This window comes from Streptococcus xiaochunlingii (assembly GCF_006385805.1).
Taxonomy (GTDB): Bacteria; Bacillota; Bacilli; order Lactobacillales; family Streptococcaceae; genus Streptococcus; species Streptococcus xiaochunlingii.
In genome coordinates, this window is the sequence record NZ_VFSG01000001.1 from 458,803 (window position 1) to 516,473 (window position 57,671).

Here is a 57,671-nt window from a genome sequence, read left to right on the forward strand (position 1 = left end):
TGGTACCTGGGATTGGAACTATGGAAAGTCTCCTGAATACAATGTCCGTCGTGGCACTAAATTCCCTAGCGGTAAGGTTGAAATCTTCGCAAACGTCATTGAATCCAAAATTCAAGATATCAAGATTTACGGTGACTTCTTTGGTATCGAAGACGTAGCAGCAGTAGAAGATATCCTTCGTGGTGTCAAATACGAACGCGAAGACGTCCTCAAAGCCCTTCAAACCATTAACCTAGGTCGTTACTTCGCAGGTATCACTGCAGAGGAAATTGCTGAAGCAGTGGTTGAATAAAGTCGTAAGAGATTCGCAGAAGCGGGTCTCTTTTTTGAAACTAGTTTCACATAGAAATTATTGTTTTACTAAGGATTTTGTAGTATAGTAAAGGTGGAAAAATGTATTCGATTACAAAAATATAAATATGATTTTTTAATACTCAGTAACCACTAAACAACGAAATTAATTGACTAGCTAGGTATTACTTTCCTTTTCTGCTTTAGAAAGTGTGATGATATGAAACGTGTCTTTATTATTTTATCAAACCTTTTCATCTCTAGCTTTTTGATTTGGATTGCCTTTATTTCTCCAAATACGGTTATCCACCGCAGTCTTCCGGTAGTAGGTGTGGTAAGACAAGAAAAGAGCATCAAATATGAAGACTTATCTACCTCTTTAGATCTCTTGGCAAGGGAAAATCATAGTATAATTGCTCGTCAGATACAAAGAACAGATTCTAAAGGGCAGGTTGTTTTCACCTATGATATCTACGGAGAGGGAAAACTTCCTTCTGGAATTAAAAGAGAGAAGAAAAAACTGGCTGCCAATGAAAGCCTGGTAGTGAATTATTATGTATTAACAGGTGATTTAGAAACTGAAAAGCTGGATCAAACGCTTCATACTCTTGGTTTCTCACAAACTTTTATAGAGAAACCAAATCCTCTGCAGACCTTTATTGCCTTTTTTGGCTCAGGTTCACAATCACTTGCCTTGGTTATTTTTATCATTAGTTTTAGCGCTTTGACGATTATCCAGAAAACACTTGAAATGAGAAGCGCTGGGATTCGATATATCTCAGGAATGAGACGCTTGCAGCTTTTCGGACATTCTTTAAAAGATGATAGTATAGAGTTGCTTTTGGGATGTATTGGCGCAAGTATAATGGGTGCGGTTCTGATTTATTCCTTTCAATTAACACCTTTTACCTATTCCGTCATCATTTCGAGTAGTATTATTTACAATGGGATGTTACTTATTTTATCTGCTATCTTATCCTTCCTCTTTGCATATAGTATTCAAACAATGCATTTAGTCACCCTTCTAAAAGGGAAAGTTCCATTAAAGCGCATTTTGCTCTTCCTCTTTATTTGTCAATTTCTTGCTGTCACACTAATTGGTCTTGCAGTTCATCGAATCAGTATTTATGGATCCGTCTGGCAAACTTACCAAGAGGGAAGTGAGGCTTGGTCTAAACAATCAAATTGGGTTCAAATTAGTACAAATCGAGAATATTTCTATCAGATTACCAGCAAAGAGACTATGAAGGAAAATGGTAAGAAATGGTCTAAGCTCATCGAGTCTGGTATTGAAAATGGTGGTCTTTTAGCTTATCATAATCTCGTATCTTTTAGCTCAAAAGGAGTTATGACGGATCCTAGTACAGGTAAAGAGTTTTCAATTACAGATTATGATCCTCTTGCACGAACTCTCTATGTAACTCCAAATTATCTTGATATTCAGAATGTTCCAGTTTCTCCTGAAGGAAAAGATCACTTAAATCATTTACAAGCAGGAAAATTTGGTCTCTTACTTCCGGAAAAACTAAAAAGTCGTGAAGAGGAGATGATCAAACGATATGAAGATTATCTATCTCCTCGAGATGATCAAGGGAACATCGCTTTATCGATGAAAGCACGGGTAACCTATCTTCCTAACAACCAAAAACGATTTATCTACAACAATACACCAATCAGCTATAAGCAATTCTTTACCGATCCGGTTTTAGTGATTGTTCAACCTGAAAGTTTTGGAGGCTACGAGAATCCTTATTTCACCCAACTAAATTCCTACCTTTATTTTAATGGACTTGAGAATAGTAAGAAGCTCGTTGCTGAGTATGATCTTGAAAAAAATGTTAGTCAATATGACTATGCGGCGTCTGTATACCAGCAGATGATCCAATCCATTCAATTAGAGAATCTCATTATCATTGCAGGAGGAATCTTTGCAATAGCTACTTCCATACTACTCTTTAACACCATGAATTTCCTCTATTTTGAAGAGTTTAGAAGACCAATCTTCTTGAAGAAGATTGCAGGTCTAGGATTTGTAAACATTCACCAAATGATTTTGCTTTCAGAAAGTATCCTCTTACTATTAGGAAGCCTCCTGACATTCCTTCTCACTCAAGAATGGTGGATTGCTCTTGCCACTCTCTTGCTATTTATTACTAATGCTTGGTTCATTCTCCTATACCGGTCTCATAAAGAAGACCACTTGCTAGCCACTGTATTGAAAGGAGCCTAATATGATTAGCATAGAACATTTAACCAAATCATTTGGCCAACGAACAGTCTTTCAAGATTTGAGTTTGCAGTTTACAGCTGGAAAAGTTTATGCTCTGATCGGAAATAGTGGGTGTGGTAAAACAACCTTGCTTAATATCTTGGCGAAGTTAGAGCCTTATGAAGAAGGGAGTATAAGCTATCAAGGGCAAGAACTGAAACAAATCAAACAGCATCACTTTTTTAAGCATGAATTAGGCTATCTCTTTCAAAACTTTGGCCTACTTGAAAACGAGACTATCGCTAAAAATTTAGACTTGGGATTGATTGGGCAAAAATTAACGAAAAAAGAGAAGAAGCAGCAAGAAGAAGAAGTGCTCAAAAAAGTAGGATTGGCTTACCTAGCTCTGGATCAAAAGATTTATGAATTATCGGGGGGAGAGGCGCAACGTGTCGCATTAGCTAAAGTTATTTTAAAAGATCCACCTTTGATTTTAGCGGATGAACTAACTGCAGCACTGGATCCAGAAACCTCACAAGAGGTGATGGACTTGCTCTTAATGTTAAAGAATCAAGAGCGTATAATCATTATTGCAACCCATAATCCAGTGATTTGGGAACAAGCTGACGAAGTGATAAGGCTTAACTAGTTCATGGTTGAAAAATGGTAGGATCTTCTAGTTTATCTTTTATAGCTATTCAGAGGAAAAGCTGATGAAAAAAGATTATGTCAAACAAAAATTTTTAAGTTTTATCATCAAAAGTTAGTTCATGACACGGCCTCTTTTCTTGATATTCAAAAATAATGAGAGTAGAATATAGAAGAAATCTGAACACAAAAGGGGATCATATTCAATGATGAAAATTCCAGTTGAAAATCTTGGTCTATTTGAACAGTTAGATCGTATAGTAGTGGCTTTTTTTAGAAAGAAACAATCTTCAAGTCCTTATGATTTGAATGTCAGTATTACACAAGAACACCTTGACCAGAAAAAGCAAGAGCTCGAACCATTAGGCTATCAAGCTGTCCAACTACCATTAGGAATGGCTTTAGATAATATCATTCAGCAACCTCATTATAAAAATTTAATCCTTGGCGGACTTGCTCCCGACGAAATTATAGTCAGCAAAGAAGAATTATTGCCTTTGAAAGATATTGTGGATAGTTTTTGTATTATGTACGCTGCAGCGAATAACAGACTGGAAAATAGTAAGGCTTATGAATTAATGAAAGATAAGACGGTTTATTTTATTGGTAAACTATTTACAGATTTTCCAAAAGCCGGTGATGAAATTGCTTATTTAGGAATTGATCGAATAGCGACTGATGGTACACCATATGAAGCAGTTAAATGCTTTCTAACGGAAGAGAGTGCAGAGAAGTTCAATGGTGAAAAAAGACCTGTCACCCCTGCAAACTTGGCCTATCTAAAATCATTCTGGGGAAAACCAGTCATTATTGAGCCACACCGTAATTATTGGATTGAATTTTTATAGAAAGTATAAAAGAGCGGTAGACATTCAAAAAATCTATCGCTCTTTTTAAAACTAATATATTACATAATTTACGTTATGTAATTTTATAAACTATCCAAGGCATTTTTCTGTTCATCATTAACGATATGCGTATACAAGTCGGTAACTTGGGTGCTAGCATGTCCCAGCTGGTGGCTGACCAAAACCTGTGATTTGGTTGCATCATAGAGACGCGTTGCTAATGTATGGCGAAGCTTGTGGGGTGTCACGCGGACTTTGAAGTCTTCTGAATACTTGGCGACCATCTTTTCCACGCTAGAAGCATCGATCCGGTTTGGAACACCTCGATACAAGGTCAGAAAGAGGGCTGTATCAGTCTTTTCTGTCTTGTAACGTTTGTCTCGAATAGCGAGATATTGTTCTAGATAAGGCTTCGCAAAGGCAGCAACATTAACAGAGTCTCGTTTTCCACCTTTTCGAGTGACGTCAATGACCATCATCTTAAGATTGAGGTCACGAAGGTCTAGGTTAACGGCTTCAGAGAGACGGACACCAGAGGCAAGAAGGAGTGCGATAATGGCTAAATCTCGCTCTTTATTCTTATTAAAAGAGGATAAGGCGCGATTTGAGAGTGTTTGAGGGTATTCCTGGTCGATATAGTTAAGAAAACCCTCTGTTTCATCGCCTAAAAAGAGCTTTTGCTTGATATTTTCAGCTCGGGCCGCCAAGGTTTCTTTCTTTTTCTTGGTAGCAACCTTCTTCATGACGTTGCGGTAGAAATATGGTTCCCCTTGCTCGTTTTCAACTTCCTCAGTCAAATACTTATACAGACTAGATAATGCAGAAAGGGTACGGTTAATGGTCGTTTGGGAAACCCCGTTTTTCGTTGTATTGGCATTGAGCAGAGGGCGTTCACGTAAGTAAAGAATAAAGGATTCCATGTCTTTCTTGGTCATGTGCTCCAGAACGTCTAAAGGGATCTCGGCCATGGTATCAGCATCCGATATACCAGATTCCAAAACCCAGGTGAAAAATCGATCGTATTCCTTTAAGTATTCGTACAAGGTCGTAAAACTGTATGGAACGGCCAGTTTTGATTGGTAATATTCCAATACGTACCAAGGCATGACTTGTTTGAGTTTATCAATCCGTTCTAATAAGATCTCGCGTTTCATGTTTTTCTCCAAATCTTTCTATACTAGTAGTATAGCATAGCCAGATATATTTTTCAAGAAAATTATAGTTTTTCGGAAAGATGTTATAGGGGATCTATAGGACTGTTTTAGTTTTCTGTATACCTTTTTAAACAAAACAATCAGCAAATCTCACGGATCTACTGATTATTTTTCTTCTGTATCTTATTTTTCTATATAGCGAAAAGAAATCTTGCTACCACAGAGCCAATTGTAGACTCGATCATTGACTTGAACATTCATAGCTTCATGGGCATATTCTGGCATGATTAAATGCTCTTTTGGACATTCTAATCGATTATAAATGGCAAACTGTGTCTCAGGATAACAAACATTATCATCTAGCCCAGTAATCATGTGAACCTGTCCATTAATGCGGTGGGCAAAATTTTTCACATCAATATAGGCTAAGGTCTCCATGATTTGGTCTTCCGTTTCATGGAATGGATCATGGAACTTGAAATAACGGAAAAGCTCATCATAGGCCTCACTGGTGTTTCCCATCTCTAATACACGTCTGAAATCCGATAAGAATGGATAAATGGCTACTGTTCGTTGGATTCGGGGATTCAATCCGGCAGCAACCAGGGCCAGGGCACCACCTTGAGAGGCTCCATAGCTGGCTAGTTTGCTGTCATCTACTTGAGGAAGGCTAGCTACAATTTCAATTAACTGGTAAAGATCTAAGTAGACATCCTTATAAAAGAGCTCATCTGGACCTTCCACAGCTCCGCGGATAATCTGGCCTTTTACCGTGTTTCCAAGTGGTGATCGATCTCCATCTGTTGAATAGCCTGATTGACCTCTTACATCCATAGATACAACGCCATAACCGGCTACTGTATAAGCCAGCATGTCTGTCCAATCCCAACAACGGCCCATATAGCCATGAAAATGGAAAATAACTGGAACCTTCCGATCTGTTTTTGGGAAAACAACCCGCGCGTAAACAAGCCCATTTCGTGTACCTTTAAAGGTTAATTCATAACAAACAACATTTGGAATGCTGAAATTTTGTTCTTCAAGCTTGTATTCAGGAAGTTCAGCAATGTTTGCTAATGCCTTGTCCCAGAAATCATCAAAGTCTGCAGGAACTTCATCACGCCCTTTATAGGTCTTCATTTCCTCAAGTAAGGCTGGATTCTTCATCAGTTTCTCCTTTTATTTGTAACCGGTACCAAAAATGTACCACATTTACTTAAGGATTGCAAGAGACAAATAAAAATTACATAACCGAAATTATGTAATTTACTATAGATTCAAAAATAGACTTAATTGTTTTACTAGATCTGGATTAGTGGGTAGAGCTGAATGATGAGCCTTGCGTCCTTTTAAATTTACTTCTGTATAGGCTTGTTTCTCAAAAATAGATTTTGCTGCTTGTGCGCTAGAGAGAGAGACGATGCCGTCTGATTTTCCAGTAAAGCTACCGACAAAGTTAAGGACCTCTACTTCTTTTTCTAAGCGATGTTTCCACCTTTGAAAATCGTCATACATCTCTTGATTGAATCGGTAAGGACTACCAATAATAGCGAGCTTGCTTACGGTCAGCTTTTTCTTCTCTAAAAAGCCACTCTCCAATAAACCAGTCAAAACTAGTCCACCATTGGAGTGTCCGACTGCCTTAAACTCTGTAAAATAATAGTGGTCAAGAAGATAGGTAAGAGCGAGCTTAAGAGATTCGATTTGCTGCTTGATATTGCTGTAACCATCTCGATTGTTCTCGAAGCCAATCACAATCATCGGATTCGGCTCTTTTGTATTCAGTCTTCCCTCCATCTCTATAGACTCATCTTTATTGACTTTTATTTTTAAGAGACTCTGCTTTTTTCTAGAATAGCGATGGAGCATGCGGATGGTTCCATTGAAACGCTGGATACTGGCTGAACTCCCAGGTACAAAGATGATTGGTCTGATGGGAGGTTTCTTCGACCCTTTAGGAAATTCAAAGGGCTTTCTGTGCGAAGAAAACAGTCTTATAAAGAAACGAATGACTTGTTGAAATAGTTTTTTTAACATCTTTCCTCTAGTAGTAGTTTCTAAAAGAACCCAGAACAGTGTGTTCCAGGCCCTTATTAGAAAGAATTATTTTCGTTTTTTCTTATTTTTGCGCATTTGTTTGGCCATTTTGTTCATAGCCCGTTTCATCATGAATTCGCCGGCTTTTCCTTTGAGACCACCACCGAACATTTGGCTCATGTCAGGCATTCCAGCGCCTCCGCCAAGAGCTGATAAGTCAGGCATTCCACCTTGTCCCATCATCCCTTCAATGGCAGACATATCAGGCATTCCACCAGGCATGTTCTTCGGCAGATTATTTGGATTCAGCCCCATTTGTTTCATCATCTTGTTCATATCGCCAGAGAGGACGCCTTGCATCATCTGTTTGGCTTGGTTAAAGTCCTTAATGAATTTGTTGACTTCGACAAAGCTATTTCCTGAACCGGCAGCGATCCGACGACGACGACTAGGGTTCAACAAATCTGGATTTTCGCGTTCAGCTGGGGTCATAGAAGATACAATCGCGCGTTTCCGAGCAATTTCTCCTTCGTCGACCTTGAGGTTCTTCATTGCTGGATTGTTAGCCATACCTGGAAGCATTTTGAGCAGATCTTCCATCGGTCCCATGTTTTGAACTTGGTCTAACTGATCGATAAAGTCGTTGAAGTCAAAGGTATTTTCCCGCATCTTTTCAGCGAGTTCAAGCGAGCGTTTCTCATCGTATTCTTGAGAAGCCTTCTCGATCAGCGTGAGCATATCCCCCATACCGAGGATCCGACCAGACATGCGGTCTGGGTGGAAGGTTTCGATATCAGTGATTTTTTCACCAGTACCAGTGAACTTGATTGGCTTCCCAGTAATCTGACGGACAGAAAGGGCTGCACCACCACGGGTATCCCCATCGATCTTAGTCAAAATCACCCCGGTCACTTCGAGTTGTTCGTTAAACTCACGCGCCACATTGGCTGCTTCTTGACCGATCATGGCATCGACAACCAGGAGGATTTCATTTGGCTCAGCAAGAGCTTTGACATCGCGCAACTCACCCATGAGTTTCTCATCGATTTGCAGACGACCAGCCGTATCGATCAAGACATAGTCATTGTGGTTGGCTCTTGCTTGCTCCAAACCTTGACGTACGATCTCCACTGCAGGGACTTCTGTACCTAGTGAGAAGACAGGGACATTGATCTGTTGCCCCAGAGTCTTCAACTGGTCAATGGCAGCTGGACGATAGATATCGGCCGCAATCATCAAAGGACGTGCATTTTCTTCCTTGACCAATTTATTAGCCAATTTCCCAGCAAAGGTTGTTTTACCAGCCCCTTGAAGACCGACCATCATGATAATGGTTGGAATTTTTGGAGATTTGATAATGTCTGCTGTCTCAGAACCCAAAATGGCTGTCAATTCTTCATCGACAATCTTAACGATTTGTTGGGCAGGGTTCAGGGTTTCAATAACCTCATGCCCTACGGCCCGCTCGCGGACGCGTTTGATAAAGTCTTTTACAACAGGAAGGGCAACGTCGGCCTCTAGGAGGGCTAGACGAATCTCTTTGGTTGCCTCTTGGACATCCGCTTCAGAGATTTTCCCTTTCTTACGAAGATTTTTAAAGACGTTCTGTAAACGTTCGGTTAAACTTTCAAATGCCATTATTTTCTCCTATTTTTTCAATTCAGTGGAAATCGTCCGAAATTTTGCAAACACTCTAGTTCTTCGGGTGTGACTTCTTTCATGATTTCATTTGGATATCCCCAACAGCTAAAACCTACTTGCATAGCTTTGGAGATATCATTGGGCGAAATAATCTGTAGTCGAGTTTGAAATGGTTCCTCTGCGGCTAATAGTTTGCAAGTTATTCCTTGGTAAATGACGAGACTGCCCATGGTTACTCCCGATTATCAATACTTGTTAAAATCTCAACTTGCTCTTGTAGAAAAGCATCCTCTGGATAACGCTCCAAAATCTGATCAAAAATCTGACTGCGAACAATGTAGTCAGAATACATATGAAGCTTCATTTCATAATCTTCCAGTATCTTTTCTGTACGTTTGATATTATCATAAACAGCTTGACGACTGACACCGAACTCTTCCGCAATCTCAGCCAAGCTGTAGTCATCTGCATAATAGAGCTCGATATAATTCATTTGCTTGTCTGTCAAGAGCGCTGCGTAAAACTCAAAGAGCGCATTCATTCGGTTGGTTTTCTCAATTTCCATACCTTTCATTATATCAAAAAAGCCCGCTAAAGACTAGCGGGACTTACCTATTTTGCCTCACAAGAAACAAGGAAAATGGTTTAAAACAAAATCGCTGTTTTCTAGCGAAAGACTCTTTTTTATCTTACGTAATATAAATTATGTAAATCTAATTATTTTCTAGATAAAATTCAAAGCGCTCACCGACATATTGACTTTTTACATACTCAAAAGCGACACCATTATCAAAATAAGAAATCTGAGTCAAACCAAGTATAGCCTGTCCTTTGGGAATCTCTAAGTAATGGGCAATCTTTTCTTTGGCCAAGCGAGCGTAAATAGTTTGTTGAGATTTGCCAATGCGATAGCCATGCTTTTCTAAGGTTTGGAAGAAGTGGCTGGTTACTTCTTCTTTTTTGAAGTTTTTGATAAATTTTTCTGGAATCGAGGTGACTTCATAAACGACTGGTACACCATCCGCATAACGAACCCGTTCCATACGTACGATGGTTTCAGTCTTGTCGATACCAAGCTTATCTACTTCTTGAAGGCTTGGAATGGTGCGTTTGTATGATATAACCTGTGTCGAAGGGATCTTTCCTTGGGCCTTCATGATTTCAGTAAAACTGGTTGTCCCCCGCATCTTTTCCTGGACGCGCGTGCTAGCGACAAAGGTCCCACTGCCTACACGGCGTTCCAGTACTCCTTCTTCTACCAAAAGTGTAATGGCTTGACGGAGGGTCATGCGACTCACTTGAAACTTTTCTGCCAAGTCTCGTTCACTTGGGAGGCGCTGTCCAATTTTCCAGATTTTCTGGTCAATTTCGGCTTTAATTTGATCGTGGATTTGTATGTAAGCTGGAATCATATTGCTACTCTTTCTGTGTGTTATAACCTATTGTAGCGCAAATTTATCAAATCTTCAATCCTAGTCAGTCTTGATTGGTAATGAAGGGCCATTTGTGTTAGAATAGAGGAAAAGAATTTTCTAGAAGAAGGGGAAAAGATGACAAACCTATCAACTGATTTGCATGATGTTGAAAAAATTATCGTGCTTGACTACGGTAGCCAGTACAATCAGCTTATTTCACGTCGTATTCGTGAGATTGGTGTCTTTTCAGAATTGAAGAGCCACAAAATTACGGCAGCTGAAGTGCGTGAAATCAATCCAGTTGGGATCGTTCTTTCAGGCGGACCAAACTCAGTGTATGAAGAAGGGTCTTTCGATATTGATCCTGAAATTTTTGAACTTGGAATTCCAATTCTTGGGATCTGTTATGGAATGCAGCTATTGACTCACAAGCTTGGAGGAAAGGTTGTACCTGCAGGAGATGCTGGTAACCGTGAGTATGGTCAATCTGAGCTAAACTTAGCTGAATCTTCTGCCCTTTTTGATGGAACACCGGATAAACAGTTGGTTTTGATGAGCCACGGAGATGCTGTAACAGAAATTCCTGCCGACTTTGTCCGTACAGGTACTTCTGCTGACTGTCCGTATGCTTCGATTGAGAATCCTGACAAGAAAATCTATGGTATCCAATTCCACCCTGAAGTTCGTCACTCAGTTCACGGTTATGATATCCTTCGCAACTTTGCCTTGAATATCTGTGGTGCCAAAGGTGACTGGACAATGGATAACTTCATCGAGATGCAAATCAAACAAATCCGTGAGAAAGTTGGAGACAAACGTGTTCTCCTCGGACTTTCTGGTGGTGTTGACTCTTCTGTTGTTGGGGTTCTTCTCCAAAAAGCCATCGGGGATCAATTGATCTGTATCTTTGTAGACCACGGTCTTCTCCGTAAAGGGGAGGCTGACCAAGTTATGGATATGCTTGGTGGTAAGTTTGGGTTGAACATCGTTAAGGCAGATGCTGCCAAACGTTTCCTTGATAAATTGGCCGGTGTTTCTGATCCCGAACAAAAACGGAAGATTATCGGTAACGAATTTGTCTATGTCTTTGACGATGAGGCAAGCAAACTAAAAGATGTGAAATTCCTTGCTCAAGGGACACTCTATACAGATGTGATTGAGTCTGGTACGGATACTGCTCAAACTATCAAGTCTCACCACAATGTTGGTGGACTCCCAGAAGACATGCAGTTTGAACTCATCGAGCCTTTAAACACTCTTTACAAGGATGAAGTTCGTGCCCTTGGTACTGAACTTGGTATGCCAGACCACATCGTATGGCGCCAACCATTCCCAGGTCCAGGGCTTGCCATCCGTGTTATGGGTGAAATCACTGAAGAAAAATTGGAAACAGTCCGTGAATCAGATGCTATCCTTCGTGAAGAAATCGCTAAAGCTGGTCTTGACCGCGACATCTGGCAATACTTCACTGTTAACACTGGCGTTCGTTCCGTAGGTGTTATGGGTGACGGCCGTACATACGACTATACCATCGCTATCCGTGCTATCACTTCCATCGATGGAATGACAGCTGATTTTGCCAAGATCCCTTGGGAAGTCCTCCAAAAAATCTCAGTACGTATCGTAAACGAAGTTGACCACGTTAACCGTATTGTCTACGATATCACAAGTAAACCACCTGCAACCGTTGAGTGGGAATAAAATATAGAACAAATTTAGGTAATTTAATTAATGTAACAGCATTATGATTACTTATAAAGATTGAAAACCATCAAAATAGCTTTTGATGGTTTTCTTAATTTTATATATTTACTGTTTGTAAATCCAAACAGAACCCTTATATTCTTGAGATATAAACAAATAATATTTTGTTGTGTTGTTTTTAATGATATTGACAAAGAATGTGATTTTTATTATAGTTATTATGTTATAAATATTTAACATTCATTAAGAAATTTGTGTTAAGTATAATAATTAATCTACTAATTTTACGAGGAAATTATGGAAGAAAACAATCAGTTAATCCTAAAAGGTCACCAATTAAATAATTTGTCTAATCATCATTTACAAGATGTTATTTCTATGGCTGTATCTGAGAAAAGACCTGTAGAATTAGCTTGGAGCAACTATTATTCTGCATCAGAAAGAGAACAGTATAATGACTATCTGTTTGATCTCGGGCTAACTCAATATCAAATAACAAACTCAATGATCGGACAAAAATTACCTTTTTCTCAAAAAGATGTTGAGGAGGCTATACATAATAAAATTAACGAAAATATTAGTATGGCAGAAACTAACTTAGCCAAACTTGATAAATCTTGGAAGAATGATAGTAAAATATTCTTAGAAAATCTACAAGCTGAGAATCCCGAATACTTTTTAGACTGGTCAAAAGAACAGATTAGTAAAACAAAATCTCCAGGCTTCTTTACATTAAGTCTATCGGCAATGCTATCTGGTTTAGTTTTGTTGTATATTTTTTATATGAATGTATACAGTATGGGTAGTGAGCATTTTTTTCAATGGGTATCAGAACCTTTTATTAGTCTAGTCACGTTGGAATTTTTGGAATATCCATTTTTATCCTTCTCATTCTTTATAGGATTTGTAATTGCATTTGCAGTTTTATTGACTATCACAAGTCCACTAACTATTTCTCTTTGGGAAAAATTTGTTAGAGATCCTTCAGCAGAATCAAAATCTAAAAAGATTGCTAACGATCGTTATATTCACTCACAAACAGTCTTAAAAGAGTATACAAATAAGCCTCTATCAGAATTTATTGAAAAGAATGTTTATAACCAATTAATTACTGATGCAATCCCTACTGATTATTTAAATAAATTAATTAATGACTATAATAAGAATATAGAATTGCTAAAAACAACTGATGCTTGGAAAAATAGATACCCTAAAGCAGCAATTAAAAAGGTTTTCAAGTTAAATGAAAAATTGTCTACGGCTTTGCAAGACTATAATAATAGAATTGAAAATGGTACTAGTATGATTGCATTACTACCAAAATCGTATCATGATTCTAAAAGTTTATCAGTTATTTGGCAGTTATTAAACGAGGGACGGGCAGATACATGGAAAGAAAGTGTCAATCTTATGAAAACAGATCAATTCCAAGATCAGATGCTCTACACCATTAATAATCTTTATCAATCTGTTGATAATCTTTCATCTCAACTGGCTGATGATGGTAAGAAATTGCGTGATAGTCTAGAATTCTCCATTCAGCAACAACACTCTCATTACTCTGAACTGAAACAATCAAATTCTAAACAAAATACTCTATTAGAGCAAAATAATAAATTACTAGAAACGCAAAATAATATGACAAGTGCCCTTTTGATGTCAGAGTTAATCTCTAGATAGATACATAAAAATTTATTTAAATACAAAAAATCACTTGATTTTTCAAGTGATTTTTTGATTTACTACTATAGTCAAAAATGATGAAAATACATATAGAGATTTTTATTTGAATAGTATTTATAAAACATGTATCTTATAGGAAATAATTGATCTATTCATTTCAAAAGTTTGCTATAAATCCGTGCAAATGTTAATATGCTTCCCCATAGTAAACTTAAGATGATTATAATCATTTTTCCAGAACTTACTTCTGCTCCGATAATAAATATATGAAAGAGAGGAGCGAGGCTCATGCACATGTAAATTAGATAAGTAAGGAAATTAACTTCACCAATTCCAATAATAAAATATTTCATGAAGTCTTTCATAGTTTTTTTATCTTTAAGCTTCTTAAAAATGGTATATAAGATGTTTGCTCCAGTAAGTCCGATTAATAATTCTATTGGTAAGAAGTAATAAGAAAAAATCAAATGAGAAGTTATTACAAATGAAAATATTAGAATATCTAAAAAAATACTCTTAAATTGAGCTTTAATCAGATGATATAAAAACGCAACCAATATAGAAAGTATAAACATCTTCATAATACATTTCCTGACTTATTTTTTACTTTAAAATATAATTATTTGTGTATATACAACTGTTTCTTTCATAATTTATAACAGAATGAGATAATTATTTTCAACATGATAATAGCATAAATTTATAAGTTCTTCAAGCGTAATTATTTATGATTTAAACTTACTTTGAAGAATCTATTCTAATAGATACATACACTATCTTTCGTATAAGATTTAACTTGATTCTTAAAGAAAACAATGCTATGATAAAGTTATCGTTATTTTTATGAATTATTAAGTAAAATACTTTTAAAGTTTAGGAGAAACAAAATGTCAGAAATTACAGTATCGCGTCAAACTGGCCTTGTAGGTGTATTAATGAAGGTAAACGTTTATATCAATGGAGAATGTGTTGCCAACTTAAGCAAAGACGAAACCGTTATACTTCCGCTTCCTGAAGGGCTTGATATGGTTAAGGTCTACGTAGATCAAAGAGGAGCCTTCACTCGTTCTAAGGAAGTGATCGTAAAAGCTGGTCAAACAGCTATTATTAAAGCTTCAGCTATGAAAACACTTCTAGGTATTTTCGGAAAAATCTTAGGTCTTCCTTATCTCTCAATCGAAGTAACAGATTAAAAAGCCAATGAAAATTGGTTTTTTTTTAGGACTTAAATTTTTAATATAAGCCTACAGAAAAAGGAAGCAGGTTTTATCCCTTTGCCTCCCAACTAGTCTATCCTTTTTATCTTATGACGGGCTTACAGCTTCTTTATAAACAGATGACAGTTTGCTCCATAAAAAAACAAGGGATTCTTCCCTTGTTTAGAGTGACTGCTTGTATTAGAACCAGGAAAATAGTTTCATGATGAACTGATTCATTTCAACGAGACGTGAATAATAATAATTTCCCCCATTAACGTAGAGCTCTGAGCCATGTAAAAATGAAATAGGATGGAGATAAAGATAGGTCTTCCTTGTGACATTACCAAGACTCGGTGCAACCACTTCTTTTGAGTATTTACGAGCTAATTCAAGACTGTTTTTCCCGCCATTTTTTTCTACATATTCAATGTAATCCTGTCCGAAATTATAAGCCTGAACAGCTGTCCAGGGATCGACTCCCTTCTCCTTTGCTTTTCGTAGATTCTCAGAGAGGGTTTGAATTCCTTGGCGGATACTTTCTTTATTATTGGTGATAGAATTTGTCTGGCCTGTTGCACTTTCACTGGCCTGCATGACATCATCTTCCTTGCCCTTGGTCTCTGTATAAATCATAGCAAGGATCAGATCTTCATTGGTACCAGTATCTTCCTCAGCCAGTACTTCACGCACTAGGGTACGATAAGTCATGACCTGTTTTACATCCCGGTGTATCTGATAGCCCTTGTATATGAAAAAGACGAGCAAGAGGCAAAAGAAAATTTTTATTATTCGTTTCATCATTATTTATTCTGAATGTCCTCTATATTCTTGATGAGGATCGAGTAGGTCCCATTCTCATTCTGGATGAACTCTACCGATTCAGCATCTTCGTAAACATGGTTAGGGACCAAAAGCTCAATTCCGTTTGAAAGGGAGAGTTTTTGGTTTTCAAATTTCTTCAATTGGCGGCTGGCATCAATCTCATCGAAGCGAACAGGATCTGGAATAGTCTCTTTCACCTGATCGACAAAACTGAGTCGAGCTGTTAAGTTGTTATCGAACAAATCATTGGCTAACTTTTCAGGTGACAATTCATTCTCTTCTTCCAGTTGGTTGAAAATTGCTGATTTGACCTTGGATTGGAACTGAAAATCATCTTGTTGGAAGTTCTCAGCAATCCGTTGGGCCGTTTTTTCGATTTCTTTGATCGATTTTTTAGGTGAAATCTTGGGTTGCTCCTGGAGGAGATTCTCAGAGAAATAGTTCAAGAAAGCGCCATTGTACTTGATTCGTTTTTCAATCAAATAGTACTTGCGACTTTGAAGATTGATGACCAAGGCTTCATCGGCCCCCGTTCCAAAGCCAGGCAGATTGTTTTGTGTCAGTTTGATTGGATTGTCCACTTCGCCACCTAAGTGTGTCAAGGTTTCACGCAATGCAATTCGGAGGAAGGCAAAGTGGTCCACCCCTTCTTTTGAGAATTGAATAAACACCAAATCATTGGTCTTTTGATTCTCAGAGATGACAAATTCTTCCTTCCAGCGATTCGCAACTGCTACTGAAGTTTCTAGTAAATCATCCGAAATCATCTCAAGAAAAGGGTTATCCTCTTCAAAAATACCGGTCTTGGCCTCATCGGAGTAGACCCGTTCTATCTTTTTGCGCAAGTATTCCTCAATTTTTGGTGTGATATTGAGGAATTTGTCCGCTAGATAAAGATCAGTATCGTCTGGACTAAATTGATGAATGATGGCTTTCTTTACGTAAATATCCATAAGATGGTTTAGTCCTCATACAGTGGGAAGGCATCTGTCAAGGATTTGACTTGGTTCCGCACTTCTTCTAATACAGTTGGGTTATCTGCATTTTTCATGGTTTTGATCATCAGTTCAGCCACAGTACGGCTTTCCTCTAAACCAAAACCACGAGCGGTGATGGCTGCTGCCCCAATTCGAATCCCACTAGTCTTAAATGGAGACAAGGTTTCGTAAGGGATGGAGTTCTTATTAAGGGTGATGTTGACTTCATCCAACAAGTTTTGTGCCACTTTCCCATTTTCAACGACTTTCGTCACATCGACAAGGAAAAGGTGGTTCTCAGTTCCGCCTGAAATGACACGGAAATCAGGATCTTGTAAAAAGACAGCCGCCATGGCCTGACTGTTTTTAATGACGTTCGCTGCATACTCTTTAAAGGCAGGGTCCAAAGCTTCCTTGAAGGCTACAGCTTTAGCTGCGATGACATGCTCCAGTGGTCCCCCTTGGATACCAGGGAAAATGGCAGAATTGATCTTCTTAGCCAAGTCCTCATCATTGGTCAAAATTAAGCCACCACGAGGTCCGCGAAGGGTTTTGTGAGTGGTCGTAGTTGTGATGTGAGCATAAGGAACTGGGCTTGGATGAAGCCCAGCTGCTACCAAACCAGCAATATGGGCCATATCGACCAGAAGCTTAGCTCCTACTGCATCAGCAATCTCACGGAATTTTGAAAAATCAATGAGGTGAGAGTAGGCTGAAGCACCAGCAACGATGAGTTTTGGCTTAACTTCTTGTGCTTGTTTTAAAATAGCATCAAAATCTAAGAGCTCTGTTTCTGGATTTACGCTATAAGATACAAAGTTGTAGGTTTGACCTGAAAAGCTCACAGAGGCACCGTGAGTCAAATGGCCACCGGCCGCCAGATCCATTCCCATAACCGTATCTCCTGGCTCAATCAAGGCCATGTAAGCTGCACAGTTGGCTTGGCTTCCTGAATGGGGTTGTACATTGGCAAACTTAGCCCCAAAGATTTCTTTAGCACGTTCAATGGCAAGGCTTTCGACGACGTCTACGACATCAGTCCCACCGTAGTAACGACGACCTGGGTAGCCTTCTGCGTATTTATTGGTCAGGATAGACCCTTGTGCAGCCATAACTGCCTTTGAAACGACGTTCTCAGAAGCAATCAACTCGATATTGTTTTGTTGTCGTTCCTCTTCTTTGGCAATGGCATTCCAAAGATCTGCATCATAGGCTTTGTAATCTTCTTTGTCATAAATCATAGGTCTTCTCCTTAAATAAATTTTATAAAACGTTTTTGTAGCTTGTCGCAAGTATAACCGACATGTTGGTAGAAAGCATGAGCCTCAGTGAGGTAGGCAACAGAGTTTAAGCGAATAAAAGTGTATCCTCTTCGAGTGTGAATCTTAGGTTAATTTAGCTAGTTGCTAGGCTGTTTTCTCAGTATAAAAAGAGTACCCTAATGCTTGCTCGTTAATCTGACTTAAAGCCTCCACATCTGTTAATAAAAGGTTATGTAACATCTTCTTCCTCCCAGAAAGGAATCTCTGGTACACGCTCAAGGATTTCCGAACGTGTAATGGCACCCTGACGCAAGATTCGGGCTTTAGGACCCGAAAGATCTAAAATAGTCGAATCTTGCCCAGTTAGAAAGCTATCGTCTTCAAATCCTATAACTCCATGACCAAGTTCCTTAAGAATTTGCTTGCACTGGGTTCCACTGGCATTCCCAGAGAGATTGGCAGAAGGTCCGATCAAGGGACCGGTTTTACGAATTAATTCCAATATTTTTGGATGAGCTGGCATCCGAAAGCCAACCGTAGTCATCCCGGAATTTATCCAAGCTGGGACCTCTTCATTGGCTTCAAGAATAATGGTTAAGGGGCCAGGTAAAAAGGTTGCAACTAGTTTTGATAGATAAGATGGTTGGTTTTTCGAATAAAATCGAATTTCTTCTTCACTAGAAATATTGAGGTTCATAGCCTTCTCACGAGGGCGCTGCTTTAGAGTGTATACTCGATCAACCGCTGCTTCATCCAGTGCCTTAGCAAAGAGTCCATAGACAGTTTCTGTCGGTAGGACAACTGCATGACCAGCTTCTAATTCTTTCTTAAATAGATCCATTGTCCACCACCACCATTCTATCCTGTCCAAATTGGTCTTTCAGAACGCGAACTCGTTTGTTGGGAAAAGCCTCTTGAAAGAGTTCTTTTACTTTCTTACCTTGCTTATAGCTGATTTCTAGATAGATCTTTCCATCTGGTGTTAAAACACTTGGTGCCTGTTGGGCAATCTTTTCGTAGATGGCATATCCATCACGATCCGCAAAGAGTGCCAAATGCGGTTCAGAAGCTAAAACATTAGCTCCAACTTCTTCTATATCGTCACGCGAGATATAGGGTGGGTTGGAAACAATCAGATCGTAAAGACCTTCTAGTTCATCCAGTACATCTGAGGTTTTAAAGGAAACGACTGCTTCTAACTCTTGGGCATTTGCTTGAGCAAGCTCCAAAGCTTCTTCTGAAACATCACTAGCTTGAACCTGCCAATTAGGTCTAGCCAGGGCTAAGCTAATGGCAATTGCACCACTTCCTGTTCCGATATCAAGTACTCGTAAGGATTCCCTACTGTTTTCTTCAAGAATGAGGGTGACGAGTTCTTCTGTTTCAGGTCGAGGAATCAGCACGCGCTCATCAACTGTGAAAACATGGCCACAGAATTCTGCGCTCCCAATAATATATTGGGCAGGGACGTGGTATTTCAATTGTTCAAAGATGGATTGAAGCAAAGCTTGGTCCTCTGCTTCCACTTCTTTTTGCAAGGCTAGGACAAAGTCCGTAAAGGTCCAGTTTTTTAAAGCACGATATGCGAAGGAGAGGCTTTCTGCTTCCTCTCCGACGGCTATTAATTCTTCTTCATACTGGGCTAATAATTGTCCCAACAACATTATTTGTTCAACTCTTCTAGTTTTTGAGTTTGATCATACAAGATTAAAGCATCGACCACTTCGTCCAATTTACCAGATAAGATGGTATCCAATTTTTGAAGGGTCAAGCCAATCCGGTGATCGGTCACACGGTTTTGAGGGAAGTTATAAGTCCGGATCCGCTCTGAACGATCCCCAGTACCAATAGTAGACTTCCGCTCAGCATCCTGCTCGTCTTGAGCAATCTGAGCAAAGTGGTCAGCCACACGCGCACGGATGATCTTCATGGCTTTTTCACGGTTCTTCTGTTGCGTCCGTTCTTCCTGCATCTCTACCTTGATGTTGGTCGGCAAGTGAACGATACGAACAGCTGTTGCGACCTTGTTGACGTTCTGCCCACCCGCACCAGATGCGTGGTAGATGTCAATCCGAAGGTCTTTTGGATCAATGTCGTACTCAACTTCTTCAATTTCTGGCATGACCAGAACGGTTGCTGTAGAGGTATGGACACGACCTTGGCTTTCTGTCACAGGAACGCGTTGAACCCGGTGGGCACCTGATTCATACTTGAGTTTTGAGTAGACAGATTGCCCAGAGACCATGGCTACTACTTCTTTGATCCCACCAACGCCATTGTAGGAGGCTTCCATGACCTCAAAGCGCCAACCTTGGCTTTCCGCATATTTTTGATACATCTGCAAGAGGTCGCCAGCAAATAACTGAGCTTCGTCTCCTCCTGCTGCTCCACGGATTTCCAAGATAATGTTCTTGTCATCGTTTGGATCTTTTGGAAGGAGTAAGATTTTCAGTTTTTCTTCGTACTCTTCCTTTTCAGCCTTGGCATCTTTCAGCTCTTGTTTGGCCATTTCTTCCAAATCTGCATCGCCGCCTGCTTCCTTGATCATTTCTTCAGCATCGACGATATTTTGAAGTACTTGTTTGTACTCTCGGTACGCTGTCACCGTGTCGCGAGTGGAAGCCTCTTCTTTTGAAAGCTCCATAAAGCGTTTGGTATCAGAGACTACATCAGGGTCACTCAGTAATTCTCCTAACTCTTCGTATCGGTCTTCTACAGCTTGTAGTTGATCATAGATATTCATGTTTGCTCCTTAATTCTTGGTTGTTAGATCATAGATTGCTACAATTTCGTCTTCTATGACTTCGCCAGTTTCTTTAAATCCATAATGGAGATAGCAAGATCTCGCTTGATTATTTTCCGGTTCATAAGATAACCAAAGACTTGTTGCTTTTCCAGCTGGCTCTGTTCGAACAAAGTCAATGACTGCATCCATAGTCGGTTTAAAATAGCCTAAACCTTGAAATCGTTTATCTATCATAAAACGAAATAACAAGTAGTTCCCCTTACTGATCCCAATTTTCCGGTCATAGGCAATCATAACAAAACCAACTAATACTTCCTTATCATAAACTGCTAAGGGAGCTATAAAATCACCATTATTATCATATACATAGGCTTCAGCTAAACTAATGGAATTGGATGCAATAAAATTCCTTTGGTTTGGATGAACTTCTAGATTTAAAACGTCAAAATAATTCTCTATTGTAATATATTTTAAACAAATAGACATTTTTATCCTCTCTAAAACGTTCTAGACGCTTTCAGTTGGTATGTCTGGATTAAAATAATGCTTGCGACAAACTGAGATATAGGTCTCATGCCCACCGATTTGGATCTGCTCTCCATCGTAGACGGGTTTGCCCGCTTGGGTGCGCAAGACCATGGTCGCCTTGCGAGAACAGTATTGGCAGATGGTTTTGATCTCCTCGATCTTGTCTGCTAACAAGAGGAGGTGTTTGGAACCTTCAAAGAGTTCGTTTCGGAAATCATTTTTGAGGCCGAAAGCCATCACCGGCACATCCAGTTCATCTACAACCCTAGCCAAGTCATAGACATGGTGGCGTTTCAAAAACTGAGCTTCATCGATCAAGACACAATAAGGTTTCTTTTCTAGCCTTTGGATATAACCGAAGATATCTGTCTCGTCTTCGATGGCCATGGCTTCTCGTTTCATACCGATCCGGCTAGAAACTACTCCCACTCCATCACGCGTATCGATTGCGGAAGTCATGATGACCACGCTTTTACCTTGTTCTTCATAATTATGGGCTACCTTCAAAATTTCGATGGTTTTACCTGAGTTCATCGTCCCATATTTATAATATAATTGTGCCATTTTCCTTCTGTTCTCTCTAAAAGTGTTTCATTATATTTTACCATATTTTTGCCCAGCTTTGTATCCCAAAATGTGATAAAATAGACTTAAGATTTATAGAGGAGGTGGCGCAATGCCATTTGTACGTATTGATTTATTCGAAGGACGCACCTTGGAACAAAAGAAAGCTTTGGCAAAGGAAGTAACCGAGGCTGTCGTTCGGAATACAGGTGCACCCCAATCTGCTGTCCATGTCATTATCAATGATATGCCTGAAGGAACCTACTTCCCTCAAGGTGAAATGCGCACTAAATAAGAGAGTGGGGCAGAAATCGGTAATTCGTTAGAATTCGATTTCGTCGTCCCACCTCCGCAAAGTTGAGTAGGGCTGTAAAAGCTGATGAAATCAGCGTAGTAGATCCCACTCAACCACTGCGTTTTGCTCGATAATCCAAAGACAATTGAGAGGCTAGGACTTTTGTCCCAGCCTCTTTTAAGAATTTTGGTATTTCTTTTGTATCTGCCATAGTCGCATTTGGTAACAAATACCACTCACGACAAGGCTAGAAATGAGGCCAATCCAATAAGAATAGGGACCGAGGTCAGTCACATGATCGAGGAAAATCCCTAGAGGGATAGAGATACACCAATAACTAAAAACTCCTAATAAGAATGGAACCGTTGTATCCTTATAACCCCGCAAAATCCCTTGAAGGGGTGCTGCAAAAGTATCAGCTACTTGGAAAAAGAGACTAAAGGTCATGAATATAGTCGTTTGCTGAACGAAGATTGGATCCTTGCCATACAATCCAGCCAGTTGGTAGCGGAATGTATATAGAAAGGCGAGGGTGATAATCGCAAAGCCAAAGGCTGTCAATCGTCCTAAACGGCAATATTGTTTCACTACCTCCGGTCTTCCAGCTCCTAGTTCGTAAGACACAATAATTGCCATGGTACTTGAGATACTAACTGGGAAAGCATACATCATGTTTGAAAAGTTCATGGCAGATTGGTGACTAGCAATGGTGAGTGATGGGAATTTTGCCATGAGCAGTCCAACAAGCGAGAAGATGATGACTTCAGCAAAAACAATTCCCCCGATTGGAAGGCCAAGGTGCAATACTTCTTTGATCCCTTTAAGATCATAAGGTTGTGGCTTCCACAATTGATAAGGAGCTACCTTGGGATGCTTGCATAAGATAAAAATTGCAATAATTAGTAGAACCCAGTAAGCCAGAGAGGTCCCAAGGCCTGCTCCTGCTCCTCCCATCTCAGGAACACCAAAGGCTCCATAGATAAGGACATAGTTAAAACAGGCATTCAAAGGCAAGAGCAAGAGCATCAGGTACATCGATAGACGTGTCATTCCTAACGTATCAAGGAAGGTTCGCACGATACTAAAGAGCAACAAGGGTAGGATTCCTAGCGAAAGGAAATATAAGTAACGAATGGCTATCTGAGCAACAACATTTTCTAAGCCGATCTGCTTGAGTATGATTGGCGCAATCCCCCAGACAAAGCCTATTAAGAGAACAGCCATACCAAATGACATATAAAGAAATTGGTAAAAATCACTAGCAATCCGTTCTTTGTTTCCTTTGCCTAGGTGATGCCCGACTATCGGCGTTAGGGCAGAAACAATTCCTGTCAGAAAAGTAAAAAAGGGATTCCATAGACTCGTAGCCGTAGAAACACCAGCCAAATCAAGGGTCCGATACTGACCAGTCATGGCTGTATCAACAAAACTAGCAGAGTAGTTAGCAAGTTGATAGACCAGGAGAGGGATAAATAGACTGATAAACAAACGCAAGCGCTCTTTAAAATGATGGGTTAAATACATGGTAGGACTCTCTTCTTATCAAGTTGAAATTTTCTCTTACCACTCTACTATATGTCACCTTAAATGTCAAAAAAATCAAAAACTGAAGATCTAACGGATCCTCAGTTTTTTTAGATTATTTTTTATTACGGTTCAAGATGGCGTTCAGAATGATTGCCAAGACGCTGGCAACGACAATTCCGTTTGCAAAGAACATTTTAAAGGCGCTTGGTAGGCCATTAAAGAGGGTGCTGTTGTTCAATCCTACCCCTGCTGCGATTGATACAGCCGCGATGAGGAAATTGTGCTCATTGTGTTCGAAATCAACACGCGCAAGGATTTGCATCCCTTGAATAGACACAAAACCAAACATGACCAACATAGCTCCACCAAGTACTGGACTTGGGATGATTTGCGCCAATGCTCCGAACTTAGGCAGGAGACCGAGAAGAACGAGGAAACCAGCCGCGTAGTAGATTGGAAGACGGGTCTTGATACCAGATAATTTCACCAAGCCGACGTTTTGTGAGAACCCTGTGTATGGGAAGGTATTGAAGATACCGCCGAGAAGGACGGCCAACCCTTCAGCACGGTAGCCATTGCGGAGGCGCGTGCTATCAATTGAATCTTTTGTAATATCTGAAAGAGCAAGATAAACACCAGTTGATTCTACCATTGATACAGTTGCGATGATACACATCATGACGATTGAAGTGATTTCAAACTTAGGAGCTCCAAAGAAGAAGGGTGTTGGAACGTGAAGGACTGGAGCTTGTTCTACAGGAGTGAAGTCTACCAAGCCCATAGAAGCTGCGATAGCTGTTCCTACAATCAACCCAATCAAAATAGAAATAGATTTGATAAAGCCTGTCGTATAGATGTTGACCACCAGAATGATGAGAATGGTTATCACGGCCAAGAGCAAACTTTGAACCGTAGGTTCTGCTGCATTGTTTCCCATATTCCCAATCGCAACTGGAATCAAGGTCAAACCAATGGTCGTAATGACAGATCCTGTCACAATGGATGGGAAGAGGTTGGCGATTTTCGAGAAGAATCCTGAGACAAGAACCACGTAAATCCCTGAAACAATCAAGGCACCAAACATGGCTCCACTACCATGGCTAGCCCCAATCATGCTAAGAGGTGCTACAGACTGGAAGGCCACCCCAAGGACGACTGGAAGACCAATCCCGAAATGTTTGTTCAACTGCAATTGCAGGAAGGTGGCTACCCCACACATAAAGATATCTGTAGAGATGAGATAGGTTAGTTGCTGGGCATTATATCCCAAAGCGCCCGCAATCATAATCGGTACTAGAATAGAACCCGAATACATGGCTAATAGGTGTTGCAAGCCTAGAATGGCTGCCTGTGAATGGTTTTCTTGTTTTTGCATTAGATGTCTGCCTCCTTAAATACAACCTGACCATTTTCAAAACGGTCCAAACGAGCAAGTGAAACAACTGGGTAGCCGAGTTCTTCTAGTAGTCCACGGCCATCCTGGAAAGATTTCTCGATGACAATACCGACTGCTTCTACACTCGCACCAGCTTGTTCGATGATCTGGATCAAGCCCTTAGCAGCTTGACCATTTGCCAGAAAGTCATCAACGATCAAGACGCGATCATCTGGTGTTAAAAACTTGCTAGCAATGGAAACCGTACTGGTCACTTGCTTGGTAAAGGAATAAACTTCAGCTGTCAAAATCCCTTCATTCATGGTAATATTCTTGGCTTTTTTGGCAAAGATCATGGGAAGTTCCAAAGATTCTGCAACATAGAGGGCAGGAGCAATTCCGGAAGCTTCAATGGTCACAATCTTGGTCAGGCCAGCATCTTTAAAACGTTCCGCAAAAGCCTTCCCAATTTCTTTCATCAACTGGTAATCCACTTGGTGGGTCAAGAAGGAATCGACCTTGAGGATATTCTCTCCCAGGACATTTCCGTCTTTCAATATGCGTTCTTCTAATAATTTCATGTTTTCTCCTAAACAGTTTGGAACAAAAAATAGAGACTTACCAAGTAAGCCTCTACAGAATCCAAGTATCACTGGATCAATCTAAGACTTACTTATTGTTAGGTGTTCCGGCACCTTGTAGAGACCTTGCGCCAATCCGCAAGATAAATAAGTAATTGTAGTTTTAATGAGAGTCACCATTCCAGATAGAATTCTTTACGATGACATAATCGACATGCTTGAGATCAGCAACCTTGCGACCTCCAGCATAGGAAATAGAACTTTGCAAGTCTTGCTCCATCTCTGTCAAGGTATCTTGCAGATGACCTTTGGCTGGTAGAAGGATTTTCTTACCTTCAACATTTTTATAGGCCCCTTTTTGGTACTCTGAAGCAGATCCATAGTACTCTTTAAAGAATTCCCCATCGACTTCAACGGTTTTCCCTGGGCTTTCAATGTGACCTGCAAAGAGAGAACCAATCATGACCATGCTGGCACCAAAACGAATGGATTTCGCAATATCTCCATGGGTCCGAATTCCGCCATCTGCAATAATCGGCTTGCGAGCTGCTTTTGAACACCAACGAAGGGCGGCTAACTGCCAACCGCCAGTACCAAATCCAGTCTTCACTTTGGTAATGCAGACCTTACCAGGTCCGATACCGACCTTGGTAGCATCTGCTCCAGCGTTTTCCAACTCCCGAACAGCCTCTGGTGTGCCAACATTTCCTGCGATCACAAAGGTATCTGGCAACTCCTTCTTGATATGCTGAATCATTTGGATGACACTATCTGAGTGTCCGTGAGCGATATCGATGGTGATATATTCTGGTGCGTCGTCCTTGAGTTGAGTCACGAAGTCGTACTCATAGTCTTTTACTCCAACTGAGATGGAAGCAATTAAGCCCTGATCGTGCATACGTTTGATAAAGGGAATGCGACCAGCTTCGTCAAAGCGGTGCATAATGTAAAAATATCCCCCTTTAGCCAGTTGCTCGGCTACATTCTCATCCAGGATAGTCTGCATGTTGGCAGGTACCACTGGTAGCTTGAAGGTATGTTTACCAAACTGAACGGTCGTGTCAGCTTCTGCACGACTTTTGATAATACACTTGTTAGGGATTAATTGAATATCTTCATAATCAAAGATTGGAAATTCGTTTAACATACGGATTGAAATCTCGTTTCTAAATTTTAAATCGTGATGCGTCATCACTACGCCTTCCGACGTTTCCATTCAAGATTATAGCAAAGATACGGAGTCGATTCAATTAGAATGCTGATTATTGAATTAATGTTCGGAAATTATTATACGATTAGTTAGAATATCTTCTATATACGAGTTATTTATGAACAAATACCAATCCAATTGCTGATTTCTTTGCTGACAAGCTTAGGGACTGCTGTATAAAAATCGTGACCGAGATCCTTTAAGAGTAGTTTTTTGATAGATGGATCTAATGTCTCAAGTGCTTGAGCTCTCCAATCGGGCTCATCTTCGTATTTAGGTCCGATGAATAAGGCCTTGATATCTATGAGTGGAACTTGAAAAGACCGGAGCTCCCGCCTAAGTCTCAGTAAAGAAAGAACTGCTTCTGGATCTAAATCCAGTTCATAATGATGAAGGTCAGAATTCCAACGATAACTAGATTGGATCGCTTTTATAGTGGTTGGCGAAGGATTTTCAGCATCTCCAAGTTCACTTGCAACAGCTTCTTCTAGAGATGGAAATACCTGTTGCTTCAGATAGGCGAGTGTCTCTTCAATTTCCTGTTCTAGTGGTAAGATCTGGTTCATATTAAGATAGCCACCATCTAGCAGAACCAGGTGAGTCATTTGTGGTATCCTGGAGGCTAGGTAGCGAGCCAAATCTCCACCTAGTGAGTGGGCAATGATACAAGTATTTTCATTAGAATCCGCATGGGCTTCAAACCAATCTACTAAATCTTTTGCAGATTCCAGTTTTACCTTATAGGGATCTAGATAGGTGATGGGGTATGGAAAGCAGTGAGCAAATTCGCTCATATGATTTTCGTTACTTCCGAGTCCTCCGATAAAGTAAAATCTCATTCTTTCACCTCGATTTCCTTAATGATTCTGGCTGGATTACCTGCTAGGACCACATTATCCCCGAAGGATTTGGTCACTACTGCCCCTGCTCCAACGACGACATTATCGCCTAGGGTAACGCCTGGAAGAATGATAGCTCCTCCACCAGCCCAGAAGTTATCTCCAATCGTTATCGGAGCTCCATATTCTTTTCCAGCATTACGTTCATGCGGATCTAGGGGATGGAGAGGCGTGAGAAATTGGCAGTTGGGACCGATCATGGCGTTCTTTCCAATCCTGATTGGACAGACATCCAACATGGTTAGGTTCCAGTTGGCATAGAAGTTCTCTCCCAAGTGGATATTCACCCCATAATCACAAGCTAAAAAAGGATGAAGGGAAAGATTTTCCCCAGTGGATCCGAACCAACTTTTTATGATTTGGCTCCGCTTCTTTCCATCTGCTTCTTGGTTAAAGGCATATTGCTTGACCCGAGCTTCTTGGGCTAACTTCCTCAATTCTGGATCCATGGGACTGTAAAAGTCACCAGCAATCATTTTTTCATATTCATTTTTCATAATCTTCTCCCGTCTAATAGTAAAAAACCACTCATAATGAGTGGACTTGTTTATCTCTTAATGGTACATCAGGAAACCATCGAAGAGCTCAAATATTTTTCCTATCGCTCGGAAAACAAGAGCCGCAACAAGGGCAACCAGCAAGAAGTAAGCTACAGCAAAAATCACACTAATGATCATCATGAAACACTCCTTTTTAATGTACTTTTTCCACCCTCTATTATACTCCTGGCCTATTTTAGATTCAAGGAAAACGCTATCAAATTTTGATTTGTTTTCAATTTGTAATTTACAAAAATTTTCAGACAGCAGAAACAAGTGGGCTTTGCTATAGAGTGTTTTAAATAGTGATCAGTGTTATCGCTTCTTTTTCATATTTCAAGAGATTCCATACTTTTATTGTAAAGTTTTTTCCTTATACGGTGGCTTAATCTAGTTTCAAAACTAGAAATTGTATATTCAAACTTATCTCTATTTTCTTCTAATTGCCTCCCAAGTTTTACCCCTCTGGCTAGAATTCTATTTTAGAAATTCCTGAGTAGTTTTCTTTGATATGGAGCCCAAGCTGTTCTTCTAACAAACGGAAACTGTGTTTGATAATTTTTTCTTCTTTCCGCTCTAAACCTGTGAGCTGTAAAATTGAGTCATACAAAAAATCATGTTTTCGAACCTTATATATTTGAAAATCAGTACATATTTCTGCAATATTTATTAGTGGTTTATTAAGCAAAATCTTACATAAAATTACAAATAAAAAATAATCAGAATACATAATTAAAAATTTATTACAGCCAAAAAATTAGCCAGCATGTGAATTAGTACAGAGTATTCTATCCTTTTAGTTCTATAATAAATGTAAGATACTATACCGCCTAACAAACTATACAGTAAAATCGATCTAATAAAAATTCCAATACTAGGTTCGTTCATGCAATGCACAAATCCAAACAATATATTTGATATGATGAAACCTTTCCTGCTCATATTATAGCAATAATTCATTATTGCACCATGAAAAGTTAATTCCTCTAAAACTGGTCCTACGAAAATTCCATAAAAATTGAATAACTCTACGCCCATAATATCTTTTAAAATTTGTAATAACGCATCATTTTGGGTATCTCCAAAAATGCTTATATACAAATGAACTATGAGTCTTAACAAAGCAGCGAATGCTAAGCAATAAAGTACTTTGTTCCACTCTAGTTTCTGAATACGATTAATGACATTATGTTTTATGGCTATTTTATAAGAGTAATATAATGTAAAAAACAAGAAAAGTACAAATAGCAACCTAGCATAGACTAATGAAATATCTTTCAAAATAAAACAACAAAACGGTAAATTTGAGAGTAAAAATAACTGCCCAGTCACTTTATATTTTTCTTTCATTTTTAACTACCTCCAATAAACCATTATTAATATTTCAATCATTGCTTAATTCAGTTAATCATTTTTCTGAAACTTGAAGCGGAAATGCTGAGATTCTTTGCATATACTGATTCTGACATTTTACCTCTTCTAAAAACTTAAGAAAGAAAAACAGATCTCTTACATTATTAACCTCTCCACTAATCGAGAAAGCGCTTTACATTTTTATTGTAACTAACTTTTTTTATTTTTTCAAATAATTATATGCAATTCTCAATTTGTAAAATTAAGCATCTCGTATTAGACGAAATGCTTTCAATTCCTGTCACTTTCGTATATGAATCTTTAAAAAGGAAACAAAATTTAAAAAGCATTCCATCGTCATGAAATGCTTTTAAACTAAATGATTCTAATCTATTTATAAGACTAGTTTTCTTCAGTTTTGCTAGTCTTTTCTTTGTCCTCTTCTTTTTCAGCAGCACCATTGTTAACGGCTGACTTGAATTCAGAAAACATTTTTCCAAGCGAGTGTCCTAATTCAGGCAAACGCTTTGGTCCAAAGATTAAGAGGGCTCCCAGGATAATAATAATCAGGCCTGGTGCACCGATATCACGTAAAATTCCCATATTTATCTCCTTTTTTGTATGCGGTTATAGATAATGCGACTGATGCCTAGACTCACTTCGTAGAGCAAAATCAGAGGCACGGTCATAGCTAGATCACTGATAAAATCAGCAGGGGTCAGGATGACTGCTAATACCAGCAATAGAAAGTAGGCTATTCGGCGGTAGCGTCTTAACCATTCTGGCGTTAAGATATGAATCGAGGTCAAAAAGGCTACAAGGACTGGCAATTCAAACAAGACACCCAAAGGAACGGTTGTATGAAAGATGAAGGTCAAGTAGTTCTGTGCCGTTAATTGGATGGTAAACTGTCCTTGTCCCAACTTCAGGAGTACCTCGAGAATAGCTGGACTAACCAGATAATAGCCGAAGAGTAAGCCTAGCAAGAAACAAATCAAACTGGCCGGCACATAGAGCAGAATAACTCCAGCTTCTCCTTTTCTCAAAGCTGGTTTTACAAATTGCCAGACTTGAAAGAGGGTGAAGGGCAGGGTGATGGTAAATGCCATTAAACTTGCCAACTGAAGGTAGATGCTTAAAATGTCATTAGGGCCAAGGACCAAGAGTTTCTCTCGAAATCCAGCCGTCAAAAAGGCATAAAGCTGATCAGAAAACAAGAGGGCTCCACAAAAAACAACGAAAAAACAAAGGATACAAGCGATGAAGCGTCGTCTAAACTCGCTTAAATGCTCTACAATTGTGAGCCTTCTATCTTCATTTTTCATGCTGTTTCACCGTCACAATCACGATAATAAGAACGAATAGAACTTGGCAAGTAAGAACTTCCCAGCTTGGATAAATCCCTGCCCAATCGATGGTCGGGAAATTACTCAATATATGATTGGGAAGCATATTGGTTAATTGGAGCGCGTGTAGGCTCACCCCTAGCATCTTAAAGGCCAGGGCGTAAATCATCCAAGTCAAGAGGAAGAAAATCTTATGTGGCTTGACCAGATGACTTGCCTTGGTCATGAGAATGGCGAGAATGGCTAAAACTGCCAGAGCTAAGCCGATCCCTAGGAAGAAATCAAAGGAGCGAATACGAGGGAGAATTCCCACATAGAAGAGAATGGTCTCAGCTCCCTCACGGAAGACAGCTAAGAAACTGAGGGCAAACATGGAAATGAAACTTCCAGTTGCTGTCACAGCCTTCATCTGACTTTCCATGAATTGGTTCCATTTTTGAACAGAGGACTTGCGATGTAGCCAAATCCCAATGACAATCATCATCCCTACTGCGATGATCCCTACTGCTCCTTCGATGACCTCACGGTTGGAAGCCGAGGTAACAGCTGGGAATAAGAATTGAAGAGCAACTGCAATGGCTGCACTAGCCAAGATTCCCAAAAGAGCACCTGCATAAACCCATTTCAAGCCTTTGAATAGTTTTGCTGACTTGAGGACCGTCACCAAAGCCATGACAATCAAAAGCGCTTCGACTCCTTCGCGTAAGAGGATCAACATAGCGTCAACCGCAGAATAGGAGGCGGTAGTATCAATAGCAGATAGATCACTAATCAGAGCTTCCAGTTGCTTTTGATACTTGCTTTCGTTCCCCTTGACCATGATGACAGGACCTTGACTTTCCACCCGAGTATAGAGACCAGGATTAGTCGTGCTGACATCGCCCTCGATCGTTGGCCAAATGGTAATGAACTCCTTCATGACTTGACTAGCTTGGCTAGTGTCATTGGCTTGGAAGAGGCTCAGAGCTTTCTTGAGGAGCTTGATCCCGTCTGAAAGGGTCAGATTGGAGCTTGTTTCCTCAATCTTTTCCCCACTGATAAATTGATCCAGCACATTCTTTAGGTCATTGTAAGAAGATTGGATGGAGTCAAAGTTTGTAGGCTCTGTTTCGATCGCACTTCTCAAGAAGGAAATGGCTGTTTCTACCTTTCCGTAATAAGCGGTACTATGATCTCTGACAACCGCTTCATTCCGGGTCCAGGTGTTGTTTAAATCAGCGTAAGCCTTTCGTGTCGCTTGGAGATCCTTTGCTGTGATCGCCTCTTGTAGCTTCTCAAAGTAAGGTTGCAAGCGAGTTTCTAGCTTCTCCTTTTCAGCATCCAGATCGACTGGATTTTGCTCTTTTTCAAAGGCTAGCAAGGAAGTGGAGACAGTCACCAATTGCTTTTCTGTGATCTCGCCTTCCAAGTCCAAACTCTTCTGGACTTCTTTTCCTGCCTTGGAATCATGATTGGCTTTCTTCAGAAATTCTTCTTTTATCTCTGCGACAAGAGTGTGAGCCTTTTCTTGATCCTTATCCTGAACTGCTGTCGTTGCATCGGTGATTTTGATAAAGAGATCACTATAAGACTCAGCTTGGACAGGGGTGACGATGAAAAAGAGACAGGCTACTAGGACGACTAAAAATTTATTCAAATAAGTCTTGACCAATGTATCCTCCTTCCTTCACACCTCCGAAGCAGGCAAAGAGGCCACTGCCAATATGGGTCACATATTCATTCATCTTATCGTCTGCCCCAAGATTGGTTTGGATTTTCACAAAACGGTCTGGGTCCTTTTGAAATGCAATAAAAAGCAATCCTGCATCAAACTGCCCCGTTTTCGGATCAATCCCATCAGAGTAAGAATAAGAGCGTCGCAAAATTGGCAGATCCACTTCTTTAGCCAAACGGACATGTGAGTCAACTGGTAAGAGGGAGAGGTCCACTTCGTCAAACTCGTTTTTCTTTCCAAATGGTGCGCCACTTTCTTTATAGCGTCCAAAGGTATTTTCTTGCTCCTGCAGGTTGGTCCGATCCCAGGTCTCTAAGTGCATGATAATCCGGCGGACAGCCATATAAGAGCCGTTTTTCATCCAATCTTGACTATCAGCCCAAACTACCTTATCGAAATCTTTCTCTGTCGTAACATTGGCAGTCCCATCCTTAAAGCCGAAGAGGTTCCTTGGAGTTTCCATGCGATCCCCAATAGCAGCAAATCCTGATTGGCTCCATTTCATGGTTACCTTATTGCGTCCTTTACGGATCAAGTTGCGGACAGCATGAAAGGCCACTTGCTCATCATCTGCACATGCTTGGATAACGATATCACCACCTGTATACTGCTCTCTCAACTGTTCCTTAGGAAAAGCTGGCAGATCCCGGAAGAGTTTGGGACGTTTCTTCTCAAGGCCTAATTTGGTCAAAAAGCTAGCTGAAACACCAAAGGTTAGGGTGAGGCGGTAAGGATTTAGTCCGACAGTTTCCCCAGTGTCACTTGGTGGCAAGAGAGCGTTGGAACCATCTTTTTTGACCAGTTCGCCATTAACTAATTTCTGGCTATAATCTGTCCATTCTTTAAACAACTGAATCAATTCGTTTTTATCTGTCGTCCGGAGATCGAGCACCACAAAATAGATATTCTTCTGCATGGGCGTGGTAATCCCTGCCTGATGCTTACCGTAAAAACTAATCTCTTCTTGACCGTCTGCGATATTCTTGGAACCTTGCTCCTTATTAGCGAAAAAAGCAGAAGCACCGGATAGACCAAGTGCTAAGCCTGCTCCCCCAATACCTGCTTTTTTCAGAAATTCGCGACGATCCATCTTCTTTTCAAAAAATTTATCGTCTTTTGTCATTGTTATTTACCGTTTAAAATGATTCCCATTTGAGAGAGTGGTTCTCCCAATTTTGTTACTGCTTCTGCTAGTTCTTTGGTATCTTTTTCTGTTAGATCAGTATATGATTTATAGTTAGATTCATCCGTCATATGTTTGTCTAACAGGTCATTCACAGCCTTGAATTCTGTTTCAAGGGTTTTCACTAGCTTGGCATCCTTCTTCTCAATAAGAGGCTTGAAGAGAGCAAAGATCTTCTCAGCCCCTTCGATATTGGCACGGAAGTCATAAAGGTCTGTATGAGAGAAGATTTCTTCTTCCCCAGTGATCTTTTGTGTCGCCACTTCATTCAAGAGGTCAACCGCACCTGTCAACATCAAATCTGGCGTCACTTCTACTGTCGCAATCTTAGCTTTCAGCTCTTTGATATCCTTGACCAATTGCTCTGCATATTTTTCAGTACCCTCGGTTGTATTTTCTTCCCACAAGATGCGTTCGATACGGTGGAAGCCAGACCAACCTTCTTCTGATTTGTTTTCATCAACATAGTCAACAAGTCGGAAGTCAATCTTGACATCAGACTCTCCAAAACTTTCAGCGATTGGTTCAGAACGTTCATAAGACATCCGAATCAACGGATAGACTTTCTTCGCTTCTTCTAGGTCACCACTTTTGAGGACTCGTTGAAATTCTTCCGTGTCTTTCAACAATTGATCAATTTGACCTTGCACAAACTCCTTGTATTCACTTGTCGCCTGATCCAAGGCTTTTTGATCCTCTTTAGACAATTTCACTGTCGAAGAGGAGCTATTTGAGGTTGTATTTTTTGAAGATGTATTGGCACAGCCTGCTAATAAAGCAACAGATAAGAGTGCTACTGCAAGTTTTTTCATGAGTCTTTTCTCCTGGATTCTTTTTTTACGTGGTCTATTATAGCAAAGATTTTCTCATTTTTCAACAATTGTCAGAAAACTTTAATAAAACAAATTAGAGGAGTAACTCTTTCACCCGACCTATGTCTGTCTCTTTTACGACAAGGTAGATGCTATCTCCAAGATAGAGACGGGTGCTTCCATGCACTGTATTATTTTTGCCATTATGTTGGTGAGTTGTGATCAGGAGATCTCTCGGCAGGTCCAAATCTCGTACTTGGCGACCTGCTATTTTCTCTGATACAGGAATTTCGATTAAGGTTAAGACATCCGAACCACTGGTCACCTCAGGCATCAATTGTTCCAGCATAGCCTCATAGACAGGAGCTCCTTTTAGTAGATCCATGGTAATGTAGGCTGTCAAAGTCACCAAGCCAATCGGCATCAAGGTTCGAATATCTCCTACCATTTCGGTCACTAGAATCATAGCTGTCAAGGGCGCTTTTGAAATGGCACTGAAATAACCACTCATTCCTAAAATGACAAACAAGGGGAGTTGATTAGAATGTATGAGACCAAACTGCAATAACACCGCAGCAACCAAGGCTCCTAAGACTGAGCCAAGAGCTAGGATAGGAAGGAAGATGCCACCAGGAAGACCACTACCGTAACTGATCATACTCCAGATAAATCGCACACCAAAATAAAAGATGAGCGTTTGGATACTAAGTGGGACATGGGCTAAATCCAAAACCAACTGATTGCCGCCACCAAGTAAGTGAGGGAAATAATAACCAATCGGTATGATCAAAAGAAAGGCAAAGAGTGGGTAATAGGGTGCCGCCACCTTGAAACAGCTACCAAGCTTTTGATAAACACGACCAATATTTAAAACAGCAACTTCATAGAAATAACCAGTTCCGCCAAGAAAAATTCCCATCACTAGAAAAATCCAATAGCTGGATAAATCGATATGGGGGATGTGGTCTGGCATGTTTAAAACAGGTGTTTGACCGAAAATATTGAGGGAGACGAAGTTTGCGACCAAACTCGCAGCCAAGGTCGATACCCAGAAGACCCGAGAAAAGTGATGGTAGACTTCTTCTACTACAAAGAGAAGGCCCGCAATCGGCGCATTGAAGGCCGCTGCCAAACCTGCCGCAGCACCGCTGGCAATCAAGGCTCTTTCTTCAACGGGACTTAGTGCAAGTTTCTTAGCTAGCCCTTTTCCTCCCATGGCACCAAGTTGGATACTGGGTCCTTCACGTCCCAACATTAAGCCACTTGCAATTGAAAGTATTCCTAAAATGTATTTCTGCCAAAGCGTAGCCCACCAGTCTATCTGGAGTAAACCCTTTAATTCTGCTTCCACTTGGGGAATACCGGAGCCCTTTACGTTTTGGTTCTTTTTGATCAGTTGGCTAGCTAGCAGAATAATAAAAAGATACATAGAGAGGAGAATGACCCAATTGACCGGACTTCTTCCTAGATTCCTATACAGCCCCTGCACAAAATGAAAGAAATGCTCAATAAAAAAGCGAAAACTCGAGACGATGGCACCAACTACGAGTCCCACTAAAACACCTCTACTAACCTGAGATAAAATAGATCTTGAGGTCGATTGAAATTCTTTTTGGATTTGCTGACTTTGTTTCATATATTCTCTTAAACTCCAAGATTTGTTGCCTTTATTATACTACTTTTTCACAGCTCTTGAGTATGGGTAATCAAAAAAACGCCCTAATGAGCGTTTTTTAAACTTCATTATTTAGCAGTAAGTGCTGCCATTGTGATGTAGTTGTATGGTTTGTTGAAGTGTGGCAAGAAGAACAAGTCAGTCAAAGCCAATTTTTCAATTGTAACATGCTCTTGGATTGCCAATGAGAACATGTGGATACCCATTGAAATTGCAGCATCGCGTGATACCATTTGAGCACCAAGGATTTCACGGCTATCTTGATCGTAGACGATCTTGATGGCAACTTCATGGTTGTCATGTTTGATAAATTCTGGTTTTTGAAGATCGTTAAAGCCAGTTTCAACAGCGTTATAGCCTGCTGCTTTTGCTTTTTCAAGAGTCAAACCAGTTGAAACCATGTGAAGTCCATAGATAGAGATACCGTTAGATCCTTGCACACCGATTCCTTCAAGCTCATGTCCGCAAGCGTTATAAGCACCTACGATACCAGTACGTACAGCGTTTGATGCAAGTGCGATGTAGCTAGTGTCTTTACGAGCGTTGTCATATACAGTTGCACAGTCACCCACAGCGTATACACCTGGGATTGATGTTTCTTGCTTCTTGTCTACAAGGAAGGCACCGTTGCGGAAGAGTTCGATCTTACCATCAGCAAGCGCTGTGTTTGGACGGAAACCAACAGCAAGAATAACCATATCCACGTCGAATGTTTCTTTGTCAGTTACCAAACGCTCTACTTTACCGTCACCTTGGATAGCTTTAACAGTTTGACCAAGTGCCAAACGGATGTTGTGGTCTTCCAAGTTTTTAGCCATCATTTGTGTGAAGTCTTTGTCATAGTATCCGTTCAATACTGTGTCAACGATATCAACAAGGACCACTTCTTTTCCAAGGCGTTCGAATGCTTCAGCAAGCTCAACACCGATGTAACCACCACCAACAACAGCGATACGCTCAAGGTGTTTGCTCTTATCTTCAAGTTTGTTAATCACTTCTTCAGCGTTTTGGTACAATTTAACGAATTGCACATTTTCAAGAGTCGCTTTGAATTCACGGTTCCCTTTAACAATTTCAACACCTTCGATTGGTGGCAAGATTGGAGTTGAACCAGTTGCGAAGATCAATTTTTCATATGATTCTTTGTGCTCTTTTCCGTCAACTTCAGCAGTTACAACTTTGTTGTCGTAGTCGATCGAAAGAACTGGTGAGTTCATGTAAACTTTAGCGCCTTTTGCTTCTAATTTTTCTTTATCAGAATAGAACAAGCCTTCAGGGCCGTCAATTTGTTCACCAATCCAAAGAGCCATTCCGCATCCAAGGAATGAGATATTTGAGTTTTGGTCAAAAACAACGATTTCATTTTCGTTTCCAAAATTATCCAACATTGTGTTGATACATGCAGTTCCAGCGTGGTTAGCACCCACAACTACGATTTTACTCATAGAAATAATCCTACCTTTAATTTAATTTACCTTATAATTATAACATGAAAATGATATCGTTTCCAATTTTTTTGCTTACAATTTGTGATAGTATTTTCAAATCAATCTGCATAAGTCCTGAAAAATGTCAATAAATTTGCTTGGAGGGATTGTGAAATGGCTTTCTTTTTGATAAACTTAAAGTAGGTGAATATTGGAAAGGTGGTTTACTATTTGTGGAACTAACTAGTCGATCCGAACGCCTAATGGGCTCCACCATAACCGTTTCGATTTCTCATCAACAAGCTGACCAAATACTGGCCGATTGCTTTAGTCTTCTGCGATCCTATGAGCATCGCTTTAGTGCCAATGACCCTTCTTCTGAATTGATGGAGGTCAATCAAAAGGCTGGCATTGAACCTGTGGAGGTTCATCCTGATCTTTTTTCACTGATTGCTCTAGGAACCAGACATAGTCAGGCCCAAGGAAGTCATTTAAATATCGCTATTGGTGCACTTGTCCAAACTTGGAGAATTGGTTTTTCTGATGCTAGGAATCCTGACAAAGGGGAAATTGAACAAATCCTGAAAATCATAGATCCTCATCAGATTTATTTAGATCCAAATCATCAAACTGTCTTTCTCAAAAGAAAAGGGATGAAAATTGATCTAGGCGCTTTAGCTAAGGGGTTTAGTGCTGATTTATTAGCTAACTATCTCAGAAGTCAGGGGATCGAACAGGCTTTAATTGATTTGGGAGGGAATATCCTTACCCTTGGTCAAAATCCTATTAGTCAACGCCCTTGGCGAATCGGGATTCAAAATCCTCAGCTTCCAAGAGGGGAACATTTACTAGTTCTATCTGTAACTGATAAGTCTGTCGTGACATCAGGGACCTATGTTCGTCACCTCGAGGTTGACGGCCAGTCCTTCCATCATATTTTTGATCCTCTAACTGGCTATCCTGTTGAAACGGAACTGGCAAGTCTCACGATTATTTCTGATCGATCAGTCGATGGGGAGATTTGGACTACGCGCTTGTTCGGTGAAGAACCGAGCGACATTTTAAAGATGGTTGAAACCTTACCTGGCATTGATGCTATTTTAGTTTATCAGTCAGGTCGCCTGGCCTATACTAGTGGGCTTCATGATTATTTGTAATTTTATTTTCAGAAAGGAATTTCCATGACAAAACTTATTGCGATCGTTGGAACAAACTCCAAACGTTCAACAAACCGCCAACTGCTTCAATACATGCAAAAGCATTTTGCTGACAAAGCAGAGATTGAGTTAGTTGAGATTAAAGATATCCCTGTCTTCAACAAGCCAGCTAACAAACAAGTCCCTGAGACTATTTTAGAGATTGCTGCGAAAATCGAGGAAGCTGATGGTGTCATCATTGGCACACCAGAATACGACCACTCCATCCCTGCCGTCTTGATGAGTGCACTTGCTTGGCTATCTTATGGCATCTACCCACTCTTAAGCAAACCAGTGATGATCACAGGTGCTTCTTATGGTACACTTGGTTCATCTCGTGCTCAATTGCAACTTCGTCAAATCTTGAACTCACCAGAAATCAAAGCAACTGTCCTTCCAGACGAATTCTTGCTTTCTCACTCTCTTCAAGCATTTGATCAAAATGGTGACTTGGTAGATCTTGACGTCATCAAGAAACTCGACGCCATCTTTGATGATTTCCGTATCTTTGTTAAAGTTACTGAAAAATTGCGCAACGCTCAAGAATTACTTCGTAAAGATGCCGAAGACTTCGACTGGGAAAACTTGTAAGATAGGAGACATACTAGCATGAAATTTGTAGGACTTGTAGGATCGAACTATGACCAATCATATAACCGAAAACTTTTGGAATTCATCCGTCGTCATTTTAAGATTAAATTTGAATTAGAAGTTCTTGAAATCGACGAAGTTCCAATGTTCAACCAGGATGAAAAATGGGACGAAAGCTTCCAATTGCGTCTCCTCAACAATAAAATTACCCGTGCCGATGGTGTGATTATCGCAACTCCTGAACACAACCACACCATTTCAGCAGGACTAAAATCTGTTTTAGAATGGCTTTCCTATGAAGTACATCCATTTGAAAGCAAACCTGTTATGATCGTGGGTGCTTCTTACTACGACCAAGGTACTTCTCGTGCCCAAGTTCACCTTCGTAAGATTCTGGATGCTCCAGGTGTCAATGCCTATACACTTCCAGGGAACGAATTCCTTCTCGGAAAAGCGAAAGAAGCTTTTGACGCAGATGGCAACATCATCAACGAAGGAACTGTAAAATTCCTTGAAACTTGTTTAGATAACTTTGTGAAATACGTAGGAGTCGTTTCTAAATTGAAAAAACCAAAACCAATTGAACCAGAAGATTTGGATTGCGGAAAACCAATCGCTACTACTATTACTGAGGTTGATCCGGATGATCCAGATTGGGTAGAAAAAGTTGCAGAAATTACAGGGGCTGTATCTGGTGATACTTATGTCAAATTGGACCACGGTATCCTGACAGTTAACCAAATTGATATGTTCTTGAAAGCTATGCCTTTTGAATTGACATATGCGGATGACAACAACCAGTTCCTTTACTACAACAATGCCCACCAAGACCCAGATACCATGTTTGCAAAACGCGTGCCACCTCAATCTGGTAGCCGGATGTCAACTGTTCACGGTTCACTTCCACCAGCACGTATGAAAAACGTTGAATGGGTCATCGGTACTCTTCGCAATGGAAACCAAGAATATGTTCGTACCATTGTTCCAGGATCTCCTGAAGGCGTAATCAATACTCACAACTACCAAGCAATGTACTATCCAGATGGTTCTTATGCTGGTATCAATGAGATCGTCTTTAACTTCCAACCATGGTTGGACTGGTATCTTCAAACAACCGGTCAACGCCTTGTAGGTGGTAGCGGACCATTTGCTCCTGCTGCTGGTCATGGGGATGCTGATGCAACTTCAGGTGCTTCAGATGCTAGAGGACACGGTGACGGAGCTGCCGATGCTACATCTGGTGCAAGTAACTAATAAAAAGAGGCTAGGACAAAAGTCCTAGCCTCTCAATTGTCTTTGGATTATCGAGCAAGACACAGTAGTTGAGTGGGCTCTACTACGCTGATTTTATCAGCTTTTACAGCCCTACTCAACTGTGCGGAGGTGGGACGACGAAATCGAATTCTAACCAATTACCGATTTCTGTCCCACTCTCTTTTTTATTTCAACTCTTTGATAATCTTCTTGGCATCTTCGTTTGAAATTGCCCCTAATTGAACATGTCCAATCTTTCCTTGGCTATCGATAAAGACTTCCGTAGGGATTGAACGAACTTGATAATTCATAAAGGCAGATCCGTCTGGATTGTACAAAACAGGCACTGATTGATAATCTTGTTGGGCAAACCATTTAACGAACTCTTCTTCTGTTTTTTCACCTTGCATTCCTGGTGCCATAACGGTAAGAATCTCAAAGTCCCGGTCCTTCTCTTCAACTAATTTATTGAGTTCAGGCATGCTTTGGCGACAAGGACCACACCAAGTCGCCCAGAATTTCAAGTAAACCTTTTTACCTCTGTAGTCTGAAAGTTTAACTGTGTTCCCCTTCATATCCTTTAGCTCGAAGTCACTCGCTTCTTTTCCTACTAAAGGATGTTTACTAGCGGTTGTATTGGTCATTGATTGATTATCCATGGATTGATTGTTCATGCCACTTTCGGACTGATTCATAGAGCAAGCAGTCAGGATGGATAGAGAAAGAAGCGAAAAACAGGCGTATTTAATAACTTTCATAATTAGTAAACCTCCATTTGATTTATGAAAAGATAGCAGACAAGCTATTCAATTGTCCCAAAAGTAACAAAATCCCCATAATAATGATGATCAAGCCACCAATCTTCTTTAGTAACAAGAGATGGGGTTTTAGACGATTAAAGTATGGGAGAACGATCCCAGATGCTAGAGCTAGAAGTAAGAATGGAATAGCCATCCCTAATGTATAAATGAAAAGGTAAACGGCTCCCATAAGGGCATCTTGGCCATTGGATGCTGCTAAGGCAAGTACAGAGCCAAGAACAGGACCAATACATGGCGTCCATCCAAAGCTAAAACCAAGTCCAAGGAGAAAAGCTGAAAATAATTCATTCTTGTGCTTGTTTGCCCCGAAATCCATTGTCTTCTGTTTCTCTAGGAAATTAAAATGAAAGACTTCCATCTGATGAAGACCAAGGATAATGATCAACGCTCCCATCAGGTAACGGAACCAGTTGGTGTACATGATCTGACCAAGCAAACCTGCCCCAAAACCAATGAGGAGGAAAATAACAGAAATCCCTGCGATAAAACACAAGGTCTTTACAATCCCATGCCAGCGAATCTTTTTCCCAAAAATCTGAACGGATTTTTCCTGATCGCTTCCTAGCAAGACGCCGATATACACCGGAAGCAATGGAAAGACACAGGGAGAGAAAAAGGAGAGAATGCCTGCCAGAAAGACAGTGAAGGAGAAAACGATTTGATTCATAAAATACTCCGTATATTGATATGCTACAACTAGTATATCACTCCAGCTCCTAAATTAAAAATTTCTGCTACGCTTTGATTTCTAAAGGATCATTTAGAAACTAGTTTCATAACCAAACAAAAACTCCAAAGCATATCACTTTGGAGTTCAATTGACGACCTATTCTTCTTCTGCACTTTGTTTATTTGGCAAGAAAAGAGAGAGGATAATCCCGACTACTGCTGGGAGTAACCATGGGAGGGACTGGGCAGCAAATGGCAAAGTTTTAATGATGTTTGCCAGTCCTGTAAGTTTGAAGGTACTTGCAAGAACATCTGCAATCGCAACCAAGCTAACTAAGAACATAGTCAGCTGCATTCCTGGTTTTGATAGTTGAGTAAATTTATTTACAATCACAATCAACACAATAGTAATGGTGATTGGATAGAGGATCATCAAAACAGGCAATGAATAGGCAATAATGGCACTCAAACCAAGATTGGCAATGGAGAATCCAATCAAGGTAAAGAGAGTTGCATAGACCTTGTAAGAAATTTTAGGGAAGGTTTTATGGAAGAATTCCCCTGTCGATACGATCAAACCTGCTGTTGTTGTGAAACAAGTCACCGTCACCATACCTGCAAGAAAGATTTGAGCAACTGGGCCAAAGATAGCCTTGGTAGCTTCTGAGAGGACATAAACACCCTTATTGGCATCGGAAGCCATCACTTCTGCTGGAATTGGGAAGTGATTTCCAAGATAACCCAATCCAATATACAAAATACTAAAGCCGATGGCTACAACGATGCCAACAATCCAGATTGTTTTAATGTATTCTTTCTTGCTGGTGAAACCAAGGTGATTAAGAGTAGTCACTGCGATGACGCTAAAGGCTACTGAAGCAAGAGCATCCAAGGTGTTATACCCTTCAAGGAAACCTTGACCAAAGGCAGATACTTGGTAGGCTTCTGTTGCCACTTGAGGCGCGTGTCCGCTGTACTTGAGAGCACCAAGGACAACGAGGACAACGATCAAGATAGCAAAGACAGGTGTTAAAATCCGACCAATACTATCTAGGATTTTAGAAGGATACAAGGCAATCAAATAGGCTAAACAAAAATAAACTAAAGTAAACATAAAGAGACTCAGTCTACCACTTGATTGTCCTAACAATGGAGCAATACCAACCTCGTAGGAAACAGTAGCTGTTCTTGGAATGGCAAAGAAGGGACCAATAGACAGATACAAGGCTACCAGATAAACGATGGCAAACCAAGGAGCAATTTTTCGTGAAATCTCATGAATATACCCTTTAGGATTGAGTGTCCCAATGATCAAGGTAATAATCGCAATCCCTACTCCTGATAAGACAAATCCAGCAATAGCTGGCCAAAAATGGCTACCCGACTGGGCACCTAGCGCAGGTGGAAAGATCAAATTCCCTGCACCGAAGAAAATACCAAATAACAGCAAACCTGTTAAGGAACCTTTTCGTAACATGTGTTCTCCTTTACATTTTTCAATCTTTTCTAGTATAACAGCTTTCTTCCACCACGGCAATTCTTTTTTCCTGGATTTATGGATTGCAACATGTAACTTATGGGTTAAGCTATATTATTATGAAATATCAGGGTACAAATTTATATACTTATTTACTTCTTCATCCATTGATTAAAAAAAGCTCCTCTGCTAAGTAACAGAGAAGCACTTTTTTAGTCTTCACTAAAGCGACGATACTCAATACGGAAATCAAAGTAATTCTCTGCTTGCAGTTTATGGAAGATGTCCCGATAAGCCTCTTCATTAAATTGATCGCCTCGATAAAGAATCTCAAAACTCAGATCATCGTATTCTAAAAAGGCATTAGCTGTTTTGAAGCCGTTCCGCAAATAGAAGTCCATCCGAGCTCGTCGTTGTTCTAGATTATCACATTCTTCATCCAATCGCTCAACTTCTAACAACATGGTTCGTTGGTAAAATTCGACTAATTTTTCAATAATTTCTTGCCCATAGCCGTGACTCCGCAAGTGAGGCATAATGGCAAAGAAGCTGACGTAAAAAGCTTTCTGATTATAGATAGAGAAAGCAAAACCGACAAATTCTTCTTCGTTATAAAAAGCAAAGAAATTGGCATCGTCATTATCCGTATAGCGTAAGTATTCTGATAAAGGAATTCGTTCCTCTTCAGGGAAAGCTTCGATATTTAACCTCTCGACCTTATCCAGGTCTGGGAACGTTTCAGTGATTAATTGGCTAGTTAAGCGCATAAAGCCTCCATTTCTGCTTCGATTATAGCAAATAAAATAACCCCTTTCAAGAAATCCGACTTTTAACAAAAGCAAGTGATTTGCCTAACAAAAAAAGAGCAACTGCTCTTTTTTTACGTTTTTATTGAGCTTCTTCTTTTTTGGAGAATTGGCTCATGTACAAGTCGTAATAGAATCCTTTTGCATCCAAAAGAGACTCATGATTTCCTTGCTCTATGATTTGCCCCTCTTTAAGGACTAAAATCTTGTCTGCTTCTTGAATCGTAGACAAGCGGTGAGCAATGACAAAGCTCGTCCGCCCCTTCATCAAGTTCTTCATAGCCTTTTGAATCAAGAGTTCCAGACGCGTATCCACTGAAGAAGTTGCCTCATCTAAAATCAATATCTTTGGATCAGCTAGAAGGGCACGCGCAATGGTCAACAATTGTTTTTGCCCCAAAGAAATATTACTAGACTCCTGGTTCATCTCCATGTTGTAGCCACCCGGAAGGGTCCGGATAAAGTGGTCCACATTGGCAGCCTTGGCAGCAGCGACAATCTCTTCATCTGTTGCTTCCAAGTTCCCAAAGCGCAGATTCTCTTTAATGGTCCCTTCATAGAGCCAAGCATCCTGGAGAACCATCCCAAACTGCTTACGGTAGTCTTGGCGAGATAGGTCACGAATATCATGACCATCCACTGTGATAGCCCCCTTAGTCACGTCGTAGAAACGCATGAGGAGGTTGATGAGGGTTGTTTTCCCTGCTCCTGTCGGTCCGACAATAGCCACCATCTCCCCAGGATTAACCTCTAGGTTAAAATCACGGATCAGCGGTTTGTCTTCCACATATTGGAAGTCCACATGATTAAAGCTAACCTGTCCTGTCAATTCCCTATCCAGAGATTCATTTTTACCGAGCACTTCATCTGGTTCATCAAGGACTTGGAAGACCCGGTCTAGTGAAGATTTGGCACTTTGCAAGGTGCCAGCTAACTGGCTCAAATTTTGAATAGGTTGATTGATCTGCCAGACATATTGGACAAAAGCCTGCATATTCCCAACTGTAAGACGACCGGCAAGAACTTGAATAGCTCCGATAACTGCGACCAAAAGATAGGTCAAATCAGAGATCGCATTAAGAACTGGCATCATCAGTCCAGAAATAAAATTCGCTTTAAATCCAACTTGTTGGAGACGACGAGTAATGTCACGGAATTCTTCTTGCGATGATTCTTCACGTACATAGAGTTTTAAGACGTTAAAGCCACTCAAGTTTTCCTGAACAAAACCATTTAGAGCCCCAAGAACATCAGCCTGCTCTTTAAAATAAGGCTGGGATTTCTTCATAATAAACTGGGCACCGAAGAAGGTAATCGGAATAGAAGCAATCACGATTAAGCCCAAAGTGAGGTTGAGATAAAGCACCATAGCAATGACCAAGCTTAAGGTGAAAATCGCATTCACAATTTGAAGGAAGGACTGTTGCAAGGCATTGGAAACCGTTTCGACATCGCTGGTAAAGCGACCGAGAAGATCTCCAAATTGGTGCTGATCAAAGTAAGAAACGGGGATACGATTAATTTTTTCGGATAAGTCATTACGCATATCCTCAATCATGCTTTGAACAGCATTGGTCATGAAGTAATTCGAATAATATGAACCGAGTTCATACAAGACTCCACGGAAGAGATAGACAACCATGACCCAGCCGACATAGCCAGCATTAATCTGAGATCCTGCTACTCCTCTAGCCATATCTGTCAGGTTAGCAGTTAATTCAGTAATGGCGAGTCCTAGAATATAGGGTTCGATGACACTCATGACCACACTCAGAATTTTTAGAAGAGTAGCGAAAATAACGGCAAAGCGATAAGCTTTTAAGTAGCCCCAAAGGCGTACAAAACTGGAACGTTTTTCTTTCATTTTCTCCTCCCTCCTATTCTTCTGTCAATGATTGGTTATTCAACTGAGAGCGAGCAATTTCACTGTAGATTTCATTGGTTTCCAGAAGCTCTTCATGGGTTCCACGACCAACGATTTCTCCATGATCCAAGACAATGATTTGATCCGCATCCATAATGGTCCCAACCCGCTGGGCTACGATTAAGACGGTCGCATCTCCAGTTACTTCTTTTAGACGTTTTCTCAGCGTGGCATCTGTCTTATAATCAAGAGCCGAGAAGGAATCATCAAAGATATAGATATCCGGCTCCTTAACTACTGCACGAGCAATCGATAATCGCTGCTTCTGACCTCCAGAAAGGTTGCTACCACCTTCTGCTAAATGAGTGTCAAACTGCTCTTCCTTACTCTCGATAAATTCCTTGGCTTGGGCTACATCTGCTGCCTTATCTAGTTCTTCTATACTCGCATCTTCCTTGCCATAACGAAGGTTTTCAGCGATGGTCCCTGTAAAGAGCAGGGCCTTCTGCGGGATAAATCCAATCTTATGGCGCAAGGCTTTAACGTTAAAATCACGAACATCCACGCCATCGACCAAGATTTTCCCTAAGGTGACATCATAGAATCGAGGAATGAGCTGAACGAGAGAGGATTTCCCAGAACCTGTCGATCCGATAAAGGCGATGGTTTCACCCGGTTTAGCCTTAAAGGAAATATTGTGAAGGACTGGATTCTCTGTCTCACCAGGATAGGCAAAAGTGACATTATCAAACTCCAGATAACCCTTGGTTTCTGTCTCAGTTACCCCATTTTCATTTGGATCAATGGAAATGGGCATGTCCATAATCTCTTTCAAACGATGACTGGAGACAGCTGTCCGTGGGTACATGGTAAAGAGATTGGCTAGGAAAAGGAATGAAAGCAAGGCATGGAAACTGTATTCGATAAAGGCGACAAGATTCCCAATTTCTAAGCTCCCATCCCCTAGAGGATCCAAGGCAAACCACACAATAGCTACAATCATCGCAATGATGATTTGAACAAAGAGTGGCTCCGTCAAACCGGTCAGTTTAAAAAGTTTATTAGAGTTGTCCGCATAGACTGCATTGGCTTGGCCAAACTTTTCCTCTTGGAATTCCTCACGTGCAAAAGCACGAATGACACGAAGCCCTGTAAGATTCTCTCGTGCATATTGATTGAGCTTATCTAGGGTTTCCTGCTGCTTCTCTGACAAAGGCTTGGTCTTAACAGCTACATACCAAACCACCACGGCCAAAAAAGGCATCGAAATCGCCACAATCCAGGCAAGAGATGGACTCGTTTGTAAAATCAACAGAATACTTGACAGCATCATGATGGGGGTAATGACCCCAAGTTTTAACATCTGGTCAGAAAACTGCATCAGGACAAAAGCATCAGATGTCATCCGCGTCACTAAAGAAGAAACGCCAATCTTTTCATATTCATGGTGAGAATATTCCTGAAGCTTCTCATAAAGATCATTCCGCATATCCATAACCATGGTTGTAGTAATTTTCCCAACCGCATAGGCCAGAACGATTCGACCAAGAATTCCGACGATGATCACACCAAACATAACCCAGGCCCAGAAATAAACACGCTCTATATCTCTCGGATTGATTCCCTCATCAATCATACGGGCCAAAACAGTTGGCAAACCGAGATTAACAATCACAAAAAAGATGGCTGCTGTAAAATTCAAACACAACCATTTTGGATATTTTCTCAAATAGGACCAAATATATCCCATACCTTTCTCCTCCCTATACAATAAAAAAGCACCCTCAAGTACTTTTTAAATGATTCTAGAAAGCTTACACGCTTTCTTCACTGTAACCTCATTATATCAGAACCCTAGGTGGCTAGCAAGGAAAAGAGTTGATGAAAACCATAAATAAAAATAGAGGATAGCCTCAGCCATCCCCTCTAGATACGATTATTTTTGACGTTTGAATTTTGCATCTTTGAAGAAAGCAAAAACTTCATAATCACTAGATTCTGCTTTTGATACATCCAAAGTTAAAACATCACCATCAATCTTATACTTGACTTTATCTTTACCACCTTCTGCTGATTCAAGAGTTTTAGCATTTTGATCAGCTTTCAGGTCAATTGTTTTCTTTTTGCTTTCACCAAGAGCTTTCATTTCGATAATCATCTTAGCTTTTGTATCTTTAATTTCAATTGTCATTGTCAAATCAAATTGATCAATCACCTGCTCAAGTTGTTCCTCACTAGCCCCTTGCTTTTTAAGGATGCTTTTAATTTGATCCTTCTCAGCTTTATAGACATATTTCCCATTATCGCTAGTTGTAGAACCACAAGCTACAAGGAAAATCGCACCAACTGCCAACAAAGCAGCAAAGACAAGACGTTTAAAGTATTTAATCAGAAATCTCCTTTTTTGTTGATAAGGACTATTCTATCAAAAAAATGGAAGTCTAACAATATAATAAATTAGTACATTTATTATATGACATAGTCACTAAATTAATGTTCACAATCTTAACAAATTACTTTATTTGAATACTAGATTTGATAAAAGTCCTCACTAGTTTTCTCTATCTAAACATTCTTCAAGATAATCTATTATACTTGAATAGATTTTTTTACATCTACCATATTGCCACTCATAGACAGAACCTTTTGTATCAACTAAGACGAGAACTCCATCAAATCCTAAATCTTCAAGAATAAACATATTCACTGGAAAATCAGAATAGGTTTCTCGAGCCTCAAGAGTTGATTTTACAACATTTAAATAATCCGGCCCATTTAAGCCCTGCCATTCAACCCCATAGAAAGTCACAAGTCCAAACTCTTTTAAATATTCAATATAGTTAGTTGGAAATTCTAATGATAGCTTATTTTGAGCTTCCACTATTTGTTCATTACTTGCGCCTTTTGTAGAAACTAGATCTGAGATTTTTTTCAATTCATTTGATAAATTTTTCATTATAGCTCTTCCCCTCTCATTCTCCAATACTCTGCTTTTTCTTTTCTGAATTCTCCTCTGTCAATTTGAGACGATTGAGGTGGTACTTCATGAAGATTACTATAGTTACTCTTGTGTTCATTGAAAGTTAATTCTGCCAATGGAGAGTCCTGTCTTTGACCGATATGATGTAATTCGACTGGTTTACCGTCTGCTAGGGGAGCCTTACCATCAAGCATCCTTTCCTTGTTCGTTTTTCCTAATTCATCCTTTGCGTTATAATCAATATCTGTCCTTTGGAAACAAGGCCTGCCATTTACATCCTTTTCAACTAAATTTAAATCTTTATAAACCGCTGCCTCCTCTTTCCATCTCATGTTATCTACAATATTTTTTGACCAACCCGTCTCGGATCTCAACTCCTGCTTATCGCACTGTCCCAGTGAAGTTTTTTCATAATGCGAAATATCATTTAATTTTGCACTGGCTTCATTATTCACTTCTAATCTTTGTTTAGGATTGAAGGAAGAAGAGCTAACATCCTTCTTAGGAACTGTTTCCTTCAAATCTGAAAGGCTCATTTTTTCGATACTCACAATAAACCTCCTTGTTGTCTCCATTCTTCGAGACTTGCATTATTTTTCAATTCATTTACGTACAACTGAGTTAAAATGGCTTGTATGATATTTAATCTCACTTGTTGTGTTACCGGTCCTTCCACTACTTTATTGAACTCATTCACTATATCTAATGTAATAGACTTTTTATCACTATTCTTCATTTCTGCATCCCGTGCTTTATTTAAAAGACTTGGATAAAAGTTTGAGATAATTGGTGCAATTCTTACCATGTCCACTTCATAAACTTGCTGACGAATAATATTCAACACCTGATAAATAGTTTTCCCACTAATAGGAGCTTTAAATAAATCCTGCTCCATCGCTTCTAGGTCTATCTGTTCAATTGTTTCATTTCCAGTTAAGAATTTACTGATCGTCAAATAAAGTTCAGGAGCTGAACTTGATTCTATTTCCAATTCCTCTCTATACTGGTAAGCCTCTCCTCCATCGTCAAACTTATCAACCTTACACAAGACTGGTTGAATCCATTCGTTTTGGTAAACAGCTGCCACACCTTTTGGTAATCTTGCCAATTCAAGGATTTGATCATCGTTTAGATTAGCAGATTTGCCGACTAACTCTCTATCAGACCAATCAGGAAGTCGCATGATAATCTTTGTATTAGTATTTCGTATAACAGATAAATCCAAGAGCCCCGGCGCTTGGTCAGCAATGATAAAACCTTCTCCATACGTCCGCATTTCAGCAATCGAATTGGCTAGCATTTCAACACTTTTTCCGATAAGATTGCTCGATTCTGAGACTTGCTCTGTAGAAGTTCTCTTTAGTAAATTATGCGCTTCTTCTAACACAGTTAAATGGCGCAAGCTTGAATTCATATCTGCTTGAGACATTCTATATTCTTGTAATTTCAAGACAAGAATCCCCATGATCAATGACTTGGTCTCACTAGAACCGACCCGACTAAGATCAACGATGACATTAGAATCGAATAATTGCTGATTGGACAACTCCTCTTGTGAGAAAATTAAGCCATTAATTCCATTCGTAAGTGATTCAATGCGTGTAAGCAAGGAACCTTTATATGCTCCTTTGTTTTCATTATCATACTCACTAGAATCAATAATCTCTTTAATATTCTCAGCAACATCTGCAAAGGTTGGGTAGATGCCACCAAACTCATTTACGGACTTTATCAAGTCCCATCCACAGTCTATGTATGATTTTTCAACTGCTTTCTTTAACACGGCAGGCATAGCAGCATACATAGGCCAGCAAACATTGAAGATTTCAATTAAGCGATCTAAGTGTTCGAGGATATGTGTTTCTTTTGTGAAGCTAAACGGATTCAATTTTAATAAAGGGGTTAATTGAGGATTGGTTCCATATACACAAACGTCCTCTTCCTGACCAAAGATATGTTTGTATTCTCCTTTGGCCGGCTCTACTACAAGAAACTTGATGTGATTTTCTTTGGCTTCAGCTAAGAGTTGATAAATGGTGTTACTTTTACCAGAACCCGTACTTCCTGTTATAAAAACATGTGAGCTCAAGGAGTTTTGAGATAACTCAACTGCTACTGTTTCCTCACGATTCATATGGAAGATATTGCCTAATCGTATTTTTTCTTCCTCTTTCTCTTCCAAATCATAGGAAACAATATTTCTACCAAATTCTGTACACTCAAGTATTGGTAAACCTGGTATGGATTTCTGAGGAAAGTTCAATGAATAGGCTAGCTCTTGGCCAGATAATGGAACCGTCGGCGTGATGACAGAAGGATATACATAAAATGTTGCATCTTTTTCTAGGAGATTCGGGTTGAGTCCAAAAATTGGATGACGCAAATCCCTAATGTAGTTCACAATTTCTTCTGTATCTCCACTTTTTTCTCCCATATCTCCCCGCCAAAGATTAACAGAGGACTTACTCATGTAAGATTCTTCACCTTGTGTCAGTGCTAGATAGGTATGGGCCACATTGTTAGCAATATTCTGATCTTCACTAAGAACATAGGCTGCAAAATCCCACATTCCCAACGCAGTCCCTTTTTCAAAGCGTTTCATTTGTTCATCTAAAACTGTTAAGGCATGTTGGATATTGTGGTTCATAAAGAACTGAGTAATGCCTTCATTTTTACCAACTGACGCTGTAACATTAGACGCACGCGCAAAATTCGCTCCAATATTGGTACCTAAATTAATCCCTTTAGTTGCACCCACCGTTTTTCCTAAAGTTTCAGAAATAGCCTTACTAGCTGTTTTGGTCAGGGCTTTCCCGACAGTCTTGGTGATGGTTTTTCCAACTGTATCTGAGACGGAAGTACCACTTATAATGGAATCAGTCTTGTTAATATTACCTCCAATACTAGCAATTGGGGTAGTCAGACCTCCATTAACCGCTTCCGAATTAGTTCGTGATTTTCCTTTATTAATTCCACTAGTATGGCTCGTATTGGTTCCATCTGATTCGCCAGTTGAATCCATTGTAGAATCTCCAGAAGTTTCGGTTTGTCCGGAATTTTGATTTGTAGCTTGGTTTTGGCCTTGTTGGATACCTGCGCTAGCGCCGATATTAACGCCAAATGTCGCCATAGAGGTTGTCGCATCTGATTCTGTAAAGGTATAGTTCGTTTGCCATTTTTTAAAAGGGGCTAGAGCCGAATACAGTTCGGATAAGCGTAGTTTGTGATTTTCAATGTTTTGAATAGGATTAGCCAAAAGGATCAAGGTATAGTCTTGACTAGGATTCTCTGGCACAATACCATCGATTAGTTTCTCAATCGTTTGGCTGATAAACTTCTCTGACTTAGTTGTCGGAAGATTGGAAACTGTAGCTACAGAATATGGTTTTTGATGATTCAAACAAGGAATACGACCTCGTCCAACTTCCTCGTTGACAGTTGATCCGGGGAAATTTCCTTTTATTGCTTCAAGGAGACGTCTTCTATAATTGTCTATATTGACGTTATCGTTAGCATTTTCAGTATTTACGACTGCAAGATAGACTTTGGTATTGGTACTTGTACGATGGAATACCAAGGCAATATTACAGCGCTCATTAGAAAGCACTTCGTAGACATTGACCAATTTTTCTAGAGAGTTTTCTTTCTTATCCGTCACCCACTTCGTAATATTGAAGTAACGAATGTTATATGACGGGTGAAATTCATCCTCGTATTCAGCATTACTTTCAAGAGGTACATAGAGCTCTTTTATTTGATCTAGGTAAGAATTGAAAACTTCTACACCACATGATGCCAATAATCTATTGGTCAATTCTTCATCACTAACATTTGGTTGATCAGCAAGGTACCTTTCCTTTTGCTTTTCAACAGCTTCTAATTGTTCAGGACTTAGAGCAGAAAGTTTAGCTACCTTGTCCGCTACTTTTGCTCCCGCTTTGTTAATTAAATTTTTTATCCCCATAACTTTTCCCTCAAATTAATACTCCACTTATTTCCATGAGATCATCCGTTTGATTTGAGTGACGTATGCTTTAATTTGCTTTTGCTGAATCTCCAAACTGTAAATCTCTCTGCATATCTTTTCTATTTTCCGGTCCAATTCTTTTAATTCCGGACTAAATTCAATAATATTACTTTTAATTAAGCTTCCTAAATCCTGCGTCCAGTTATAAAATTTTAATTCATGTTCCGAACGAATGCTATCGCTAAATTCTGTCAATTTTGCTTTAAATTCCTTGTTATATGTATTTGTTAAACCAGAAATATTAATTTTATTTGACTTCAGTTTGAAATCACCTATTCTAAATATATAGCTTAGTTCATCTCGATTGAATTTTCCTAAGTCAAATCGATCAAAATTAATATCTTCATAAGAAATAATCATATCTGAAATTTCTTTTCTTTTTTCTGGTTCAAGTTCTAAATCTCCAGCAATTACTTTTTCCAATTCTGTACGAACATCACTAGTAGCATTTATCCAAAACTCTTTAGAAAACTGATTAAAACTTTCTTTGGCTTTAATCAACCGATCACTAAATTGTTTTTTAACATCATCTAGAACTTCTACAGAAGCCTTCTCCTCGATCTTTCTGCGTCTATCTTCAGATGATTTAAACTGTTGAACTGCACCATCAATCTGTCCCTTTAATTTACGGAACAAATTAGTTTCGTCATGCCCGTCTTCTACTACTATTTCAGGATACTCCTGAGAATACTTTTCATAATAATTAGAATAATGCGATTCAACGTTTTCTTTTTTCAATATCTGGGTCAAACTCTGGATGAAGCTTACCATTTCTTGAGGATACTTAGTTGTATGTTCTCCTCTTTCTTTAGACATTCTATCATCAATAGTAGCTAACGTGCTGGCTTTTTTATCATCTAGTTTGTTTTGTAACTCCAGTTTTCTTCCGATCAAATCCTCGTTTTTATCATCAATTTCTTTATCCGTAATGATAATCAATCGATTTAAAGTCTCTCTGGCTTGTTGACACTTATCATAATGTGAGTATTTAATAACGAAGTTCTTAATCGCATCTTCTATGGTTAACAAGCCACTATTTGCATAAATGCAATTTTGATTTGATTCAGCTGATTTTACCATAGTCTGTTTCATCTGAGGAGGTACGATATTGAAATCAAACAGCCTCTTATAATAGTCATTGCTCGAATCAGAGTATTTAACTTTATATGTATCGAATAATTCCGAATAGAATTCCCCTCGTAGTTCTCCATTTAATTTCGATCCCAAACCAAGAATAGAAGAAACATAGAAGATACCTTGTGCATATAGTTCTCTCGGAATCGTCTGATTCATAATCTTTTGTCTGAATGATTCCTTTTGGAATTTTCTTAAATTAATATCAGCACTTTCTGCCTTATTCACTACAATCATAGTAAAGCGACTATCTAAACCAGAAACTTTCTTTAATTTATCTTTTAGATTATCATTATCTGTACTGTCCATCGAACTGCTATCTGTTACAAAAATTGGAAGTCCATTTGACATTCCTTTCATAGATTTGTCTAAAACATCTGAATGCTGAAGGTTTGTAGAAGAGTTAGATCCAGGGGTATCAAAGATAGCTATTTGATAATTAACTTCATCAAGTGTACTTCTTCCAAAAGGAATTTCAATTTCAATTAAGTCTCCTAATTCACTATCAGAATAGTCATTTACCTCTTCTAATATAAGATGGACTTTTTCAATGATGGAAGATGCCTTTTCTTCCTGGATAGCAAGATTAATAGAATCAATCAGTTCGTCTTCAGATTCTAATCCATCAAATACTAACTTATCAGCACGGACCAAGATTTTGACTTCTTCATCCTTAAACGTAAATCGAACACTAGCTCTATCTTTTTGATTAGTAGAGGATAGTTTATAAACTTTCGCTGTTACAGGCGTTTCAGCGCTAGGCAGTAACTCACAACCAATTAAAGAATTAATAAACGTTGATTTACCGGCACTATAAGTCCCTAAAACACAAATTGGAACGATATCGTTTGAAGCATCCGAGAAGCGTTTAAGCTGCTGTTGAATCTCACCACTCTCGTCTTCGATGTTCTTTGTGATGAGAGGATCTAATTTTTTAAAAATTTTATTGATTTCAGGTAAGACATCACGAGCATTTTCCAAGTAACTTTCTGACTTTTCGAGTTCAATACTCTCAAATTCTGTATCTAAAAGTAGATTCTCCAATTCTTGAAATTCATCATCACTACCCGAAAAACTAATGAGCAAGGGTTCATCAGATACTGAATATTCATCGATGATCTGATGAACAATTTCAAACACTTTAAACGGAAAAAAACCAGACTGAAAATCGTTACTGATCAGTTTACTATTTGAATTGCTTTCTTGATCAATCGTTACCCAAGAATTTAATTGGTTATTCCAACGCTCAAATAATACCTTCTTTTCATAAGGATTACTAATGATTTTAACTTTATTCATCAAATTAACTCCTAAGACTTTTCCTATATAAACAAATTATATCATAACATAATAAAAATTGTGAATCAATTACCAAAAATAAATTACTAAGAATAACCAGACTCAGTTTGTCTTATGAAAAATAATTAATATCCAAAAAAGATTCTTCAAACACAAAAAAACCGAGGTCTAAACCTCGGTTTTCATTTTGATTGGAAACTCTATTATTTAAGAGTAACTGAAGCTCCAGCTTCTTCCAATTTAGCTTTGATTTCTTCAGCTTCAGCTGTAGCAACACCTTCTTTAACAAGTGCAGGTGCTCCATCAACAAGTTCTTTAGCTTCTTTAAGTCCAAGACCTGTGATTTCACGTACAACTTTGATAACGCCGACTTTCTTGTCGCCTGCAGATGTCAATTCAACGTCGAATGAATCTTTAGCAGCACCAGCGTCAGCAGCACCGACTGCAGCAACTGCTACAGGAGCAGCCGCAGTTACACCAAATTCTTCTTCGATAGCTTTTACAAGGTCGTTCAATTCAAGGATTGAAGCTTCTTTAATTTCAGCAATAATGTTTTCAATGTTCAATGCCATTGTTATATCCTCCAAATAAGTTTTAAATTTTTTATTTATATTTTTTTGTAGCTAGGCTACGCTGCGTAGCTTAAGATTAAGCTGCGTCTTCTTTGTTGTCTGCAACCGCTTTGACTGCAAGAGCAACGTTGCGCACTGGCGCTTGAAGTACAGAAAGGAGCATAGAAAGAAGTCCTTCGCGGTTTGGAAGAGTTGCAAGAGCAAGAATCTCTTCTTTAGATGCGACAGCGCCTTCGATTGCACCACCCTTGATTTCAAGTGCGTCAGCAGTTTTAGAAAAGTCGTTCAAGATTTTCGCTGGTGCGATAACATCTTCATTAGAAAATGCTACAGCAGATGGTCCAACAAAAACTGATGCCAATTCTTCAAGACCAGCTTTTTCAGCTGCACGACGTAAGATTGAGTTTTTAATAACTTTGTACTCAACTTCGCTTCCACGAAGCTCACGACGAAGAACTGTATCTTGGTCAACTGTTAAACCACGAGCGTCTACAACGACGATTGATGCAGCAGCTTTCATTTTCTCAGCTACTACGTCAACTAGTTCCGCTTTTTTAGCAATAATTGCTTCACTCATTAGTGTGTTCACCTCCGTAATTATTTTGCTTGGGGAATTTTTCCAAAAGAAAAACGCGCCCAAACCTAGACACGAAAGTACAATACGCTTCTTTTTACATGATACGTTTTGTCCTCGGTAGGATATTTATGAGTCTAGCTCCCCTACTGTCTTAGGCAGTTTTTTCAAACCGTTATTTAGTGTATCACATAAAAAAAAAGAATGCAAGTATTTTTGCAAACTTTTTTTAAAAAATATTTAATCTTTATAAATAGTCTTTGTACGATTGAGCCATGCATAGGCCAAGCCCATGATCACTCCTCCTCCTACCCAGTTACCTACAAAAGTGACAGTGTAATGACGAAGGACATTGAAGAACTCTAAATGAGGCAAATCTTTAGAAATAGAATTAAACGTAGCTAGTGAGAAGGAAGCAAAGTTTGCAGCAATGTGTTCATTTGTAAGAAATACAAACATATAAATAGCTGACAAAGCCATCAAAACTTTCGCTGTTTCATCTTTAAAGAAAAGGTAGGACAAGATTGCTATGTTAACGAAGATGTTGGCAATAACTCCTTCGAAGAAGACCAATTGATTCGAACGTTGGAGCTTCATCTCTACAACCGAGCCAAGGAAGCCTTTTGGATTTAGGTTTGCAAATGCACTAGTCTGTCCAAAGAGGAAAGCTAGGAACAAAGCACCGACTAGGTTAAAGAATGTACAATAGAGTAAAATTTCTAAAGCTTTTTTCCAATTAATCT

The 57,671-nt window shown here is 39.6% G+C and carries 55 protein-coding genes, 1 pseudogene, 1 riboswitch and 1 other annotated feature (2 of these 58 only partly in view); of the genes and pseudogenes, 11 read left to right on the forward strand and 45 right to left on the reverse strand.

Going from position 1 to position 57,671, the window contains the following annotated elements; all coding sequences use genetic code 11:
• The 4 genes from lplA to FJR71_RS02420 form a co-directional block, all read left to right on the forward strand.
• Nucleotides 1-292 carry the final stretch of a lipoate--protein ligase gene (gene lplA, locus FJR71_RS02405; RefSeq protein WP_048691183.1) on the forward strand. The gene continues 698 nt to the left of window position 1, outside the view, so the window shows 292 of its 990 coding nt (coding positions 699-990); its start codon lies beyond the left edge, outside the window; it ends in the stop codon at nt 290-292.
• 219 nt (nt 293-511) lie between these two features.
• Nucleotides 512-2,521 carry a DUF1430 domain-containing protein gene (locus tag FJR71_RS02410; protein WP_140813986.1) on the forward strand — a complete coding sequence of 670 codons (2,010 nt, stop codon included), beginning with the start codon at nt 512-514 and terminating at the stop codon, nt 2,519-2,521.
• Nucleotide 2,522: 1 nt separating this feature from the next.
• Nucleotides 2,523-3,149: an ABC transporter ATP-binding protein gene (locus tag FJR71_RS02415; protein WP_048691188.1), complete on the forward strand. Its 627-nt coding sequence runs from the start codon at nt 2,523-2,525 to the stop codon at nt 3,147-3,149.
• Between the two features lie 205 nt (nt 3,150-3,354).
• Entirely contained in the window at nt 3,355-3,996 is a 642-nt protein-coding gene (locus tag FJR71_RS02420) for a hypothetical protein (protein WP_048691191.1), read from the forward strand.
• Between the two features lie 83 nt (nt 3,997-4,079).
• On the opposite strand, the gene xerS is transcribed toward FJR71_RS02420, so the two are convergent.
• From xerS to FJR71_RS02455, 7 genes are all read right to left on the reverse strand, one after another.
• Nucleotides 4,080-5,150, reverse strand: a complete 1,071-nt coding sequence (xerS, locus tag FJR71_RS02425) for a tyrosine recombinase XerS (RefSeq protein WP_003001539.1) — start codon at nt 5,148-5,150, stop codon at nt 4,080-4,082.
• Nucleotides 5,151-5,333: 183 nt separating this feature from the next.
• Nucleotides 5,334-6,317 carry an acetylxylan esterase gene (locus FJR71_RS02430; protein ID WP_140813987.1) on the reverse strand — a complete coding sequence of 328 codons (984 nt, stop codon included), beginning with the start codon at nt 6,315-6,317 and terminating at the stop codon, nt 5,334-5,336.
• Nucleotides 6,318-6,419: 102 nt separating this feature from the next.
• Nucleotides 6,420-7,187 carry an alpha/beta hydrolase gene (locus tag FJR71_RS02435; protein WP_140813988.1) on the reverse strand — a complete coding sequence of 256 codons (768 nt, stop codon included), beginning with the start codon at nt 7,185-7,187 and terminating at the stop codon, nt 6,420-6,422.
• 66 nt (nt 7,188-7,253) lie between these two features.
• Nucleotides 7,254-8,825, reverse strand: a complete 1,572-nt coding sequence (gene ffh / locus FJR71_RS02440) for a signal recognition particle protein (protein WP_140813989.1) — start codon at nt 8,823-8,825, stop codon at nt 7,254-7,256.
• Nucleotides 8,826-8,842: 17 nt separating this feature from the next.
• Nucleotides 8,843-9,058, reverse strand: a complete 216-nt coding sequence (locus tag FJR71_RS10070; RefSeq protein ID WP_140813990.1) for a 2-oxoglutarate:acceptor oxidoreductase — start codon at nt 9,056-9,058, stop codon at nt 8,843-8,845.
• 2 nt (nt 9,059-9,060) lie between these two features.
• On the reverse strand, nt 9,061-9,393 hold the full coding sequence (locus FJR71_RS02450; protein ID WP_125374075.1) for a putative DNA-binding protein: 333 nt from the start codon (nt 9,391-9,393) through the stop codon (nt 9,061-9,063).
• Between the two features lie 148 nt (nt 9,394-9,541).
• The gene (locus FJR71_RS02455; RefSeq protein ID WP_140813991.1) at nt 9,542-10,240 is read right to left on the reverse strand and encodes a GntR family transcriptional regulator; all 699 of its coding nucleotides are present in this window, start codon (nt 10,238-10,240) and stop codon (nt 9,542-9,544) included.
• Nucleotides 10,241-10,378: 138 nt separating this feature from the next.
• On the opposite strand from FJR71_RS02455, the gene guaA reads away from it, so the two are divergent.
• The 3 genes from guaA to FJR71_RS02475 all read left to right on the forward strand — a co-directional run bounded on the left by guaA (nt 10,379) and on the right by FJR71_RS02475 (nt 14,823).
• On the forward strand, nt 10,379-11,944 hold the full coding sequence (gene guaA, locus FJR71_RS02460) for a glutamine-hydrolyzing GMP synthase (RefSeq protein WP_140813992.1): 1,566 nt from the start codon (nt 10,379-10,381) through the stop codon (nt 11,942-11,944).
• A gap of 300 nt (nt 11,945-12,244) precedes the next feature.
• Nucleotides 12,245-13,627 carry a hypothetical protein gene (locus FJR71_RS02465; protein WP_140813993.1) on the forward strand — a complete coding sequence of 461 codons (1,383 nt, stop codon included), beginning with the start codon at nt 12,245-12,247 and terminating at the stop codon, nt 13,625-13,627.
• An 890-nt stretch (nt 13,628-14,517) separates the two neighbouring features.
• A complete protein-coding gene (locus FJR71_RS02475) occupies nt 14,518-14,823 on the forward strand; it encodes a hypothetical protein (RefSeq protein WP_061563974.1) in 306 nt (101 codons plus the stop codon).
• Nucleotides 14,824-15,027: 204 nt separating this feature from the next.
• Here the strand turns inward: FJR71_RS02475 and FJR71_RS02480 are convergent, their stop codons facing one another.
• The 9 genes and pseudogenes from FJR71_RS02480 to FJR71_RS02520 form a co-directional block, all read right to left on the reverse strand.
• The gene (locus FJR71_RS02480) at nt 15,028-15,630 is read right to left on the reverse strand and encodes a lysozyme family protein (protein WP_140813994.1); all 603 of its coding nucleotides are present in this window, start codon (nt 15,628-15,630) and stop codon (nt 15,028-15,030) included.
• The gene (locus FJR71_RS02485; protein ID WP_140813995.1) at nt 15,630-16,604 is read right to left on the reverse strand and encodes a nucleoid-associated protein; all 975 of its coding nucleotides are present in this window, start codon (nt 16,602-16,604) and stop codon (nt 15,630-15,632) included. The genes FJR71_RS02480 and FJR71_RS02485 overlap by 1 nt, the downstream gene beginning before the upstream one ends.
• Nucleotides 16,605-16,612: 8 nt before the next feature.
• Nucleotides 16,613-17,869, reverse strand: a complete 1,257-nt coding sequence (gene glyA / locus FJR71_RS02490; RefSeq protein WP_140813996.1) for a serine hydroxymethyltransferase — start codon at nt 17,867-17,869, stop codon at nt 16,613-16,615.
• Between the two features lie 11 nt (nt 17,870-17,880).
• Nucleotides 17,881-18,003 (reverse strand): annotated as a pseudogene (locus FJR71_RS10195) (GNAT family N-acetyltransferase); the annotation flags it as partial.
• A gap of 116 nt (nt 18,004-18,119) precedes the next feature.
• Nucleotides 18,120-18,731 carry an L-threonylcarbamoyladenylate synthase gene (locus FJR71_RS02500; protein WP_140813997.1) on the reverse strand — a complete coding sequence of 204 codons (612 nt, stop codon included), beginning with the start codon at nt 18,729-18,731 and terminating at the stop codon, nt 18,120-18,122.
• Nucleotides 18,718-19,554: a peptide chain release factor N(5)-glutamine methyltransferase gene (prmC, locus tag FJR71_RS02505; RefSeq protein ID WP_140813998.1), complete on the reverse strand. Its 837-nt coding sequence runs from the start codon at nt 19,552-19,554 to the stop codon at nt 18,718-18,720. The genes FJR71_RS02500 and prmC overlap by 14 nt, the downstream gene beginning before the upstream one ends.
• Entirely contained in the window at nt 19,554-20,633 is a 1,080-nt protein-coding gene (prfA, locus tag FJR71_RS02510) for a peptide chain release factor 1 (RefSeq protein WP_140813999.1), read from the reverse strand. Before prfA ends, prmC begins: the two co-directional genes overlap by 1 nt.
• A 9-nt stretch (nt 20,634-20,642) precedes the next feature.
• Complete coding sequence (locus FJR71_RS02515; protein WP_140814000.1) at nt 20,643-21,122, reverse strand: GNAT family N-acetyltransferase; 480 nt, start codon at nt 21,120-21,122, stop codon at nt 20,643-20,645.
• A gap of 21 nt (nt 21,123-21,143) precedes the next feature.
• Nucleotides 21,144-21,728, reverse strand: a complete 585-nt coding sequence (locus FJR71_RS02520) for a thymidine kinase (RefSeq protein ID WP_070505572.1) — start codon at nt 21,726-21,728, stop codon at nt 21,144-21,146.
• Between the two features lie 112 nt (nt 21,729-21,840).
• Between FJR71_RS02520 and FJR71_RS02525 the strand changes: the two genes are divergently transcribed.
• Nucleotides 21,841-22,023: a 4-oxalocrotonate tautomerase gene (locus tag FJR71_RS02525; RefSeq protein ID WP_001117401.1), complete on the forward strand. Its 183-nt coding sequence runs from the start codon at nt 21,841-21,843 to the stop codon at nt 22,021-22,023.
• Between the two features lie 177 nt (nt 22,024-22,200).
• Here FJR71_RS02525 and FJR71_RS02530 read toward each other — a convergent pair whose 3' ends face one another.
• The 15 genes from FJR71_RS02530 to nox all read right to left on the reverse strand — a co-directional run bounded on the left by FJR71_RS02530 (nt 22,201) and on the right by nox (nt 37,682).
• Complete coding sequence (locus FJR71_RS02530) at nt 22,201-23,547, reverse strand: MATE family efflux transporter (protein WP_140814001.1); 1,347 nt, start codon at nt 23,545-23,547, stop codon at nt 22,201-22,203.
• Nucleotides 23,548-23,662: 115 nt separating this feature from the next.
• Complete coding sequence (locus tag FJR71_RS02535; protein WP_140814002.1) at nt 23,663-24,925, reverse strand: nucleobase:cation symporter-2 family protein; 1,263 nt, start codon at nt 24,923-24,925, stop codon at nt 23,663-23,665.
• Entirely contained in the window at nt 24,925-25,506 is a 582-nt protein-coding gene (locus FJR71_RS02540; RefSeq protein ID WP_140814003.1) for a xanthine phosphoribosyltransferase, read from the reverse strand. The genes FJR71_RS02535 and FJR71_RS02540 overlap by 1 nt, the downstream gene beginning before the upstream one ends.
• A 75-nt stretch (nt 25,507-25,581) precedes the next feature.
• Nucleotides 25,582-25,677: riboswitch (purine riboswitch) on the reverse strand.
• A complete protein-coding gene (gene guaC, locus FJR71_RS02545; protein WP_140814004.1) occupies nt 25,670-26,653 on the reverse strand; it encodes a GMP reductase in 984 nt (327 codons plus the stop codon). (Overlaps the previous riboswitch by 8 nt.)
• A 179-nt stretch (nt 26,654-26,832) precedes the next feature.
• Nucleotides 26,833-27,555 (reverse strand): alpha/beta hydrolase, encoded by a 723-nt coding sequence (locus FJR71_RS02550; protein WP_140814005.1) that lies wholly within the window; start codon nt 27,553-27,555, stop codon nt 26,833-26,835.
• The gene (locus tag FJR71_RS02555) at nt 27,552-28,112 is read right to left on the reverse strand and encodes a sugar O-acetyltransferase (protein WP_140814006.1); all 561 of its coding nucleotides are present in this window, start codon (nt 28,110-28,112) and stop codon (nt 27,552-27,554) included. Before FJR71_RS02555 ends, FJR71_RS02550 begins: the two co-directional genes overlap by 4 nt.
• Nucleotides 28,113-28,169: 57 nt before the next feature.
• Nucleotides 28,170-28,295 (reverse strand): hypothetical protein, encoded by a 126-nt coding sequence (locus FJR71_RS10160; protein ID WP_267472022.1) that lies wholly within the window; start codon nt 28,293-28,295, stop codon nt 28,170-28,172.
• A 591-nt stretch (nt 28,296-28,886) separates the two neighbouring features.
• The gene (locus tag FJR71_RS02560) at nt 28,887-29,504 is read right to left on the reverse strand and encodes a CPBP family intramembrane glutamic endopeptidase (protein ID WP_140814007.1); all 618 of its coding nucleotides are present in this window, start codon (nt 29,502-29,504) and stop codon (nt 28,887-28,889) included.
• A 405-nt stretch (nt 29,505-29,909) separates the two neighbouring features.
• Complete coding sequence (locus tag FJR71_RS02565) at nt 29,910-30,110, reverse strand: twin-arginine translocase TatA/TatE family subunit (protein WP_140814008.1); 201 nt, start codon at nt 30,108-30,110, stop codon at nt 29,910-29,912.
• A gap of 2 nt (nt 30,111-30,112) precedes the next feature.
• A complete protein-coding gene (gene tatC, locus FJR71_RS02570; protein WP_140814009.1) occupies nt 30,113-30,832 on the reverse strand; it encodes a twin-arginine translocase subunit TatC in 720 nt (239 codons plus the stop codon).
• Nucleotides 30,822-32,504 (reverse strand): FTR1 family iron permease, encoded by a 1,683-nt coding sequence (locus FJR71_RS02575; protein WP_140814010.1) that lies wholly within the window; start codon nt 32,502-32,504, stop codon nt 30,822-30,824. Before FJR71_RS02575 ends, tatC begins: the two co-directional genes overlap by 11 nt.
• Nucleotides 32,482-33,690 (reverse strand): iron uptake transporter deferrochelatase/peroxidase subunit, encoded by a 1,209-nt coding sequence (efeB, locus tag FJR71_RS02580; protein ID WP_140814011.1) that lies wholly within the window; start codon nt 33,688-33,690, stop codon nt 32,482-32,484. The genes FJR71_RS02575 and efeB overlap by 23 nt, the downstream gene beginning before the upstream one ends.
• Before the next feature lie 2 nt (nt 33,691-33,692).
• Nucleotides 33,693-34,562, reverse strand: a complete 870-nt coding sequence (gene efeO / locus FJR71_RS02585; RefSeq protein WP_140814012.1) for an iron uptake system protein EfeO — start codon at nt 34,560-34,562, stop codon at nt 33,693-33,695.
• Between the two features lie 94 nt (nt 34,563-34,656).
• Complete coding sequence (locus tag FJR71_RS02590; RefSeq protein WP_140814013.1) at nt 34,657-36,198, reverse strand: ClC family H(+)/Cl(-) exchange transporter; 1,542 nt, start codon at nt 36,196-36,198, stop codon at nt 34,657-34,659.
• Between the two features lie 107 nt (nt 36,199-36,305).
• Nucleotides 36,306-37,682, reverse strand: coding sequence for a H2O-forming NADH oxidase (nox, locus tag FJR71_RS02595; RefSeq protein WP_140814014.1), 1,377 nt, complete (start codon nt 37,680-37,682; stop codon nt 36,306-36,308).
• A 215-nt stretch (nt 37,683-37,897) separates the two neighbouring features.
• Here nox and FJR71_RS02600 point away from each other — a divergent pair, with 215 nt between their 5' ends.
• Genes FJR71_RS02600 through FJR71_RS02610 form a run of 3 tightly spaced genes read left to right on the forward strand, consistent with a single transcriptional unit; the run spans nt 37,898 to nt 40,705 of the window.
• The gene (locus tag FJR71_RS02600) at nt 37,898-38,821 is read left to right on the forward strand and encodes an FAD:protein FMN transferase (protein WP_140814015.1); all 924 of its coding nucleotides are present in this window, start codon (nt 37,898-37,900) and stop codon (nt 38,819-38,821) included.
• A 24-nt stretch (nt 38,822-38,845) separates the two neighbouring features.
• Nucleotides 38,846-39,451 (forward strand): NADPH-dependent FMN reductase, encoded by a 606-nt coding sequence (locus tag FJR71_RS02605; RefSeq protein WP_048788871.1) that lies wholly within the window; start codon nt 38,846-38,848, stop codon nt 39,449-39,451.
• An 18-nt stretch (nt 39,452-39,469) separates the two neighbouring features.
• On the forward strand, nt 39,470-40,705 hold the full coding sequence (locus tag FJR71_RS02610; RefSeq protein WP_140814016.1) for an NAD(P)H-dependent oxidoreductase: 1,236 nt from the start codon (nt 39,470-39,472) through the stop codon (nt 40,703-40,705).
• Nucleotides 40,706-40,890: 185 nt separating this feature from the next.
• Here the strand turns inward: FJR71_RS02610 and FJR71_RS02620 are convergent, their stop codons facing one another.
• From FJR71_RS02620 to FJR71_RS02690, 14 genes are all read right to left on the reverse strand, one after another.
• Entirely contained in the window at nt 40,891-41,463 is a 573-nt protein-coding gene (locus tag FJR71_RS02620) for a TlpA family protein disulfide reductase (RefSeq protein WP_140814017.1), read from the reverse strand.
• Nucleotides 41,464-41,485: 22 nt separating this feature from the next.
• Nucleotides 41,486-42,193, reverse strand: coding sequence for a thiol-disulfide oxidoreductase-associated membrane protein CcdA2 (gene ccdA2, locus FJR71_RS02625; RefSeq protein ID WP_006596323.1), 708 nt, complete (start codon nt 42,191-42,193; stop codon nt 41,486-41,488).
• 159 nt (nt 42,194-42,352) lie between these two features.
• Nucleotides 42,353-43,672, reverse strand: a complete 1,320-nt coding sequence (gene brnQ / locus FJR71_RS02630) for a branched-chain amino acid transport system II carrier protein (RefSeq protein WP_140814018.1) — start codon at nt 43,670-43,672, stop codon at nt 42,353-42,355.
• Nucleotides 43,673-43,884: 212 nt separating this feature from the next.
• Nucleotides 43,885-44,439 (reverse strand): GNAT family N-acetyltransferase, encoded by a 555-nt coding sequence (locus FJR71_RS02635; RefSeq protein ID WP_140814019.1) that lies wholly within the window; start codon nt 44,437-44,439, stop codon nt 43,885-43,887.
• 121 nt (nt 44,440-44,560) lie between these two features.
• On the reverse strand, nt 44,561-46,342 hold the full coding sequence (locus FJR71_RS02640) for an ABC transporter ATP-binding protein (RefSeq protein WP_140814020.1): 1,782 nt from the start codon (nt 46,340-46,342) through the stop codon (nt 44,561-44,563).
• A gap of 13 nt (nt 46,343-46,355) precedes the next feature.
• Nucleotides 46,356-48,092, reverse strand: coding sequence for an ABC transporter ATP-binding protein (locus FJR71_RS02645; RefSeq protein WP_140814021.1), 1,737 nt, complete (start codon nt 48,090-48,092; stop codon nt 46,356-46,358).
• Nucleotides 48,093-48,278: 186 nt separating this feature from the next.
• On the reverse strand, nt 48,279-48,695 hold the full coding sequence (locus FJR71_RS02650) for a hypothetical protein (RefSeq protein WP_246040087.1): 417 nt from the start codon (nt 48,693-48,695) through the stop codon (nt 48,279-48,281).
• Nucleotides 48,696-48,893: 198 nt separating this feature from the next.
• Entirely contained in the window at nt 48,894-49,298 is a 405-nt protein-coding gene (locus tag FJR71_RS02655; protein WP_140814022.1) for an SMI1/KNR4 family protein, read from the reverse strand.
• Entirely contained in the window at nt 49,298-49,873 is a 576-nt protein-coding gene (locus FJR71_RS02660) for an HNH/ENDO VII family nuclease (protein ID WP_246040088.1), read from the reverse strand. The genes FJR71_RS02655 and FJR71_RS02660 overlap by 1 nt, the downstream gene beginning before the upstream one ends.
• Entirely contained in the window at nt 49,870-53,286 is a 3,417-nt protein-coding gene (locus tag FJR71_RS02665) for an ATP-binding protein (RefSeq protein ID WP_140814024.1), read from the reverse strand. The genes FJR71_RS02660 and FJR71_RS02665 overlap by 4 nt, the downstream gene beginning before the upstream one ends.
• Before the next feature lie 27 nt (nt 53,287-53,313).
• A complete protein-coding gene (locus FJR71_RS02670; RefSeq protein WP_140814025.1) occupies nt 53,314-55,782 on the reverse strand; it encodes a dynamin family protein in 2,469 nt (822 codons plus the stop codon).
• Between the two features lie 203 nt (nt 55,783-55,985).
• Complete coding sequence (gene rplL / locus FJR71_RS02675) at nt 55,986-56,354, reverse strand: 50S ribosomal protein L7/L12 (protein ID WP_049541306.1); 369 nt, start codon at nt 56,352-56,354, stop codon at nt 55,986-55,988.
• 76 nt (nt 56,355-56,430) lie between these two features.
• Nucleotides 56,431-56,931, reverse strand: a complete 501-nt coding sequence (gene rplJ / locus FJR71_RS02680; protein ID WP_006596316.1) for a 50S ribosomal protein L10 — start codon at nt 56,929-56,931, stop codon at nt 56,431-56,433.
• Nucleotides 56,932-56,969: 38 nt separating this feature from the next.
• Nucleotides 56,970-57,105 (reverse strand) — a sequence feature (ribosomal protein L10 leader region).
• A 63-nt stretch (nt 57,106-57,168) separates the two neighbouring features.
• Nucleotides 57,169-57,671: the 3' portion of a formate/nitrite transporter family protein gene (locus FJR71_RS02690; RefSeq protein ID WP_140814026.1), read on the reverse strand. It continues 295 nt past the right edge of the window; 503 of the gene's 798 nt are visible here — the last part of the coding sequence; its start codon lies off the right edge, out of view; its stop codon occupies nt 57,169-57,171.

Bases quoted from the DNA above. Each gene is read 5' to 3' on its own strand.
- guaA (WP_140813992.1), top strand. From the start codon at position 10,379: ATGACAAACCTATCAACTGATTTGCATGATGTTGAAAAAATTATCGTG.
- FJR71_RS02515 (WP_140814000.1), bottom strand. From the start codon at position 21,122: ATGTCTATTTGTTTAAAATATATTACAATAGAGAATTATTTTGACGTT.
- efeO (WP_140814012.1), bottom strand. From the start codon at position 34,562: ATGAAAAAACTTGCAGTAGCACTCTTATCTGTTGCTTTATTAGCAGGC.
- rplL (WP_049541306.1), bottom strand. From the start codon at position 56,354: ATGGCATTGAACATTGAAAACATTATTGCTGAAATTAAAGAAGCTTCA.
- FJR71_RS02415 (WP_048691188.1), top strand. From the start codon at position 2,523: ATGATTAGCATAGAACATTTAACCAAATCATTTGGCCAACGAACAGTC.
- prfA (WP_140813999.1), bottom strand. From the start codon at position 20,633: ATGAATATCTATGATCAACTACAAGCTGTAGAAGACCGATACGAAGAG.
- FJR71_RS02420 (WP_048691191.1), top strand. From the start codon at position 3,355: ATGATGAAAATTCCAGTTGAAAATCTTGGTCTATTTGAACAGTTAGAT.
- FJR71_RS02555 (WP_140814006.1), bottom strand. From the start codon at position 28,112: ATGAAAAATGAATATGAAAAAATGATTGCTGGTGACTTTTACAGTCCC.
- FJR71_RS02410 (WP_140813986.1), top strand. From the start codon at position 512: ATGAAACGTGTCTTTATTATTTTATCAAACCTTTTCATCTCTAGCTTT.
- nox (WP_140814014.1), bottom strand. From the start codon at position 37,682: ATGAGTAAAATCGTAGTTGTGGGTGCTAACCACGCTGGAACTGCATGT.
- FJR71_RS02665 (WP_140814024.1), bottom strand. From the start codon at position 53,286: ATGGGGATAAAAAATTTAATTAACAAAGCGGGAGCAAAAGTAGCGGAC.
- FJR71_RS02530 (WP_140814001.1), bottom strand. From the start codon at position 23,547: ATGTATTTAACCCATCATTTTAAAGAGCGCTTGCGTTTGTTTATCAGT.
- FJR71_RS10160 (WP_267472022.1), bottom strand. From the start codon at position 28,295: ATGATGATCATTAGTGTGATTTTTGCTGTAGCTTACTTCTTGCTGGTT.
- FJR71_RS02480 (WP_140813994.1), bottom strand. From the start codon at position 15,630: ATGATGAAACGAATAATAAAAATTTTCTTTTGCCTCTTGCTCGTCTTT.
- FJR71_RS02655 (WP_140814022.1), bottom strand. From the start codon at position 49,298: ATGAAAAATTTATCAAATGAATTGAAAAAAATCTCAGATCTAGTTTCT.
- prmC (WP_140813998.1), bottom strand. From the start codon at position 19,554: ATGTTGTTGGGACAATTATTAGCCCAGTATGAAGAAGAATTAATAGCC.
- FJR71_RS02565 (WP_140814008.1), bottom strand. From the start codon at position 30,110: ATGGGAATTTTACGTGATATCGGTGCACCAGGCCTGATTATTATTATC.
- brnQ (WP_140814018.1), bottom strand. From the start codon at position 43,672: ATGTTACGAAAAGGTTCCTTAACAGGTTTGCTGTTATTTGGTATTTTC.
- FJR71_RS02535 (WP_140814002.1), bottom strand. From the start codon at position 24,925: ATGCAAAAACAAGAAAACCATTCACAGGCAGCCATTCTAGGCTTGCAA.
- glyA (WP_140813996.1), bottom strand. From the start codon at position 17,869: ATGATTTATGACAAAGAAGATTACAAAGCCTATGATGCAGATCTTTGG.
- FJR71_RS02550 (WP_140814005.1), bottom strand. From the start codon at position 27,555: ATGAGATTTTACTTTATCGGAGGACTCGGAAGTAACGAAAATCATATG.
- FJR71_RS02560 (WP_140814007.1), bottom strand. From the start codon at position 29,504: ATGAAAGAAAAATATAAAGTGACTGGGCAGTTATTTTTACTCTCAAAT.
- FJR71_RS02525 (WP_001117401.1), top strand. From the start codon at position 21,841: ATGCCATTTGTACGTATTGATTTATTCGAAGGACGCACCTTGGAACAA.
- xerS (WP_003001539.1), bottom strand. From the start codon at position 5,150: ATGAAACGCGAGATCTTATTAGAACGGATTGATAAACTCAAACAAGTC.
- ffh (WP_140813989.1), bottom strand. From the start codon at position 8,825: ATGGCATTTGAAAGTTTAACCGAACGTTTACAGAACGTCTTTAAAAAT.
- FJR71_RS02430 (WP_140813987.1), bottom strand. From the start codon at position 6,317: ATGAAGAATCCAGCCTTACTTGAGGAAATGAAGACCTATAAAGGGCGT.
- tatC (WP_140814009.1), bottom strand. From the start codon at position 30,832: ATGAAAAATGAAGATAGAAGGCTCACAATTGTAGAGCATTTAAGCGAG.
- FJR71_RS02620 (WP_140814017.1), bottom strand. From the start codon at position 41,463: ATGAAAGTTATTAAATACGCCTGTTTTTCGCTTCTTTCTCTATCCATC.
- FJR71_RS02635 (WP_140814019.1), bottom strand. From the start codon at position 44,439: ATGCGCTTAACTAGCCAATTAATCACTGAAACGTTCCCAGACCTGGAT.
- FJR71_RS02485 (WP_140813995.1), bottom strand. From the start codon at position 16,604: ATGGATATTTACGTAAAGAAAGCCATCATTCATCAATTTAGTCCAGAC.
- FJR71_RS02465 (WP_140813993.1), top strand. From the start codon at position 12,245: ATGGAAGAAAACAATCAGTTAATCCTAAAAGGTCACCAATTAAATAAT.
- guaC (WP_140814004.1), bottom strand. From the start codon at position 26,653: ATGTTAAACGAATTTCCAATCTTTGATTATGAAGATATTCAATTAATC.
- FJR71_RS10070 (WP_140813990.1), bottom strand. From the start codon at position 9,058: ATGGGCAGTCTCGTCATTTACCAAGGAATAACTTGCAAACTATTAGCC.
- ccdA2 (WP_006596323.1), bottom strand. From the start codon at position 42,193: ATGAATCAAATCGTTTTCTCCTTCACTGTCTTTCTGGCAGGCATTCTC.
- FJR71_RS02645 (WP_140814021.1), bottom strand. From the start codon at position 48,092: ATGGGATATATTTGGTCCTATTTGAGAAAATATCCAAAATGGTTGTGT.
- FJR71_RS02520 (WP_070505572.1), bottom strand. From the start codon at position 21,728: ATGGCACAATTATATTATAAATATGGGACGATGAACTCAGGTAAAACC.
- FJR71_RS02590 (WP_140814013.1), bottom strand. From the start codon at position 36,198: ATGAAACAAAGTCAGCAAATCCAAAAAGAATTTCAATCGACCTCAAGA.
- efeB (WP_140814011.1), bottom strand. From the start codon at position 33,690: ATGACAAAAGACGATAAATTTTTTGAAAAGAAGATGGATCGTCGCGAA.
- FJR71_RS02500 (WP_140813997.1), bottom strand. From the start codon at position 18,731: ATGGATCTATTTAAGAAAGAATTAGAAGCTGGTCATGCAGTTGTCCTA.
- FJR71_RS02450 (WP_125374075.1), bottom strand. From the start codon at position 9,393: ATGGAAATTGAGAAAACCAACCGAATGAATGCGCTCTTTGAGTTTTAC.
- FJR71_RS02640 (WP_140814020.1), bottom strand. From the start codon at position 46,342: ATGAAAGAAAAACGTTCCAGTTTTGTACGCCTTTGGGGCTACTTAAAA.
- FJR71_RS02475 (WP_061563974.1), top strand. From the start codon at position 14,518: ATGTCAGAAATTACAGTATCGCGTCAAACTGGCCTTGTAGGTGTATTA.
- FJR71_RS02435 (WP_140813988.1), bottom strand. From the start codon at position 7,187: ATGTTAAAAAAACTATTTCAACAAGTCATTCGTTTCTTTATAAGACTG.
- rplJ (WP_006596316.1), bottom strand. From the start codon at position 56,931: ATGAGTGAAGCAATTATTGCTAAAAAAGCGGAACTAGTTGACGTAGTA.
- FJR71_RS02540 (WP_140814003.1), bottom strand. From the start codon at position 25,506: ATGAAATTATTAGAAGAACGCATATTGAAAGACGGAAATGTCCTGGGA.
- FJR71_RS02670 (WP_140814025.1), bottom strand. From the start codon at position 55,782: ATGAATAAAGTTAAAATCATTAGTAATCCTTATGAAAAGAAGGTATTA.
- FJR71_RS02610 (WP_140814016.1), top strand. From the start codon at position 39,470: ATGAAATTTGTAGGACTTGTAGGATCGAACTATGACCAATCATATAAC.
- FJR71_RS02455 (WP_140813991.1), bottom strand. From the start codon at position 10,240: ATGATTCCAGCTTACATACAAATCCACGATCAAATTAAAGCCGAAATT.
- FJR71_RS02605 (WP_048788871.1), top strand. From the start codon at position 38,846: ATGACAAAACTTATTGCGATCGTTGGAACAAACTCCAAACGTTCAACA.